The following is a 57671-nucleotide window of genomic DNA, read 5'->3' on the forward strand; positions in this document are numbered from 1 at the left end:
ACCACGCCGAGACGCTCGGCACCAGGGCGGTGATCGACTGGCTGAACGGGCGGGCGAAGGGGTACGACGCGGCCGGTGCACCGGTCACCGCCGACTGGACCACCGGGGCCGTCGGCATGACCGGCGTCTCCTACAACGGCACACTGCCCAACCAGGTGGCCACCACCGGCGTTCCGGGGCTGCGGACCATCGTGCCGGTGGCCGCCATCAGCAGCTGGTACGACTACTACCGTGCCAACGGCCTGGTGGTGGCCCCGGGCACGTACCAGGGTGAGGACACCGACGTGCTGGCCGGGTTCACCGCCGGCCGAGCCCCGCCGAAGGTCGCTGCGCCGACGAGATCGCGGCGCTGACCGCCCGGCAGGACCGGGTCACCGGCGACTACTCGGCGTTCTGGCGCGACCGGGACCACCTCGACGCGCGGAGGGTACGGGCCAGCGTGCTCGTCGTGCACGGCCTCAACGACTGGAACGTCAAGACCGAGCACTTCGCCGGCTGGTGGGACGAGTTGGCCCGGCACCGTGTACCGCGCAAGATCTGGCTGCACCAGGGCGGGCACGGCGGCCCGGGCAACACCGCAGCGGTGACCCTGCCCGACGGCCGCACCTGGACCTGGAAGCAGACCGAGAACCGCTGGTTCGACCACTGGCTGTGGCAGGTGCCCAACGGGATCATGGACGAGCCGACCGCCGTGGTGCAGCGCGAGGACCGCGTCTACACGACGTACGCGAACTGGCCCGACCCGGGCAGCCGGAAGGTCGCGCTGCGGCTGGCCGCCACCGACGCCACCACGGTCGGCACGCTCACCTCTGCCCGGGCGCCGAAGCGCGCCGTCGAGCAACGCTTCGTCGACGAGGGTCGCACCATCCACCCCGACACCCTGATTGCCGACCCGGAGGCGGCCAGTCCGTACCGGCTGGCCTACCTCTCCCCCGCGCTGCCCCGGGACGTCCGCGTCTCCGGCCGTCCGGAGCTGCGGCTCCGGCTGGCGATCGACAACAAACCGGACGCGAACCTCACCGCGTACCTGGTCGACTACGGACCGGCCGGTTCCACCGTCGCACCGACGGTGGTGACCCGGGGCTGGATGGACCCACAGAACCGCCGGAGCGTCTCGCGCACCGACCCGCTGCGCCAGGGCAGGCTGTACGACCTGCGGTGGACCCTGGAGCCCAAGGACCACGTCGTCCCGGCGGGTCACCGGATCGGTCTGGTGATCTTCTCCAGCGACCAGGAGTACACCCTGCTCCCGCTGGGTGGCACGCGGCTACGGGTCGCACCGCACCACAGCGAGCTGCGTCTGCCAGTGGTCGGCGGAAGGACCGCCCTCGGCTTCTGACCTTGACGTGCGGGCCGGTTCCGGCTGCGGCTGCCGGCCCGCAGTCCGTCGAGCGCCACGTCGAGGGGTGGCTCAGCGCGACCCCGTGTCGTGCCTGCTGGTGGCTGCGGGAGCGCGGGAGGCGCGGCCGGCACCGAAGGCACGTTCGTAGCCGACGAGCATGACGAGGAAGGCGGCGAGCAGGCCGAGGGCAACCAGGCCGGGCAGGTACCGTCCGGCCGGCAGCAACGCCAGCGCCACCGCGGGCGTGAGCAGCTGCGCCGGGGTAACCGATCGGACGCTGAGCCCCCGGAACAGCGCCTCGCCCGCGAGGAAGAGGGCTACCCCGCCGAACAGCGCGGCGGCCGAGGTCCAGACCAGGCCCGAGCCGGCGGCGTGCCAGGGCTCGTGATGCGCCAACGGAGCGATCACCTCGTGGACCCCGAGCGCCAGGTAGATCGTCCCGGCGACCAACGCGAAGTGGCCGCCGCTGTAGGCGTTGGCGGCGAGCCGGTCCCGTCGCGGCCCGCGCTCGGTCATCAGCGCCTCGCCCGCCGCCATCGAGTTCAGCATGTACAGCCGGAACAGGCAGACGGTGACGACGAGGGTGAGCAGCGCGGCCAGCAGGGCCGGTCCGTTGATCAACTCGGAGCCGATGCCGGCGCCGACGGAGATCAACGTCTCGCCGAGCGCGATGATCACCACGAGGGCGTGCCGCTCGGTGAAGTGCTCCGAACTGCGCAACGGCCACCCGCTCAACATGGAGGCGATCAGTCCGCCGGCGAAGTCGACCGCGACCGCCGCCGCCCAGAGCGGCAACTGCGCGTCACCGCCGAGGACGGCGCCGAGGACGAGCGGGATCCAGGACAACGCGGTGGTAGCGGTGTAGATGCGCAGCGTGCGGTGCAGCCGCCGGTCGCCCTCAGCCGCCCGGCGGTAGAGCGCCAGGTGGACCACCCGCACCACGAGGTACGACAGCACCAGGATCAGGCGCGGGCCCGGGCTCGGTCCCCAGACGTTCGGGATGACCACGGCGATGAGGAAGATCGGGCCCATGACGGCGGTGGTGCCGGCCCGGATCAGCCCGATGTCGGCGCGGGCCTGGTTACCCAGCCAGGCGTAGATCAGCCAGGAGATCCACAGCAGCAGCAGGACGACCAGACCCTTGAGCAGGGTCAGCGGCGACGGGTAACCGACCATGTAGGCGGTGATCCGGGTCAGGGCGAAGACGAACACCAGATCGAAGAAGATCTCGTACCGCGTCGTCCGGTGCGCCTCCGTGGTCGTCTCCACCCGCCCTCGGAGGAACAGCCCCATGTGCCCATCTTCATCGCTGCGGCCACCGCAGTCGCGACGATTGGCCAAGCTCGACCTAGGGTTTTACCTGCCGCAGGTAGTGCTCGAGGGTGACCCGTCCGTCGGGGACGAAGGACCAGCACGGATCGGCGAGCCGGGCGGCCAACTCGGCCAGGTCGAGCCACCAGCCGTCGGCGACCTCGCTGGGCTGATGCACCACCGGGCCGCAGCGGTGCCGCTCGTAGCGCGCCTCGAAGACGTACGCGAGGTAGTTGGTGCGCGCGTCGGCTTACCAGTAGCGCAGGCAGGGCCGGATCTCGCAGTTGGTGACGCCCAGTTCCTCGGTGAGTTCCCGGGCCGCCGCCTCGAACGGATCCTCGCCGGCCAGGACGACACCTCCGGCGAAGGCGTCGTGCATGCCCGGATAGACGTCCTTCGTGTCGGTACGGCGGTGGACGTAGATGCAGTCCCGCTCGTCGCGCAGCAGCACCGCCGTCGCGGCGTGCGGCAGGTTGCCGGCGCGTACGGCACTGCGTGGCGCGGTGCCGGTGACCGTTCCCGAGGTGTCACCTTCCAGGTAGAGCGCCACGAGTTCGTCCATCCGCCCACCGTAGCGCCACCCGCCGGCCGCTGACCGACCTCTCACCGGGCCGGCAGGCCGGCCAGCCAGCGTTCGAGTGCCTCCGGAGAGTCCAGCAGCAGCACGGACGGCCCGCTCGGGTCGGCGTGCCAGGCTCGCAGCCGACGCCGTTCCCGGCCGAACTCGGTCACGTGCCATATCAGGACCGACTCGGTGGACAGCACGCTGCCCAGCGACTCACGGTTGCCGTTGCAGATCTCCTCCTCCGTGGACAGCCGGCGTAGTGTGCGCCGCAGCAACCAGCGGAACGACAGCCCGCGCGGATAGTCCAGGCCGACGACCAGGTCCGCACGGGCCAGCGGCACGTCCCGCCAACCGTGGTACGCCCCGTCGAGGATCCAGCGCTCCCGGCGGCAGATCGCCTCGATCCGGCTGCGTTGCAGCGCTACCGGCACCTCGACCCAGTTGGGCTCCCAGAGCAGGTCGTCGACCGGATACCAGGGCAGCCCGAGCCGCTCGGACAGGCGCTGTGCGAGGGTCGACTTGCCGGAGCCGTGGACCCCGTAGACCAGGATGCGAGACAGGCTCTTGCTCATCGCGCGGCAGCCTAACCGGCCGACGTCACCAGCCCGCCGGAGGCGTCCCGGGCGGCCGGTGGCCGACCGCCCGGAACCTTGATCAGCGGTTGCTGGCCAGGTCGCCGCAGTCGGTCTCGTCGGGCAGCAGCGGCCGCAGGGTAACCGTCCACCGTTTGCCGTCCGACACCCACGGGGTGGCCGCGTTCGCCGCCGCCGCGGCGGTGAGCAACCGCTGCGCCTCGTCACCGGTCACCGTGACACAGCCCAGCCCCACGCCCTGGCCGAGTTCGGGGCCGGGCAGCGCCGGCCCGGGCCAGGCCACCTCGGGCTGCTGGCCGGCGTCGGCGTTGGCGACCCAGGGCTCCGCGACGGCCGCGACGGCGGTCGGCGCGTACGGCTGCGGGTCCGCCTGCGCGGCGGCGAGCGGACCGGACTCGGCGGTCAGCGAGTCGGCGAACTCGCGTAGCTTGTCCCGGCCCGCCCGCTGTTCGGCGGTGAGGCCGGCGTCCGCGCCGCCGGACTCGGCGAGGGCGTACACCTCGAGTTCCTCGGTCCCGTTGTCCCCGAGCACCGTGAACCGGGTCGAGGGGGCGTCGGAGACCGGTGGCCGGCCCAGATCCGCCGCGTCGCCCACCCCTGCGGTGCGGGCCGCCTTGAGCAGTTCGTCCACCTCCGTGGCGCTGATCGTGCCGACCTGGAGGTTGGGCAACGCCGGACCGGGATAGATCAATGGCACCGGCCCCTGGGTGATCACGCGGCCGTCACCGTACACGCTGACCGTGGGCAGGCGGGTGGCCAGCATGGCCGGCGTGACGAAACCCCCGGTGTGATCCATCCGGAACACCACCGCGTCGGCGGAGTAGGACCGCTCGGGTGAGTCCGCCTCTCCGGACCCGGCGCCACCGGCCTGCTGGCCGCAGGCCGCGGACGTCAGCAACAGCAGAGGGACGACCGCGAGTCGCCCGCTTCGACGAATGCTCATGCCGATCGGACGTCAGCGGGTGCCGATCGGTTGCATCCGACCGGCACCGGCGCGGTCCGCCGCAGGCCCCGGGTCAGCAGCAGCGTCGTGACCAGCGACAGCCCGGCCATCACGGCCACCGCCCGGTGGGTCGGCAGCAGGTCGGCGACCGTACCGGCCAGGGCCGCGAACACCGCCTGTCCGGCCAGCATCCCGTTCTGTTGCAGGCCCAGCACCTGGCCTCGGGTCTGCGGCGGGGAGCAGGCGATCAGCCGCTCCTGCAACGGCAACGAGACCGCGAACCCGACCGAGGCGATCAGGGCGAGCAGCATCGCCAGCGGCAGCTCCGGACGGATCAGGAAGACCAGGTAGGGCACGGGAAGCAGCAGCCGCAGCGGCAGTACGTACCGCTGCCGCGCCGCGGCCGGCAGGAACCGCCCCACCAGCACGTCGCCGGCGAGCATGCCGAGGGCACCGGCGGCGAAGAGGAAACCGGCCCGGTCGCCCGCGTACGGCAGGAACAGCGCCTCGCAGCCGACGACCAGTCCGTTGGGCAGCCACAGGTTCAGGTACAGCGACCGGCGACCCGGGTCCGCCCACAGCTCCCGGTTGATCCGCATGGTGCGGGCGGTCGAGGTCCGCTCACCGGCCCGCGCCGGCCGTTCCCGTAACCCGAGCCAGGTCACCGCCACGGCCAGGGCGCGCAGCGCGGCGGCGACCAGGAACACCTGGTACGGGCTCAACCAGACGAGCAGCAAACCGCCCGCCCCGAAGCCGGCGATCTGCATGACGCCGACGCTCACGTTCATCGTGGACCGGCCCAGCACGTACGCGTCGGCCGGCAGAATGTCGTTGATCAACGCCCACCGGGCACCGCCGGTGACCGAGCCGACGTACGCCACGAGCAGGATCACCGCGAAGCGCACCGGCAGCGGCAGACCGGGTACGGCCTGTAGCACCGCACCGGCGAGGCCGACCAGCGCGGCGAGGGTCAACGCCCGGCGCGGCGGCAGGCTGTCGGCCGCGGAGAGCAGCGTCAGGCTGCCGAGCACGCTGGCCAACGGCGCGCCGAACATGCTCAGTGCGGTGAGCAGCGCCGAACCGGTCACGGCGTAGGTAAGCGAACCGAGGGCCAGCGCCGACGTGGTGTGCGCCGCGATGCCTACGCAGTTGGCCAGGAAAAGGTTGCGGAATTCGGTCACGGCGAACAGTTCCGAGTACGTCCTCACGCCGACGATCGTCGAGGCGTCGACGCGGGCGGCGTAGAGTTACGCCTGGGGGCGAAACATGTCGCTGTGGCGGGTGCCGGTGGATCTGCTGGCGGGTAGTCGCTTCGTCATCTCACCGATGACGGACACGGTGGCGGCGCTGAAGGCACTGCACAGCCCCCGCCACCCGTGGCAACACTCCTGGCAGCGGCCGCACCTCGGGGCGTACCAGCGGATGCTGGCGCGGCGGCCGGTGCTTCCGGCGCTGCTGGCGGCGGCCTTCGCACCACGGTGGATCGCTGACTTCCTCACCCTGCCGCCGGCGACGGCGACGCCGACCTTCGCCGAGGAACTGGCCGTCGTCGCCGCCCGCTCCGACGAGCGGATCCGCGCCGACCTGCGGGTGACCCGGCCGGGACCGCTGGCCGAGGTGCTGTGCCACGACGGTCTGATCGAGCAGGTGGTGTACCTGCTCGACTGGGTCTGGAACCACACGGTGCGCCCGGAGTGGCCGGAGCGGGAACGCCGGCTGCGGGCCGACGTGGTGGCCCGTACCTCGCGGTTGAGCGCCCAGGGGTGGGCGGGGCTCCTCGCGGACCTCAACCCCGGGATGCGGTGGCTGGGCGACGGCTGGCTCCAGGTCAACGACCACCCCGCCGCGCCGCTGCCGCTCGACCGGGCCGAACAACTGGTGTTCGTCCCGGCCCACTGCGGCAAGGGCTGGGTGGTGTGGGACCAGGACCGGTTCGGCATGGTCTACCCGGCCAGCGGCATCCTCGCCGAGGTGTCCCCGCCCACGCCGGACGGGTTGGACCGGCTGATCGGCTCGAACCGCGCCGCCATCCTGGTCCGGCTGGGCACACCGCTGAGCACCTCGCACCTGGCCGCGCTCACCGGGCTGTCCCTGGGGGCGGTCGGTGACCACCTGCGGGTACTGCTCGACGCGGGCATGGTGACCAAACGGCGCTCGGGGCGGGAGGTGCTCTACTGGCACACCCCCCGCGGTGCCGCCCTGGCGGCCGGTGATCCGGTGACGGCGGACGCTCGGGTGGACGAGGACGTCAGGCCAGATTGATCGTGAACGCCGCGGTGTGCACCTTCCCGTCGACCTGGAAGTCGAAGAACGCCCGGTAGCGGCCGGTGCTGGGCGCGGTCAACCAGAACTTGACCGCACCGTCGACCAGCTCCGGTTCCGGGTGGACGTGCAGGAAACCCAGGTCTCCCTCGCGGACCACCACCAGATGCCCGTACGCGCCGAGGTAGCGCTCCAACTGCACCGGCCCGGTCGTGCCGTCGCGGTCGACCCGGAAGGTCAGCGGAACGGTCATGCCGATGGTGGGCGTGCCGGCCATGGACACCGCGTACGGACCGGTGGTCGCCTGCGGCTGCGGCGGGGGCAGCCCGGCCGGTTGGTACTTCCCCGGCACCTCGTGGTCGACGCCGAGCACCAGCGGCAACTGCCTGCCGTCACCGGTGGTGAGGGTGAAGTCGGCGTAGATGCGGTAGCCACCGGGCCGGGTGAGTTTCAGCGGCACGCTCCAGGTGCCGTCGGCCGCCATCGTCGGGTGCAGGTGCTGGTATCCGCCGAGGTCACGGCCGACCACGATCATGTGCAGCGGCTTGTCGTGCACCACCGCGAAGCGGGTCACCGGCTGCCCGTCGACCCCCACCACCCGGAACCGGTAGTCCCCGGTAGCGCCGGCCGCCTGGGAGCGCAGCACCGGCTTCAGTGTGTACCCGGCGACGCTTACCGTCGTACCAGTGGCCTGGTCCTGGCCGTCGCCCGGATGCGCGTGTGGGCCGGTACCCGCCGGGTGCTGATGGCCGTCACCTGCCGCCACCGTCTGGGCCGCGTCCCGGCTGCCACCGCCCGCTGCCGCGCCGGGCGGTTGCGCCACGGGGGTGGGTTCGTCGGAGGTGCCGATCCGGCCGAGCGTGAAACCGGCCAACAGCGTCAGCACGAGTCCACCGACAAGCAACGCGAGCCGGGTGTCGCCCGTGCGGTGCCACCGGCCCGTCGACGCGGAGCCGTCCGCTGGTGTCTCGGCTGCGGCGGCTTCCGCGGGTTCGGCGGTGGCGACCGGGGTGGTGGTCACCGCCCGCTGGGGCGGGGCGGCAGCCGACACCGTGGCAGCCTTCGCGCCTCGCCGGGCGGTCGGGCCCGCCACGGTGCCGCCGCGGCCCGTGGCGGCGGCCGTGACGCGACGCCCCTTGGTGGGTGTGGTGCGCCTGGCGCGAGGTCGGGTGGCACCGGGCCGACGTACCGCCTTGCGACTCCGCTCGACGCGGGCCGGACGGCGCTGCCAGGCGAAGAAGCCGGCGACCGCGACGACGGCAACGGCCACGGCGGCCCAGCCCAGCGGGCCGATCCCGCCGGAGTCGTCCTCGGTGGGTGGCGCGGCGGCCACCGACGGCACCGGTGCCGCCGAGGCTACGGGTGTTGGTCCGACGTCGCCCGTCACGCCGGGGACCGGCTGCGACCCGGTGTTCCCGTGCTGCTCGGCGCCGGCGAGTAGCGACGGATCCGGCTGGCCGGTGGGCGGTTGCCAGTTCGGCGGCGCGGCCGTCGGCTTCCCGGTGTACCGGAAGGTGACCGTGCCGCGCACCGGGTCACCGTCCGAGGCCACCGACAGGTAGCTCACCGAATACTCGCCGGCCGCGGGCAGGTGCGCGAGGCTCACCACCGCGGGAAAACCGGTGGTGTACTCGCGCGGTTCGAACACGCCGTCGACCAGGAAGTACTCGCGCACCGGACGATCCAGTGTGCGGGGTTCGCCGTGCGTCCAGCCGTTGTCGACCCGTCCACCTCCGGGCGCGGTGACGGTGAAGTACGCGTTCTCGCGGACCCGCTCGGTGAAGTAGAGCTGCACGGCCGTCACGGCCTCGTCGACGGTGGCGCCCTCGGCCGGTGTGGACGTCGCCAGTGTGCCGTGCGCCGAGGCGGGCGCGGCAGGCCCGAGGAGGACGACGCTGGCGGCGAGGGCCAGAGCGAGCAGACCGGCGGCCGCGCGGCCATGAGCCCGAGGGAGATGACGCATCGAATCATCCTCGCGATGACGTCTCTTCTGGCAATAGGTCGCCATCTTTTTGTTCAGATGGGAAAAGTTCTGGCCGTCGCGACCGATTCCGGGGTGGAGGTCCATTGCCATCCGCCGGATCAGTCGGCGGTGAGCACGGACTCGCGGCCCTCGGCACGGGCCTGGTCGAGCAGCCGGGCGAGCTGCCGGCGACGCCGGCGGGTGATGGTCCGCCAGCCCAGCAACAGCACGCCGAACAGTACGCCGAGGGCCAGCTGCGGCCAGGGCACCGTCCACACGGTCACGGTGGTGGTGGTCGGCCGGACCTCGGCACCGGCCGGTTCACCGGACACGACCGCCGGGGTCACCTCGACAGTGGTGGTGAGCCGTCCCAGCCCCCAGATCCCACCGACGTGGGCCTCGACCTGCCGGCCGTCGCCCGGCAACAGTTCCGGCACGTCGGTGGACGCGTTCCGGCCCGCCAGGCCGAACAGTTCGCCCACCCGCACGGTGCCGTCGCCGGTCACCGCGGCGTTGCCGTTGTTCCGCGCGGTGTACGTCAGGTGGACACCGCCGGAGGCGAAGGGATTCCACGACCTCTCGTACCTGACGGTCAGATCCTCGACCGCGACCGCGGCGGTGACCGTGCCACTGGCCCGCAGCATCACCCGGAACCCGACCCTGCTCTGCACCGCCACCGTGCCCCCGGTGCTCGTCACGGTGGCCGCGACACCGGCCGGATGATCCCCCGGCGTCGCGTCCTGCGGGACGGAGATGGTGAACGGCACCACAGTCGTCTGCTTCGCCCCGACGGTCACCGTCTCGGGCAGCGTGATCCAGGTACCACCGTCGACCGACTCCTGGCCGGAGGTCAGCATGTTGAACCGCCCCTTGTCGGTCAGGTAGCCGTCGGCGGCCTGCAACGCGAACACCACCGGCGCGTCGCCGAAGTTCCGCACCGCCAGATGCTCGGTCAGCACCGCGCCCGGATCCAGCGTGTGCTCGATCCACCGGCGGCCGTCCGGGCCCCGCGCGTCCGCCGGCTGCACCGCCCAGGTCACCGTCGCCCCGGTCGGCTCCGCCGACGCGGCAACCGGCGTGGTCGGCACGATGGCCGACACCGCGACCAGCACCGCTCCCCACCGCGGCAGGAATCGGATCATCACAGTCCTTCGAGGTCGGAGAGGTACGGACCCGGGGGCCGCCGAGCGGCGACCCCCGGGAGCGCGGTGGCCGACCACCGCGCCGGCCATCACTCGAACAGGGACAGGGTCAACGTCGAGGTGTACGAACCGGCTGCGACATCGGCCGGGGTGCGCAGGAACAAATCGGCGTCGACCGAGTACGCATCCCCGGCGACCGCCCCCGAGTCGAACGTCGAGACCAGCAGTTCCTGGTCGACCAGACCAACGTTGTTCCCCGGCTGCGTCGGCTCGTCCAACACCGTGACGACCTCTTCGCCCGCACTGACCAGGCCGGTCTCACCGCCGTCGAGCAACCGCGGCTGCCAGCCCAGATGCCCGGCCCCGATCGGCGCCTGACCGGCGCTACCGACGAAATCGGTCGCGCTGCCCAGCACCGCCCACGCCGCACCCTCGGGTAGCTCGTCGGCCGTGCGGGTGTCGGTGACGGTGACCGTCGGCAGCCCGCCCACGAACTGGCGTACCAGCAACGTCGAGCCGTCCTCGGTCAACGCCACCGAGTCACCGGCGATCGACATCGCCAGCACTCCCGGCTCTTGAATCTCCTCGATGTCGACGGTGACCTCCACCTCGCCGCTGTCACCCGGCTCGGCCTGGGCCGGCGACGGCGCCACCGCCGACCCGACCAGGAGGACGCTCGCAGCCCCCGCGGCGACCAACCGCTTGCGATTCCATGTGCTCATCCGTTGCTCCGTTGTCGTTTGTGGATGGACGGCAAGTCAGGCGCCGCAGTCGGCGGCGGGGTACTCGGCGGTACGTACGGTTGTTCCCTCGACACCGTCGGCGGTGACCCGGACGGTCGCCACCCCGGCCGGGACTGCCGGCATCCGCGCATTGAACTGCTGGTACGCGTTGGCACCGGGCGACACGGCGGTCACCGACCGCTGCCCGTACGCCGTCTCGAGCACCACGTCCACCGGCGTGTCGTGGTCGTTGCGCGCCTGCACCGCCACGTACGCGTTACCACCCACGCACCGCGCCTGGGCGCCGACCGTCACCGGCACCTCGGCTCCGGCCTCGAAGGCCCAGGTGTCCAGCTCGAAAAGGTCGACACCCTCCGGCCCGGCGTAGGTGAAGTACACGTCGTGCACGCCCGCGACACCGTCGAGTTCGGCGGTCAGTTCGGTCCACTCACCGGGGGGCGCGTCGACCGGGATGGTCGCGACCACCGGCGCGGTGACCTCACCCAGTCGGATCTGGATCGACCCGCCGCTGGCCAGTGGCCGTACCTTCGCCGTCACGCTGCGGGCACCCTCGTCGAAGTCCACCGACGACAACGCCGTCCAGTCGCCGTTGTCGATGTCGCGCACGACCAGGTTCGGTGCCGCGTCGCCGAACTGCGCGGACCCGCCGTCGACCTTGGCGGTCGCGACGCCCTTGCTCCAGCCGAAGGTCTCCGCCTCGAACACCCGGTACGGGTCGAAGTCGCGGACCTGGTCGACCCCGGCGTAGGTGCCCACCACCTGCTGGATCGTGCCGTCCGCATTGAAGGTCAGCTCCTGGATGTGCGGGCTGCGGTACCCCTGGGTAGTGTTTCCGTTGATGCGCTTGTTAAGCGTCGGGGCGTGGTACGTGAAGTAGTACCTGCCTTCGAACTCGAAGACCGACTGGTGGTTGTTGCCGCCGGTGCCGGCGCCGAAGAACTGCGACTGGTTCGGGAACAGCACGCCCGCGTAGGTCTCCTTCGGCCACTCCATCGGGTCGTCGGAGATCAGGTAGCCGATCTGACCGCCGCCGGGATAGCCGGGCAGCGGGGTCTGGTTACCACCGAAGTCGTTGCCGCCGAAGTGCGACGAGTACGACAGGTAGTACCTGCCGTCGCGCTCGAACACCTGGGCCGCCTCGAAGGCAACCGGGGCGTCCACCACCGCCGCCGTGCCCTCGGTCGACACCATGTCGTCGCCGAGCTTGATGGCCCGCAGGTTCTTCGGGTTGTTGAAGCGCTCGGCCGGCGGCATGCTTGTCGACGCCGGGCCACCACCGAAGTAGAGGTACGGCTCCCCGTCCGCATCCACGAATGGCGCCGGATCGAACTTCCAGGCCACGTCCTCCGCGCCGGGCGTACGGCCGTCGATAAGCGTGCTCGTCCGCTCGCTGGTCCACGGACCGACCGGCGACGCACCCGTGATCACGTTGCTCGAACTGCCGTTGTTGGCGTAGTAGAGGAAGAACTTCTCCTGGCCGTCGACCACCTTCTTGGCCATGCCGGGCGCCCACGAGTTGGCGGTGAAGGGTGCCACGCCGTTCGGGCCCGCGACCTGGATCTCGCCGTGGTCGGTCCAGTTGACCAGGTCCGCCGAGGAGATCACCGTGATCTGGTTGATGTCGCCGTAGTTGATGCCCGGCGAGACACCGGTGACCGGGTCGGGCGCGTAACCCTGGGTGTCATTGGTCAGGTACAGGTACACCCGGCCGTCGTGCACGAAGCCGAAGCCGTCGGCGCCGAACTTGTGCCCGATCAACGGGTTGTGCTCGCCGGGCAGCTTGCCGACCACCTCGATCGTCTTCGACGGAGCGGGCGGCGGTGCGGCACCGACCACCGACACGCCGTCCAGCTTGAAGTCCATCAGGTGCAGCTCCGGGTCCTCTGACGGGGTGCTCGTCCACGGCGTCTCGAAGAACAGCCGGGCCGTCGACACGCTCTGTCCGGCCGGGATGGTGAAGGTCCCGTTGAACTGCGCCCACTGGCCCTTGGTGGCGACGACGCTGACCAGGTTGGTGTAGGTCGCCGCGCCGTAGTGCATCGTGGCGAAGAACTGCTTGGTCGCCGGCCCGTTCGGGTTCTCGTACTTGATCCGGGCTGTCAGGGCGTAGGTCTGCCCGGCCTGAACCCGACCGCTGAGATCCTGCATCGGGCCGGACCCGGTGGTCGCCCGGTTGGTGACGAGCACGGCGCTCGACCCTGCGTGGGCGTCCGCCGTGAGCGACAGCGTGGCGCTGTCGGTCGCGTTGCCGTTGTTGACGAACCAACCGGTGAGACCGTCCTCGAACCCGCCGTTGACGACGAGATCGGTGTCGTCGGCCTGGGCCGGCGACCCGGCGACGAGCCCGCTGGCCAGCATGAGCCCGACCGTGACGACAGCGGCGGCCCTACGCAACGCCGCCCTTCGCACGCGATGTGTCACTGACATCCTCCTTGATCACTGCGGTGGATCCGGGGGTTCGGTAGCGACGGAGGTCGTGCCGGCCAACCGTCGTGGTCGTCGGGAAGATCGGGTCAGCAGTCCGTGGCCGGGTGGTTCGCGGTACGCGCGGTGGTCACCGTCCGGCCGTCAACCGACCCGGTGACCCGGACGGTCACGGTGCCGGCGGGCACCGCCGAGGCGCGGGTGTTGAACTGCTGATAGGCGTGGGCACCGGGCGCGACGTCCGGCACCGACCGCTGGCCGTACGCGGTCTCCAGCACGATGTCGACCGGCGCGTCATGGTCGTTACGGGCCTGCACGGCCACGTACGCGCTGCCACCGACGCAGCGGGCCTGCGCGCTCACGGTCACCGGCAGTTCGACCCGGTCGGCCCGGAGTACGCCGAGCCGGGCGAGCTGGTAGCTCAGCGCCCGCTCCGGTGCGTCGATCTGGTTCTGGGTGCCGAACCCGCCGGCCCGCGCCGTCTGCGCCTCGGCCAGCCGGGCGAGCATCACGGCCCAGGCGTCGGCGGGATGGTCGGCCTCGTTCAGCGACCCGGCGTGGGCGATGGCGGCGTCCAGCCGGCTGGTGTCCAGCGGCCGGCCCTGCGCCGTGAGCGTGTCGCTGAGCAGGAAGTGGTCGAAGTCGACCTGCCCGCCGGTCTGCTGCGTCGCGTAGTTGAACAGGCCGACCCGGTGCCCCATGAAGTGGGCGAGACTGCCGTCCAGCGTCTGCGGACCGACCCGGCTGCCCAGTTGGGACCACTGACGACCGTCGAGGCTGTAGTGGAAGGTCGTCCAGAGCTGGCCGGTCGGTGAGGCGAAGTCGAGGTCCGCCTTCAGGTGCACCTCGGTGGCCTCGCCCAGCGGCGTCGTGCTGCCCGGCAGGAAGTTCTCAAGCGTCGCCTGGTCCAGATCGACCGCGAACGGTTGGCCCCGGTTCACCACGCCGATGGTGTTGACGCCACCGGACCGCTTGACCGCGACGTACGAGAAACCACGGTTGTAGGCGGCCAGCCCGGCGACGTCGCCGTCCTTCATCCCGGAGATGTCCATCCTGGTCTCGACCGACTGCCGTGGCCCGAACGTGCGCTGCGACAGGGTGTTGCGGGCCTCCTCGAACCAGGCGAGTTCGGCACGGTTGGCGAGCTTGGTGTAGACGTAGTCGCCGGTGACCACCTTGCCGGCGGTGAGCCGCAGCCAGCCGGCGCGGTCGGTGAGCGACCAGTACCGGTTGTCCGGGGCGTGGTTCCACTGCCACGCCAGGTCCAGCCGTGATCCGTTCGGCGCGATCTCCGCCTCGCCTCCCGGCGGTGCGGTCCACTGTTCGTCCAGGTAGGGCCGGTGCGGCGCGTCGTTGGCGAAGTCGTCGGAGACCACGATGCTCTGCTGGCGTGCGAACAGTTCCTCGGCGGGGCTGAGCCGGATCGGTTTGGCGAAGCTGCCGTCCACAGCCACGACCCCGTTGGTGCCGAAGGTCGGCCAGCCGTCGGACCAGGTGGCGGGGATGAGCGCCGGGATGCGACCGATCGGGAAGGTGTCCCGGAAGAACATGCCGTACCAGTCCGTCGTCCCGCCGTCGCGCGCGATCGGGACCAGGCTGCCCTGCGCAAACCCGTTGGAGTTGAGCACGCCGCGCGCCTCGTAGGTGTTCACGCCGCCGGCTGCGGTGTAGCGACCGAGCAGTTCCCGGGAGCGGAACATGACGACCTGCCGGCCCTGGCCGGAGGGCCAGGTGATGATGACCGCGTAGTACCAGCCGTCGATGTGGTAGAACTGGGCCCCCTCGAACAACCCGCCGATGAACGGCTGACCGGCGTAGTCACCGGCGGTGAAGATGTTCGGGTAGTCGGCGGTGATCGCGGTCAGGTCGGCGTTGAGCCGTACCGCGCTGGTTCCGCCGGAGCCGTGGAAGATGTACGGCGTGCCGTCGAGGTCGAAGAAGAGCGAGGGGTCGTGCAGGCCCCGGCCCAGTGCCGTGCGCTGCCACGCCCCGTTCTCGATGTCGTCGGTGCGGTAGATGTACGCGCCGCCGAGGTTGTTGGTGTTGAACACGACGTAGAAGACGCCGTCGTGGTAGCGCAGCGACGAGGCCCACTGGCCCTGCCCGTACGAGTTCTGCCCGTTGCGCAACGAGAACGAGTCGCCGACGCTCGCCCGGTTGAACACGTAGTTGACGATCTCCCAGTTCACCAGGTCGTGAGACTTCATGATCGGCGCGCCCGGGCTGAGGTGCATGGTCGTGCTGATCATGTAGTAGACGTCGCGGCCCTCGTGGTTCTCGGCGGCCGGCACCCGTTCCACGCTGATGTCCGGCACGTCGGAGCGCAGCAGCGGCACGCTGTACGTGCCGTCCCCTCGATCGGTCGAGGTGTACGACGACGCGGGTGACCACTCGTCGGCGGCGTGGGCCACGCCACCTGGCGAGACCGCGGCGGCGCAGAGGAGCACGCCGGCCGTCACGAGCGGGATCCGTCGTGGTGAGCGTGGGGCCGGAGGGCCGGCAGACACCTGCATGGCGGGGCTCCAGACGCGAGCGTTACGGGGAGCCTCCATGCTGTTAGCGTTAACATAGATCGTCAAGACCTTGGCCGAGATCGATCCGAAATATTCGTGAAACAGCACCGTGCCGGACTCAGCATCCGGTGCTGTTTCACAAGCACTGCGACCACCACTGACGAGCCTCCGCACCAAGCGCGCGGGGCCAAAATCGCAACTGCGGCTCTAAGACTCATACTCGGGCCGCAGATTCGAGACTCTTCTTCACTTCAGGCTCGTGGATGCGTGGCGTAGGGTGAGCGCCGTGACGATGTTTCGCATGGGCGAGGCGGCGGAACTGCTCGGCGTCAGCGCGGACACGGTGCGGCGCTGGGTGGATGCCGGCCGCCTCGGCGCCGCCCGCGACGAGCAGGGACATCGCGTCATCGACGGCGTCGACCTGGCCGCTTTCGTCCGAGCGCAGGCCGATGACCCGGACGACCGGGCGGACGAGTCCTCGGCACGTAACCGGCTGCGGGGCATCGTCACCGCCGTGCTCAAGGACGCCGTGATGGCCCAGGTGGACATCCAGGCCGGCCCGTTCCGGGTGGTGTCGCTGATGAGCCGCGAGGCCGTCGACGACCTGGGACTGACGGTCGGCTCGGTGGCGATCGCGGTGATCAAATCGACCACTGTCGTCGTGGAGAAACCCTCGGCCCACCCGGACGGCAGGAGGAGCGCTTCATGACAGCGCGACGGCTCGCCCTGTACGCCACCCTGACGATGGTGGGGCTGGTCGGCTGCGGCGGTGGCGACACCGCCGACCCGCGGCCGCAGGGCGGTGCCGGCACCGTGACCGGTGACGTCACGGTGTTCGCCGCCGCGTCGCTCACCGAGTCGTTCACCCGGGTCGGCGCGGACTTCGAGGCGGCGAATCCCGGCGTACGGGTCACCTTCAGCTTCGCCGGCAGTTCCGCCCTCGCGAACCAGATCAACCAGGGTGCGCCGGCCGACGTGTTCGCCTCCGCCTCCCCCGCGAACATGACGACCGTCGCCGGCGCCGGCAACAGCGACGGCAGCCCGAGCGTCTTCGTACGCAACCAGCTCGTGATCGCGGTACCCGATGGCAACCCGGGCGGGGTGAACGGACTGGCCGACCTGGCCCAACCGGGCGTCAAGGTCGCGCTCTGCGCCGAACAGGTCCCCTGTGGCGCGGCGGCGGCGAAGGCCCTGGACGGCGCCGGGGTGGAGCTCACCCCGGTCACGCTGGAACAGGACGTCAAGGCGGCCCTGTCCAAGGTGCGGCTGGGCGAGGTCGACGCGGCACTTGTGTACCGCACCGACGTGCGGGCCGCCGACGACGACGTGGACGGCATCGAGTTTCCCGAATCGGCCGGGGCGATCAACGACTATCCGATCGTCGTGCTGAAGAACGCCCCGAACGGGCCGGCGGCCCAGGCGTTCGTCGACCATGTGCTCTCCAACCCGGGTCAGGCCGTCCTCACCGCCGCCGGATTCCAGGCCCCGTAGTCGATGTCCCGGCATGACAACCCGACCGCCGCGCCCGCCCGGTCCGCGCCACCACCACGAACCAGGCGCACCGGTCGGGTACCCGTGGCGTTGCTGCTGCCCGCCGCCCTCGGCCTGCTCTTCCTGGTACTTCCGCTGGCCGGTCTGCTGATCCGTACGCCGTGGAGCACCCTCCCGCAGCGACTCACCGAGCCGGGGGTGCTCACCGCGCTGCGGCTGTCCGTCCAGGCCGCCACCCTCGCCACGCTGCTCTGCCTCGTCCTCGGGGTGCCCCTGGCCTGGCTGCTCGCCCGCGTCGACTTCCCGGGCCGCCGCCTCGTTCGGGCCCTGGTCACCGTGCCGCTGGTGCTGCCGCCGGTGGTCGGCGGCGTGGCTCTGCTGCTCGTCTTCGGCCGGCGGGGCATCCTCGGCGGCTGGCTCGACAGCACCTTCGGGTTCACTCTGCCGTTCACCACGCCCGGTGTGGTGCTCGCCGAGGCCTTCGTCGCGATGCCGTTCCTGGTGATCGCCGTCGAGGGAGCGCTGCGCGGCGCGGACGTCCGGTACGAGGAGGCGGCGGCGACCCTCGGCGCCGGCAGGTGGACCACCTTCACCCACGTCACGCTCCCGTTGGTCGCGCCGGGCATCGCCGCCGGAGCGGTGCTGTGCTGGGCTCGGGCGCTCGGCGAGTTCGGCGCCACCATCACCTTCGCCGGCAACTTCCCCGGCCGTACGCAGACCATGCCACTCGCGGTGTACCTCGCCCTCGAAACCGACCTGGAGGCGGCGATCGTGCTCAGTCTCGTCCTGCTCACCGTCTCGGTGGTGATTCTGGCCAGCCTCCGCGACCGCTGGCTCGGCAGCTCATGACCGCCGATCCGAACTCCCCCGGCGTCGATCCGGGCCCGCCGGGCGATCCGTCGCCCGGTCGTGCCGTGCTCGACGCCCACCTCGTCGTGGACCGTGGCACCTTCCTGCTCGACCTGCCGTTGACCATCCGCCCCGGCGAGGTCGTCGCTCTGCTCGGACCCAACGGCGCCGGCAAGACAACCGCGCTGCGTGCCCTCGCCGGCCTGCTCCCCCTCACCGGCGGGCACCTCAGCCTCGCCGGCCGCCACCTGGACCATCCCGGCCGGCGGATCTGGACCCCGACCGAGCAGCGCCCGATCGGTGTCGTCTTCCAGGACTACCTGCTCTTCCCACACCTGACCGCGCTGGACAACATCGCGTTCGGGCCACGTCGACAAGGGTTGAACCGGCAGCGGGCCCGGCAGCGGGCAGCGGACTGGCTGAGCCGGGTCGGGCTCGCCGAACATGCCCGGCGCAAGCCCCGACACCTGTCCGGCGGGCAGGCCCAACGGGTGGCCCTGGCTCGCGCCCTCGCCGTCGAACCAGCACTGCTGCTGCTCGACGAGCCGCTCGCCGCCCTCGACGCCCGCACCCGGCTCGACACCCGCGCCCAGCTCCAACACCACCTCACCGGCCATTCCGGCGCCACACTGCTGGTCACCCACGACCCGATCGACGCCGTCGTCCTCGCCGACCGACTGGTCATCATCGAACACGGGCAGGTGGTGCAGGAAGGCGACGTCGCCACCGTCACCGCCCAGCCACGCACCGACTACGTCGCCCGCCTGGTCGGTCTCAACCTCTACCGGGGACACGCGGACGGGCACCGCGTCCTGCTCGCCGACGGGTTTCAACTCGTCACCGGCGACCAGCAGAACGGTGGCGTCTTCGTCGCCTTCGCACCGTCGGCGGTGGCGTTGCATCCCGGTCGCCCCGACGGCAGCCCCCGCAACACCTGGCCGGCCACCATCACCGGGATACAGCGCCACGGCGACAACCTGCGGGTGCAACTCGACGGACCGGTCACCGTGGCGGCCGACATCACCCCGGCCGCCGCCGCCCAGCTGCAACTGGCGCCCGGGCGGACGCTGTGGGCCGCCGTCAAGGCCGCCGAAACCCGGGTCTATCCGGCCGCGCCGGCACCCACCGACGCCGAGCCGTAGCCTGACCGCTCGCGGACACCGTCCGCGTCGTCGACAAGCGTCATCGACCACGGCCAACCGGCCCGGCGGTCACGGGAAATCGTCCGGGCTGGTGCCGGGTAGCGTCGCCAGCAGTTGGCCGGCGAGACCCCGGACCGTGGGGTCGGGCTGGCCGGCCAGCCGGACGAGCAACGGCCTGGTCCGGGTGTCCTCGCCGTAGTGCCGGGCGAGCGCGAGCAACGCGGTGCGGCGGATCTCCCAGTCCTCGTCGTCGACCAGCCGCATCAGCAGTTCCCGCACCCCCGTCCGGTCGGCCAGGTTGGCCGCGAGTTGCTCCGCGGCGCGGCGCCGCACCTCCAGCGCCGGATCGTCGCGCACCAGCCCCACCAGCAGCACCCGGACCTCCGGGTCGTTGCCGAAATGCTCGCCGAGCGCGGCCGCGATGCGGGCCCGGATCGCCGGATCCCGATCGGCCAGCCGGCGCATCAGCCGCAGCGTCACCGCCATGGCGGTCTCACCTTGCGCGATCAGGCAGCACACCGCCGCGTCGAAGGCCGCCGGGTCGGTGTCGGACTCGATGCACTCCAGCAACACGTCGGTCACCACGCCGGGACCGCCGTACGCGCTGAGGGTCTCCACGGCGGCGAGTCGGATGCCGGCGTAGCTGTCCCGGCGTGCCCGCCGCGACAGTGTCTCCACCAACCCGTCGGTGCCACCGTGGCGGGCCAGCGCCTGCGCGGCCGCCCGCAGCACGTTCGGATCGGGATCCCGGCGGACCTGCTCGGCGAGGCACTCCACCACCGCCGCGTCGAGCGGCTCACCGAGGCGGGCCAGGCTGCGGGTGACGCGGAGGCGGACGATCGGGTCCCGTTCCCGGGCGGCCCGGCTGATGAGCAGCTCCCGCGTGGCGGACCCGAGCAGCGGCCGGCCGGTGAGCAGGTCCACCGCGGCGAGCCGGACACCGGCGGTGGGGTCCTGGCGGGCCCGTTCCAGCAGCAGCTCGCCGGTGCGGTGATCCGGGTACGCCTCGGCCAGCGCACGCACCGCGGCGAGCCGCACCGTCGCGTCGTCGTCCGTCCGCGCCGCCTGCGCGGCAACCACCCATCCGCTGTCGTCCACCCGGTACCGGTCGGTCAACACCGTCACCGCCGCCGCCCGCACCGACGCGTCCTCGTCCTGCTCGATCCGGTCCACCAGCCGGTCCCGGCACCGCCCGTCCGGATCTTTTACCAGCACCAGTCGCTGAACAGCGACCGCACGGACCCGTGCCGAGGCGTCCGAGCCGGCCAGTTTGAGCAGCAGCTCGGTGCCCTCCGTGCCGCCCCGCCCCGGCAGCAGCTCGCACACCAGACAGCGCCGCACCTCGTCGTGGGAGTCACCGGCGATCCGGGACAACGCCCGCCCACGGGCCGTCTCGCTCTGCTCGGGCAGGGTGAGCAGGCAACGCAGCGCGGACTGCACCACGCCGGGGTCGGTGTCGGTGGCCAGCAGCCGATGCAGCGTCTCGGTGACGTCGGGCAGGTCGAGACAGCGTGCGGCGAGCACCGTCACGGCCGCCCGTCGCACGCCGGTGTCCCGGTCCTCGGTCGCCCGCGTCAGCAGCAACCGTCGAACGTCCTCGGCCAGCTCGGCCCGCCCGCCGAGGGACTGCACGGCGAGGGCGCGGACCGCCGCGTCGGCGGAACCGGCGAGTTCGCGCAGCGCCACGACCAGGTCGCCGCCGGCACCGAAGTTGGCGACCAACGCGCGGACCGCGGCCTGACGGACCGCGGTCGAGCCTTCCGCCCGGGCCTGTGCGAGCAGCAGGTCCTGGCAGTGGCGGCGGCTGCGGCCGGTGGTGTCCAACCTCCCGGCGGCCTCCGCCAGGCCGGCGACCAGCGCGATCCGCGCCTGCCGCTCGCGGCCCTGCCCGAGCTCCCGGACCAGCAACTCCTCCAGTTGCTCATCGGCGGTGGACAGCACCGCCGCGGACCGGGTGGCGAAGGTGGAACCTGAGCGCCAGCTGGTATGCACCCCGCGGCGGCGGTACCAGTGCAGGAAGGCGGCCCGACCGGGCCAGTGCGGCCCGAGCGCCCGGATCGAGGAGAGCAGCTCCTGCTCGGTGACCTCGACGACGTTCGGATCGTCGGCGGAGATGCCGTGCTCGACCAGCAGCACGACCTGGCGTAGCACCGCCTCGCCGGCACCGGCCAGCCCGGCCGGCCGCGGTGCCTCCGCCACGCACTGCGCGGCCAGCACCAGGTTCCACGGTGGGCTGGGCAGGTTGAGCGGCGGCCACGGTCGGTTGACCTCGGTGGCCAGCAGGGTCACCAGGTCGTTGGCAACCTCGGCGGGCAACGCGCTGGCGACCAGCCGCAGCACCTCCCGCCAGGACGGATCTGCCCAGTTCTCGCGGAACAGCGCACGCAACTGGTCGATCCCCCAGGTGTCCGGGTCATGATCGAACCTGTCCACGATCTCCTCGGCACAGAAGAACTCCAGGAACGTACGGTGCACGAACCCGAACAGGCGCAGCCCGTACCGTTCCAGGATGAAACTGCGCTGGCGCAGTTTGTCGATCATCGAGTACGCCATGGCGTGCGCGCGTTCGTTCTCGAAACCGTAGAACTCCACCAGGTGGTCCCGGAAGATGCGGGACAGTTCGTCCGCCTCGATGTAGTTACCGGCCGGTCCCGACTCCCGGCACTGCATCCAGAAGGCCAGGTGGCGCAGCAACCGCAGCTTCGCCTGCGGATCCAACGGCGGTACGTCGCCGTGGCTTTCCCGCAGTTGCTTGGTCACGTCCCATTCGGAGATCAGCACATCCGTGACGTGCGCGTAGAGCCGGCGACGGTTTCGGGGCAGTGGGCGGTCCCGACCGACGATGGCCATGAGCATCAGCAGTAACGGGTTACCGGCGATCTCGTGCATCGCCCGGGACCGCCGCACCACGTCGAGGATCTGCCGCCGCTGCCGGTCCGCCTCGACCGACGGGGTCGGCACCACGTACTGATACCAGTTGCCGAGGAACCGCGCGATCCGCTCGTCGTCGAGATCCTCCAGGGTGAAGTGGTCGAATCCGGCGTTGGCGAAGGTGTGCCGGAGGTAGCCGGCCGCCCGGGAGGTGACGACCGTGCGCACCCCGGGGTACTCGTTGGCGAAGGTGGCGATCTGCGCGGCCATCTCCTCCCGTTGCGCCGGGTCGAACACCTCGTCCAGCCCGTCGAAGAGGAACAACGCCTGCCCGCCCTGCCGCAGGTACGCCTCCAGCACGTCCCGGTCGATCCCGGCCAGCCCCTGCTGGTGCCGGTGGCCGACGTAGTCCAACAGGCCGTCACACCGCCCGTCCCCACGATGCGCCGCGTACGATCGCAGCTCGATCAGGACGGGAAGATACCGGTCCAGCGTCGCCAGCCGGGGTTCCTCACAGACCCCGGCCAGCGCGAGGACGAGGTAGCGTGCCGCCGCCGATTTGCCGGAACCGGGATCGCCGAGCAGCACCATGGCCCGTCGGGCCGGGTCGCAGACCACGTCGAACAGCGCCGACGCCTCCTTGGCCGCGTACTCCTCCCAGAGTCGTTCCACGTCCCTCGGGTCCACCACGCCGGGCAGCGCGCCGGCGTCACCGTCCGGCCCGGAGCCTGCCCAACGCCACCAGGCCAGCGGCATCTCCGGCCGGGCGTCCTCATGCACCCGCGGCTCGACGAACACGTTGGACAGCCCGATGGTGAGGTAGCCGATGGTGGGCCGGGGTGCGACGGCGTCCAGGGGCACCGCCTGATACCGCAGCCGCAGTTGCTTGTGGTACTGGCTGCGGACCGCCTCCGGCAGGTGGGTGTCGGGGTCGCCGGGCTCACGCGCCGGTGACCGGCCGCTGCGCACGTCGGCCAGCGCCACGGTGACCTTCGCCGACAGATCGTCCACGCTGGAGAAGAACGCGCACAGGTGGCGTTCCTTCAATTCGTTGCGCAACGCCACGATCTGCTGCCAGTCGCCGTTGCGGTCGATCATGTCGACCGGCCAGGGCGTGTCCTCGGCGAGTAGGAAGATCAGGCACGGCTTGCCGGCCGCGAGTGCCTCACGGTATTCCAGCTCCGTGATGGAGGACTCCTGGCCGGCCGGCCGGTAACCGTAGCGCCAGGCGAAGAGCCCGACGTAGAGATCACATCGGCGTACGTCGGTCAGGCAGCGTTCCAGGGGTGGGCGGACGTCGGCCCCGTACGCCTCCATGGCGACGTCCTCGATCTCCAGGCGACGCGCCACGGCGTGCACGGCCGCGCGGTATTCCAGCAGGTCCTTTTGGGTGGCTGAAATGTAGACCTTCATCGACGGCAAACTCCAGGGGTGGCTGGCGACCGCATTCTTCAAAATATCAGTCGTCGTCACATCCATCGGACCCGTGAAGTCCGCACCCCCGGGCACATATCGGCTTTCCCGCCACGGATGGGCCTATGATGGCCGCGGGACGGATTCGGTCCGGTCACCGGCCGCAGGCCCATGCCCGCCGGTGTCCCCCGTGGTGCCGATGCGGAGGAACGATGCTCACGGTGGGCGAGGTGCACACCAGCCTGCTACAGCACAGCACGGCGCTGGCGCAGGACCAGAGCGCCGAGGTGCTCAGCCTGGTGGAGGGCGAGGCGGTGCTGACCTCCCGGCGTCCGTCGCTGTACGCGGTCTCACCCGACGTCCGTACCGGTGTGGACTGCTGGCTGCCGAGCGCGAAGAACCGCCAGTTGCGGGGGGTGGGCGCGGTGGTCACCCGGGCTGTCATCACCGGCGGCCGGATCGTGCAGGCCTCCTCCATCATCCAGGTCGTCGCCGGGGAGCGCCGCCGGCCGTGGTCGCACTACCTGGCCAACTCGGGGGTGTTGGAGACGGTCGGCAAACTCGACGCCGACGATCTGACGAACGGTTTCCTGCACGGCAACGCCGCCGACGTGCTGAACCTGGACGCGATCACCGGCCGAGTGCTCGACAGTGTGCAGATGTCCGACCTGCTGGACCGGCGTCCACCACTGCGTGCGGCGCGCACCCGGCTGCGGTGGACAGCCCGGGTGCATCAACAGTCGGGCGAGAACGCCACGGCGGACGTCGCGGTGGACTCACCGACGCTGCGCACCGTACGTCTCACGGTGAGCGCCCAGGACGTGCCGGCGGCGGTCGCCGGCCTCTGCGAGGATCTTGCCCTGCACGACTGGTTGCTCACCATGCTCTCCGCCCTGGTGGAAGCCGCGGTGACCCGGGCCGGCTCGACGCAGGAGCACATCGAACGGCTGCGGCCGGTGCTGGAGCACCTGTTGCATCTGTGGCTGCCCGGTGCCCGGGTCGACCCACGGCTGCGGCCGATCTGGGACCGCCTGGAGCAGGTACCCGGGTTCAGCCGCCAGTGGCAGTCCTCGGTCAACTGGATCCGGGATCAGATCACTGTCGGCAACATGGCCATCCTGCGCGACCTGGCCGCCCGGGCGGCGGTCGCCCAGCCGTGCGGGCCCGGCACGCTCACCGAACCGTTCTCGACCGCCGGCAGTGGCCCGTCGGACCGCAGGATCGGTCGCGGTGCGCAGGCACCGCGCGGCTGATCACTCCCCGATGAACACGTAGCTCAGCCGGTCGACCAGTTCGTCGGGCAGTTCCAGACCCTCACTGCCGGCCCGCTTGGCGACCTGCCGCGCGACCGCCGGTGGCACCGCCACCTGCCCGAGGATGGTCCGCACGGCCAGCTCGACCGGAAGGTACCGGGTGTCCATCAGCGTCACCGTGCGGTACCCGCAGAACGGCGTGGCGTCCGGATTGAGCTGGACGATCGCGGGTAGGCGGTCCCAGTCGGTCGGCAGCGGCTCGTCGGGGGGAAGCTGGTACGGCTGGGTGATCGTCTGCCCCCGGTGCCGCAGCACACCCAGCCGGGTCATCTGCCACACCGAGGCGAGCAGCGCGCAGGCCCACACCCGACCGTCCGGCTCGTCGGACCACAGTTCGATGTCGACGAAGATGGAGTGCGGCGCGTCGCCGGACTGCAGCGGCGGGGACCACGGCAACGGCAGCGTCATCGCGGGCGCGTCGGCGTGCCCCGGCGTACGCTTGCCGTTGGACAGCCAGCCCGACTCACTCAGCGGCGGGCGGCTCCCCGTGGTGTGCCGTGGCGGCTCCACGACCAGTGTGTCCACCACCAGCCGGGCCAGTTCGACGTCGTCGTAGCGGGCGAAGCTGGACTCGCGGGCCACGTAGTCGAGCACCAGCCCGTGCTCCGCCGCGGCCTGCTGCACCTGCGGGATCACCTCGCGCGGCGTGGCGAACCGGTGGAAGTAGTCATCGATGAGGAAACACGTGCTGATCCTCGGTTGCCGATGGGGCCGCAGCCCTCGGCGGGCCAGCGCCGGAATCGCCTGCGCCCAGTCCGCGATCCGGGCGAACTTGCGCCGCAGGTCCCGGCATCCGTCGCCGAAGTCCTCGGCGTAGACGTGCCCCAACTCCACCGACAGGTGCGAGTACGGCACGCTCTCCGTCCGACGTACCGCGGCTGCCTCCTGAAACCTGACATCCACGCTCATCACACGGTCTCCCATGCGGTCTCGTCGAAGAGCTTCTCGGTCAGCTCCACGAAGGCGTCCACGGTCCTGGCGTTGGCGATCTTGGCCTGCACGTCATTGTCCGAGATCAGCTGCTCGCGCCATTGCAGGAGCGGGTCCAGTGGTACCGCGCCGAGCAGGCTGGTCCGGCCGGTGCCGCGCCGGCGGGCCAGTTCCCCCAGCTCCGCGTCGCATCTGCGCAGGAACGCCTGCTGCGCCAGGTCGAGATGGCCCACCTCCGGCCCGCGCGAGTCGATCACCGCGGTCCGCACGAACCGCAGTGACTCTCGTAGCCGGTCCGGTTCATGGCCGTACTCCTTGCCCATGGCCAGGATCCCGCCGGCCTCGAAGGCGAGATCCGCCGCCGCCATCACGTGCTGCGGCGTCCAGCGGTGGAAGACCAGCCATCGCACGGTCACCTTGCGCAGGGTCCGGTTGGCGGTCGCCGCCAGTGCGATCTGGCTGGCGTACGACCGACCGGCGCTCAGATCCACAAGGGTCAGGTCGAACTCCTCCTCCAACCGGAGGAAGAGTTCGGCGCAGCGCCGGCCGATGTCGTCGGTGAAGCCGAACTCGCTGCCGTTGCGCTGCCCGGGCAGCAGCACCAGCGAACCCGACCCGGTCGGTCGTTGCCGCAGGCTGACCCGTTCCGAGGTGCCCCACACGTCCAACTGCTCCGGGGACGGGATCTCGCCACGCAGGTACCGGTGCAGGCCACCGCCGTTCGGGCCGGCACCCTCGATGCCGTTTGTGGCCTGGGGAATCTGGAACGTGATGCCGGCCGTCGGCGAACCGAAGTCGTAGTCCAGGTAACAGGTGGAGCGGCCGGAGAGCGCGCTGCGGTAGGCGATGTTCGCCGCGGTCACCGAGCGTCCGGTGCCACCCTTGTGCGACGTGACGAAGACCAGCATTCAGATCCCCTCGCTGGCCTTCTGTTGGCCGGTGGTGATGTCGTTCAGCTGTAGCAGCAGGGTGTTGGCCAGCGCGGCGGCCGTGCCCGGCTGGTCGTCCACGAGCGACTGCGCGCGGCGCAGCGTCGCCCGGATGCTGCGCATGCTGCGCTGCATCGCCTCACCGGCGAAGGTGCCGCTCATCAGCTCCCGGTCGAACACGTACTCGGCCTCGTCGATGAGGTCCTGGGCGTACGTGGCGAGGTTCACGGCTCGGGGGAACTGCCGCTCCCAGAGCAGCTGACCGGCGTTGACCAGGGCCTGCACGACCCGCTCGGTCAGATACCAGGAGGGCGCCTCGGGCAGCGGAGCCAACTCGGGGAATGCACCACCGGCGTGATCCCACAGCCCTCGGTGCCGACCTTCGGGAATGCGCCGCAACAGGAGGTGTTCCCACACCTCGTCCGCGAGTTCGAGCAGCTCGCTGCGGTGCCGGGCATTGTTCAACAGGCCGGCGACGGTGGTGGCCCGCTGGAGCAGCACCGTGGAGAACTCGTTGACGTTCCACGTCATGATCGGCTTGGAGGTGGCGTCGTTCAGGGTCACCTGCTTGCCCGGGGCATGCACGACCAACGCGGCCTCGTTGGGCGAGGCACGCCGGGTGATCCGACCTCGCTGTGCCAGCTCCACCAGCACGTTCCCGATCCGCCCGAACTCCTCGTCACCGCCGCGACCACTGGCGACCAGCCCTTTCACCGCCAGCGACGTGGCCTGCAGGGTGTAGTAGTCGGTCCGGTCGCCGTCGGTGGTACGCCAGGGAATGTCCTCGATCGGCCACCGGCGCCGGTTGCCGAAGGTCGCCACCGTCGCCCAGTACCTCCGGGTCAACTCCCAGCGCAGTTGCAGGATCCGGAACAGTCGCTGCTGTTCCTCGTTGAGCAGGCCGAGCAGGCGGGTACGTTCGGAGTTGAGATCGTCGATGGCGTCCACCGCGATGACGGTGAAGTACAGGTAGGGGGCGTTCTCCGCCGAGCCCTCGCGCTGCGGGCCGATCGGCTCGGTCGTCGTCACCTCATCGGCACCGGCGATCGTCCCCCACGACCAGCCGCACTCGAAGAGCATCTCGCTGCTGTCCAGGTCCTCGGTGACCTGACCGGATCCGACCACCACGTTGCGCAGGCTAGCCATGGTGTCCCGCAACTGCGCCCGCAACGCGGCCACCACCTCACGGCGCGGCGCCTCGTCCTGGTTGACCATGTCGCAGAGTCGGATGCCGAACTCGTCGCTCGCGGCGAAGACCGAGGTGCTGAAGCTGCGGAGCAACCCGACCATGGCCGCGGTGAGCCGGATGCTGGCCATCTCCTCCAGCTTGTCCAACTGGGCGCGCAGGTCGGCCCGCTGGGTGGCGGGGCGGTAGATCTTGACGAAACCGATGGTCGCCAGGGTGAGCGTGACCGACACCGCGAACGAGTCGACCACGTCCATGGAGCGTTGCTCGTCGGTGAGGTCCGGACCACCTTCGACCGGGGTGAGGTAGCTGCCACCACCGAAGGTCGGCGCACCGTTGTCGTCGGTGTAGCGGACGAAGTACTCGGACATGATCTTGACCAGCCGGCGGGGAATCTCTATCGCGCCGCCGATCGCGCCGAGAGCCTCGATGACCTCCTCGTCGATCCGGTCCGGATCGTCGAGTGACAGCACCGGGATCTTGGTCGCCGGCAGCAGCAGGGTCAGCAGTTGCTCCGCGTCGCTGATGGAATTGGACCCGCTCCGACCGCCCCAGTCCCATTCGCCGTTGCGTAGACAGCTACGCACCGTGGCCCGCCAGATGTCGAGAATCTCCTGGCGCGGCTGCATCCGCATGGTCCACCACCGTCTGCTGTAGTCGTCGAAACGGAGTTGCTGATGTTGCCTGGCCAACGATGATCCACGATGACGTGCACCCATCATCGTATCGCTGCCGGAGCGTGACCTGAACGGCCGTGCGTACCGATGTGCCGGCGAAATCAGCTGGCCCAAGCGTCCAGGTGAGAGCGATGCGGATGTCCGGGGCGGACAATGCGCGAGGTCAGCCGCGGCTACGTCCGGTGACCAGCAGCATGCCCAGATATCCGTCGCGCAGCGACGGCGTGGGGCGCACCTCGTGCATGTCCACGTCGTACGCACCGGCCGCGAAGCTCGCCACCACCTCCGCGCGGTGCAGTCGCACGGCCGGAAACCAGTGCTGTCCGACGCGGTAGCCGTTCGAGCCCAGCATGAACGCCGCGGCGAACGGCGAACCGGGACGCAGCGCCCCCAGGAACCGGCCGATCGCGCGCTCCGCCTCGGCCCGCTCAGCCGAGATCGAGCAGGCCACGAAGAACATGGTGCCCGCGCCCCAGGCCCGTCTGGGCAGGTCGAATACGCTCAGCTGCGACACCCGACCCACCCGGGCCAGGTGGCTGCGGGGGTCGGTCAGCGCCGCGTACGCCGAGTGCTCCGCACACACCTGCCAGTACGCGTCCCAGCAGTCGTCATAGCCGCTGATCTGGTTACGCAACCAACGCACATTCGCCGTGGAATATTCACAGAGTTCGACACTGCGCGCGAATGGCAGAAGCGACAGTGCCGGGTAGAGGTTTGCGCCGGAGCCGACGTCGACACAGTGTGCGCCGGCAATCTTCGCGCCCGCGAAAAAGTCTCTGATCCGACAGAGGATTTCGCGATCATCATCCCGCAGGACCGAGTAGTTGTGCTGGACGTAGGCACCCGGATCGAAGCCGTCCCACTCGACCTCGGAATTGACCGTTCCCGGGGACTCAACTCGTGGCGGCGAGGTCGACGGCCCACTACAACCTGCACCAGCCGCCGGAATCAATGCCATGGAGATGCCTCCATTGAAGTCGGCAGATCACTGTGGTCGTTGCCCCGACGCACGCAGCCCGTCGCCCATTATGCATCGGACGCGATACCGATTCGCAAGTGTCGACGTTCACGCGACTCGATCAACGGGGTCGGTATCGTGCCGTCGCCAACGATGATTGATCGCTGTCGACCACAACCGTTCCGGCGGCCGGGGTGGACCGCGATCAGCCGGCGGCCCCGATCAGCCGCCGGGCCAGATCGGCGGACGTACGCGACCGGCCGATGGATGCGATCAGCCGCCGGCGCCCTCGGCCGAGCCGTCCGGGCCGAGCGCGCCCTCCACCTCGCCCACGTCGAGGTGTACGTGCTGGTGCCCCTGCCCGGCGTCGATGTTGACCTGGTCGAGCTGGGTCGCGGCGACCGACCACGTGGTGACGGCGAGGGTCGCCTGCCGCGCGGCCAACTGCATCCGCTCCGCGCGCCCGGTGGCCGGACCGGCCAGCGCGAGAGCGACGGAGTCGACCGCGACGGCCGCCTGGTCGACGGCGCTACGCAGACCTCCACGGGCGACGTTGGTGGCGGTCATGCCCGATGGCGGGTCGGCGAACTGGGCAATCAGCCGCCGCATGGTCTGCTGCCACTTGTCGACCTGGGCCCGCTCGGGCACGCGCCCCGCCTCGGCGTCCTGCCGGACGGCTCGGATGATCGGCGCGAGTTCCTCGCCCGTCCGGTGCGCCATCTCGGTGAGTTCGACGATCTGCTGCGCGTCCCGCTCGGCGTCGGCCTGGCGCATCTTCGCCACGCTAGCCTCCGTCGGGTCCGGTCGACCGACCGCGTGCCCGACCAGCCCGCCGGCCGGGGCCGCCACCAGAACCGCAGCCGCGGCAGTGGCGACGATCCACGTCCTCTTCCGGTGCTGCCGCGCGGGCGGGGCAGCAAGGTAGGAGGGCCTTCCGGTTCGACGGGACATGACACCCCTCGCATCGACGGCTGTTGCCTGGGAGCGTAGCCCTTACCTCAAGCAACGTCGATAGTTTGCGAACCGCAGACCGAACTTTCGCCGGGAACAACGAAAGCCGATCGACCTACCCCTCGGCCGGCGCGCCCAGCCGGACGAGCGCGCTACGGGCGCGGGCCTGTTCCTCGGGTCTGTCGATCTCCGTGGCCAGGGTCAGCGCCTCGACGTGCCGCGCGACCGCCTCGTCGCGTGCGCCCTGTCCGGTCAGCGCCCGACCCAGCCCGTTGAGCACGCACGCCTCGCCGTACCGTTCCCCGATGTCGCGGAAGAGGGCGAGGGCCGGCTCGTAACACTCGACGGCGTCCGCGAACCTGCCCAGCGCGACGTAGGCGTCGCCCAGGTTGTTCAGCGCGGTCGCCTCGCCGCCGAGATGCCGCAGCTCGCGGAAGATCGCCAGGGCACGGCCGTTCTGGTCGACGGCCGTACCGGGGCGGCCCAACCGTTCCTGGACGGCGCCCAGGTTGGTCAGGGTGTTGGCCTCGCCGACCCGGTCGCCGATCTGGACGAAGCGGTCGAGCGCCAGCTCGTGGTATCCACCGGCGCGCTCCCAGTACCCGGCCGCGCTGTGCACCACGCCGAGGTTGCCGAGCACCCGGGCCTCCCCGCGACCGTCGCCGGCCGCGCGGAACAACGGCAGTGCGCGTTCCAGATGCCCGATGCCCTCCGGATAGCGACCCAACTGCCAGCACACCACACCCAGATTGGTAAGCGCGGTGGCCTCGGCGACGGTGTCGCCGAGCAGCCGCGCCGCGTGCTCGGCCTCGGTGTGCACCGTGATCGCATCGGCCGGATAACCACCGTTGTCGAGGTAGACGTACAGGGTGCCGGCGAGCCATACGGCGTGCTGAGGCCAGCCGTTGCGGGCCGCGTGCACGCACACCGCCACGAGTGTGGCGCGCTCCGCGTCCAGCCAGCGCAGGGCGGTCCTGGGCTTGTCCAGCATCGGGACGGCCGGGGACGGCTGTGGCAGTGGCGGTCGGCGATGACGCTCGGCCGGATACAGCGCCTCCATCGCCGCCGCCGCGCTGTACAGGTAGTGGTCGAGCAGACGAGTCAGGGCGGCCCGACGATCCGCCGGTCGGTCCTCCTCCCGGCCGCGCTCCCCCGCGTAGGCGCGAACGAGGTCGTGCAACGCGTACCGCCCGACGACGGGCTGCTGGACCAGATACTCGGCGGCGAGATGACGCAGGTCGGCCGCGGCGGCGGCCGGGTCGGTGTCCAGCAGGGCGGCGGCACCGTGCTCGTCCAGATCCGCGCCCGGATGCGCGGCCATTCGCCGCAGCAACGTCTGCCGCCGGTCAGGAAGATGCTGGTACGACAGGTGCAGCGCCAACTCCACACCGCTGTCGAGCCGGCGGTGTCGGTGACGCTCGTCCAGCCGGTCGGCGTGGTCGGTCACCGTCCACCCGGGCCGCGACCCCATCTGACCGACGACCACGCTCAGCGCCAACGGCAGGTATCCGCAGCGCAACGCGACCCGCCGGTGGGCCGACGGATCGCTGCCCACCGCCACGCCCGGGTTCGACCGGACCAGCAGCCGCTCCGCCTCCTCCGGGGTGAACAGGTCGAGGTCGAGATGCACCGCCTCGTCGAGGTCGGCGAGCCGGCGCCGGGAGGTGATCAGCGTCAGGGTGCCGGCCGACCGGGCCAGGAGCGGACGTACCTGCTCCGCACCGGCTGCATTGTCGAGCACGATCAGCACCCGCCGGCCCGCGAGCCGATCTTCGAACGCCGTCGCGCGCTCCGCCAGGCCGAACGGGATCTCGTGGCCGGACATGCCCAGCAGGCGCAGGAAGCCGTCCAGCACCGCGCCCGGCTCGGCCGGTGGCTGCCCCGGATCCGGATGGTAGCCACGCAGGTCGACGAAGATCGTCGTATCGAAGTGCCCCTCGTCGACAAGCGACTGGCCGGCGTGTACCGCGAGGTGGGTCTTGCCGACCCCGGCCATCCCGGCGAGCACGCAGATCTCCGCGCCGCGCCCGGCCCGGCCGGGAGCAGCCGGACCGGGCTCTGCGGTCAGCGCGGCCAGCTCCCTGAGCCGGGTCAGCTCCGCCTGACGGCCCGTGAAGGCCCCCGCATCGTCGGGCAACCGGTCGAGTACCCGCACCTGGGCGGCCGCGGTCGTCTCGGCGAGACTCACCCGCAGTGCCTGTCGCCAGTGCGCGAGGTAACCCGTCTCGTCGTGCAACGCCTGCACCACGGCGAGCATCAGGTCGGCGTTGATCCGCCGCCGCCCGGTCTTGAAGCAGTCCACGACGGTGCCTCTGCGGGCCATCTCGTCGACGGGACGACCGTCGGACCGCCACCGCTCGTTGACCCGCCGGGTGATCGTCTCGTACGAGGGATCACCGGCCCAGAGCTTGAGTGCGCGCAGGCAACCGATCAGTTCGTCAAGGCTGTGGGCCGTGCCCGGGTCGGGTGGCCCGTTGGACACGGCAGCCTTCATGACACCCACGAGTTGTGACGATAACAATCGATCCGATGCCACCCCGTACGGAATCGTTTGGACTTCGCCGACGGCCGAGACGGGCGTGTTGGGATCAGGCGGGGTGACGGCCGCCACGGGGTACGGGGGCGTGGCGGCCAGCAATCGTCCGGCCACCGTCGACGCAGCCGGGCGGACCCGCCGGAACGTCAGGCGAAGCGGGTCGGATCACCGGCACCGACCCGGACGATCTCGGGCTCACCGTCGGAGAAGTCGACCACCGTGGTCGGTTCGGTACCGCAGTCACCCGCGTCGACCACCGCGTCGACGGCATGGTCGAGGCGTTCCTTGATCTCCCAGCCCTGGGTCATCGGCTCCTCGTCATCGGGCAGCAGCAGGGTGCTCGACAGCAACGGCTCGCCGAGCGCGTCGAGCAGCGCGCGGGTGACCGGATGCGCGGGGATGCGCACCCCGACGGTCTTCTTACGGGGGTGCCAGAGCCGCCGGGGCACCTCCTTCGTGGCGGGCAGGATGAAGGTGTAGCGGCCGGGGGTGGCCGCCTTCACCGCTCGGAACACCGCGTTGTCCAGCTGCACGAACTGCCCGAGCTGCGCGAAGTCGCGACACACCAACGTGAAGTGGTGGCCGCTGTCGAGGTGGCGGATCTCCCGGATCCGGTCCATGCCGTCCTTGTTGCCCAGCCGGCAGCCCAGGGCGAAGCAGGAATCCGTGGGGTAGGCGATCAACCCGTCCCCGCGGATGATCCCGATCACCTGACCGATGGTGCGCGGTTGCGGGTTGTCCGGGTGCACGTCGAAGTACCTCGCCATGGCCGAAGCTTAGGCCGCCCGGGTCCGCTGTCGCGTTGCCGACAGTGGCACGCCCCGACAGACGTCGACGTCCATCGTTGTCTTTATGGTCGTACGCGCATCCGGCGGCGGCTACGGGGACATGCTCCGACCCCCGACGATGCCGACCCCGGTCCGGGTCACCGTGCTCGCCTTCGCACTGCTGTCACTGCTGTTCGCACTCGCGACGGTGCATCGGTCGCTGGCCGCGACCGGCTCCCTCGGCGCCGTCGCGTTCTTCGCCGTGATGGCCACCGCGTGTGCGCTGGTCGCGGTCAGCCTGGCGGCCCGCCGCCGCTGGGCGCCCTACCCCGCGTACGCCCTGGCGGGTCTGCTGGCCGCCGCGTCGCTGGGACTCTTCGGCGCGATCACGATCGTCGGTCTGGGCCTGCTGGCCTGGGTGGTCCTGGCCCTCAACACCCGGGTCTCGCGGGACTGGTTCGGCGGGCGTGGTCGGCTGCGCTGACCACCTCGGTCCGTCACCGGCTCAGAGCAACCGGCCCCGCGACGGGCGACGCCCTTGACGCCGGAGTTTCAGTCAGCAATAGTTGAGTCTATGGAGGTTGAGCTTTCTTCGTTGGCCGGGCGGGCGCGCACCCATGCCGCGCTCGGCGACCCGGCGCGCCTGGCGATCGTGGACGCGCTCACCCTCGGTGACGCCTCGCCCGGCGAGATCGCCAACCGTCTCGCCATGCCGACCAACCTGGTCGCCCACCACGTCAAGGTCCTCACCCAGGCCGGCCTGGTGGTGAAGGTCCGCTCCGAGGGCGACCGGCGGCGCACCTACCTCCAGTTGCGCCCCGAGACGCTCGCCGCCCTCGCCACCCCCCGGCTGAGCGGGGTCAGTCGGGTGGTCTTCGTCTGCACCCACAACTCGGCCCGCTCGCAGCTGGCCGCCGCGCTGTGGCGACACCGCACCCGCGGAGCCGCCGCCTCGGCCGGCACGCAACCGGCGGCCCGGGTCCACCCCCGCGCGGTCGCCGTGGCCCACCGCCACCATCTCGACCTCGACCCCACCGGCACCGCCCACGTCGCCGACGTCGTGCGAGGCGACGACCTTGTCATCGCCGTCTGCGACAACGCCCACGAGGGACTGACCGACCAGCTACGCCCCCGGCTGCACTGGTCGGTTCCCGACCCGGTCCGGGTGGACACCGACGCGGCGTTCGAGTCCGCCTACGCCGACCTCGCCGACCGGGTCGCCCGGCTCGCCCCCGCCGTCCTACCCGGAGACCCACGATGACCCACCTCGCCCGCAGTCCCCGCCCGGACCTCTCGGTCGATCAACGTCTGGCCCTGCGTACGGCCGCAACCCGCCTCGCCGCCGAGTTTCACGGCACGTACGGCACCGAGACGATCGAGCGTTTCCTGCACAGCAGCTACGACCAGTTCGCCGTCGAGGGCCGGATCCCCCACTACCTGCCCCTGCTCGCCGAACGTTTCGCCCGTCAGCGGCTACAGGCACTGGCCCGCGTCGAGGGCCATCACCGTGACGGCCGGCCCGTCGTCCTGTTTCTGTGCACCCACAACGCCGGTCGCTCGCAGATGGCACTCGGGTTCCTCACCCACCTGGCCGGCGATCGGGCCGTGGCCTGGTCCGGTGGCAGCGAACCGGGCACCGAGATCAATCCCGCCGCCGTGGCGGCCATGACCGAACGCGGTATCGACATCTCCGACGAGTTTCCCAAGCCCTGGACCGACGAGGTGGTCCGCGCCGCTGACGTGGTCGTCACCATGGGCTGCGGTGACGCCTGCCCGGTCTTCCCCGGCACCCGCTACGAGAACTGGGACCTTGCCGACCCGGCCGGCCTCGACGTCGACGGCGTCCGGCCGATCCGCGACGAGATCGAACGGCGGGTACGGCGTCTCCTCGACGAGTTGAACGTCCCCACCCGATAGCCATCGAGGAGAAGCACAACCGATGACCATCGCACTTCCGCGGCGCCTGCTGGCCGAGTTCACCGGCACCGCCCTGCTGGTCACCGCCGTGGTCGGCTCCGGCATCATGGCCACCGACCTGTCCCCCGACGACGTCGGCCTGCAACTGCTGCAGAATTCGATCGCCACGACCTTCGCCCTCGGCGTACTGATCCTGATGTTCGGACCGGTCTCCGGCGCACATTTCAACCCGGTCGTCTCCGCCGCCGACTGGCTGCTCGGCCGCCGCTCGGGCACCGGCCTCTCCCCCCGGGAGCTCGCCGGCTACGTCGCGGCACAGGTGACGGGGGCCATCGCCGGGTCGGTGCTGGCCAACCTGATGTTCGACCTGAGGGCGGTCAGCTTCTCCGGCCGGGACCGCAGCGGTGGCAACCTGTGGCTCGGTGAGGTCGTCGCCACCGCCGGCCTGGTCCTACTGATCTTCGCGCTGGCCCGGTCCGGCCGCGCCACCGTGGCGCCGGCGGCCGTGGGCGCCTACATCGGAGCGGCGTACTGGTTCACCTCGTCCACCTCGTTCGCCAACCCGGCGGTCACGGTCGGCCGGGCGTTCACCGACACCTTCGCCGGCATCGCTCCCGGCTCCGTGCCGGGCTTCGTGGTGGCGCAGGTCGTGGGTCTCGCCGTCGGTGTCGGCCTGCTGGCGGCCCTCTACCCCGACGCCGGTGCCGCCGCCGACCAGGTGGTCGTGCCGGCTGACGATCAGGCGACCGGGAGCCGCCGACCATGACGTGCAAGCACGATCGACCGCCAGTCGCCACCTCCGCACCGCAGAAAGGCATCTGATGACCGACAAGCCCAGCGTCCTGTTCGTCTGCGTACACAATGCCGGCCGCTCCCAGATGGCTGCCGGCTGGCTGCGCCACCTGGCCGGCGACGCCGTCGAGGTCCGCTCCGCCGGCTCCGCTCCCGCCGAAGCGATCAACCCGGCCGCCGTCGAGGCCATGCGGGAGGTCGGCATCGACATCACCGACCAGACCCCCAAACTCCTGGAGTTCGCCACGGCCGAGTCCTCCGACGTGATCGTCACCATGGGCTGCGGCGACGCCTGCCCCGTCTTTCCCGGCAAGCGCTACGAGGACTGGAAGCTGACCGACCCGGCCGGCAAGGGCGTCGAGGCGGTGCGCCCGATCCGCGACGAGATCCGCCACCGGGTCGAACGGCTGCTCACCGAGCTACCCGTGACCGCCTGACGGCTCCGTCGGCCTCAGCCACTGTGGCAGCCGCCCACCTACCGGTCAGCATCCGCCTGGTGTCCGCACACGGCGGACCATGCGGATCTCCCGTACCCCGTCCTCGACCTGGACCACTCCGTCGGCGATGAACCCGTGCTTACGGTAGAACGCCTGGGCGCGAGGGTTGGGATCGGCGACCCACAGCGCCGCCGACTCCGTCGGGTCGATGACGGCCTGCAACAGTGCCGGCCCAGCACCCGTACCGTGGTCGGCCGCACACACGTAGAGCAGATGGAGCTGCCTCACCCACTCCGCGGCGGTATCCGGCGGCGGGCCTGACATCGCGATTCCGATCAACTTGCCGTCCCGCTCGGCCACAGCCGCCCGGTTCCGGCGATATCGCTCATCGGTGAGTGCAGCGGTCCAGAACCGCTCCCGAGCAGCCGGCAAACTCGGATCATCGAGCACCGCATCCGACATGAGTCCGCGATACGTTTCCTGCCAGCACCGCACATGCACCCACGCCATCTGGGCGGCGTCCTCGACTCGGGCCAACCGAACTGTCAGCGGGGATTCCACCACCGGAGCGTAGGCCGCGATCAGCTGCTCGCCGAACCTGACTCGTGACGGTCGATCGCCGCCGGGCCAGGTGGCGTGTCGGCCGACACCGCGAACGTTCCTGGTCGCCGCAGTTCCGTCGGCGCGTTCACGTGGCGTCCTGTCGTTGACCGCCGTCGGCTGTCGGCGCCGGAACGCCGGAGGCAGTCGTCACGGCAGCCGGCGCGGTGCTCGCCTCGGCGAAGGCGGGAACGCACCACACGTTTCCGGGCCTGGCGGTCGGTTCCTCGCGAGGCGGGTCCGGGGACTTGCCCGACCGACGCCCTCCTGGTTAGGTATGCCTAACCAAACTAACGGGGAGGGCGCGATGGCGTCGTCTGTCGCCACGGCCGTGACCATCGGCGGCCTGGCCAGCACTGTCGTCGTCACCGACCAGGTCGACGTCGAGCAGCTCGCCGAGGTGTACCGGCAGGTGCACGCGGCAGATCTGCACCTGCCCGACCATCGGGTGCCGAGCGTGCAGGATCGTCTCCGGTGGACCGCCGAGGCCCCCGGCTTCCAGGCGGCGCTCGGCTACGTCGACGGCCGTCTGGCGGGGGCGGTGCTGGGTTGTCCACTGCCGCCCGAGACCCTGTGGTGGCGTGACCTGTCGGCGACGGACGATCCCGACCTGGCCCTCGAGTGGGCGGGACGCACGTTCGCCGTGTGCGAGGCGTTCGTGCTGCCCGAACACCGCCGGCACCGCCTCGGCCTCCGGATGACCACCCAGTTGCTGGCCGGGCGCCGCGAGGAGCGGGTCGCGCTGGCGGTCGCCGAGACGAACACCCGGGTCTGGCACGCGCTGCAACGGATCCGGTTCGACCATGTCGGCGACCTCGCCCCGTTTCCGGGCTGGCGCTCGCACCGGATGTTGGTGCGGTCGTTGCCGCTGAGCCCCACGGCGTGAGCACAGAGATCGGCCCCGACCGGCCCCGACCGGTCGGCGACCGGCACGCGGCGCCACCGACAGACCGGCCCGTCGTCACCCGGACGCACACACAGTGGAGGCACATGTGAAACGGAACTGGGAAGCACTCGTCCTCAGGGCGTTCGGCGGTCGGAATTTCCAGCTGACCGTCCTGGAGAACGAACCCGTCGGGGACTGCTACCAACGGCTGCTCGTCGACGGGGGCGACCTCCTGCGCGACTGCGGCACCCACCCCACCATGTGGATCCGACTGTGGTTCGACAACGCGGGCCGACCCCACCAACGGGCCTACACGCTTGTCGACCCGGACACCGCCAGCGGGCGTTTCCACCTCGTGTTCGCCCTGCACGATGGCTGTGCCGCGCGCTGGGCAGCGACAGCCCGGCCCGGAGACACCATCGAGGCGACGGTGCAAGGCAGTTCCTTCGCTCCTCCCGAACCGGCCCCCGATCGGCTCTACCTGGTCGGCGACGCGGCGTCCCTGCCTGCGGTCAACAGCCTGCTCGACGCTGCCGGGCCCGTGGCGGCCAGGATCTGGCTCGAGTACGCCCACGACGGTGAGCGCAATCTGCCGCTGCGTACCCGGCCGCACGACGAGGTGGTGTGGGTGCCGCGCCGCGACGAGGGCCAGCACCTGGTGGACACCGTCACCACCGCCCTGACCGCCGCCCAGGCGGACGCCCTGTACTGGGTGGCCTGCGAGGCGGCCAGCACCCGCAGCATCGTCAAACACCTGCGGCGGGGGCTGGGCGTCGGCAAGGAGCAGGTGGCGGCGCTGGCCTACTGGCGCGCCCGGTGACGGCTCACCACCGAGCCGGCTCGTGATGCTGTACCTGACCGCCCTCAACCCGACCGACTCCGTGCTGGACGGCCTGCTGCCGGCCGCCGACGCGCTCGGCGTGCCGGTCACCGTGCTGACCGACCGGCCCGACGACTGGCCCGACACGGTGCCGACGCAGGGCTGCACGGTGCGGGACCCGCGGGCCGTCACCGAGGTGGTCCGGGCAGGATCTGCCGCGGTGGGGCTGTTCTCCAACAGCGATCACCTGCAGGCCGCGACGGCGCTCGCCGCCCGACGGCTCGGCCTGCCCGGCAAGGACCCCGAGGCGGCGCGGCGCTGCAAGGACAAGGCCGCCACCCGGCAGGCCGTCGCCGACGCCGGTCTCGACGTGGTCCACGCCCGGCGGCTCGCACCGGGGCAACCGCCGACGTTCGACGTCTTCCCCGCCGTGGTCAAGCCCCGTGACGGCGTCGCCAGTGAGGACGCCTACCTGGTCACCGACGCCGACGAGCTGGCCCGGCGGGTGGCCGAGATCCGCCGGCGCCGGCCGGACGCGGCACTGGTGGTGGAGGAGTACCTGCCCGGCGACGTCCGCACCCACGACACCCTCGGTGACACCGGTACGCTGGCCGTGCTCGGCGGCTGGCGTACCACGCTCGGCCCGCCGCCCACCTTCACCGAGCTGTGTCTGGAGTGGGCACCGGCGGCCCCGGCGACGGTCCACGGGCTGCGGGCTCAACTGGACGCGCTCGGCGTACGGTTCGGCGCCTGCCACACCGAGTTCGTCGTGCACCGGGGACGGCCCCGCCTCATCGAGGTCAACGACCGGTTGATCGGTGACCGGATGGATCTCGTCCTGGCCGAGCTGCTCGACGTGCCGCTGTTCGAGTACGTCATCCGGCTGCACCTCGGCGAGCCGGTGGCCGACCTCGGTCTACCCGACCCGGCCGCGATCGACCAGACCGCCCGGGTGGAGTACGTCTGCGCCGACCGCGGCGGCACCCTCGTCGCCGCCCCCGGGCCCGTCGACACGGTACGCGACGGGGTCCGACTCGGCTGCCGCCCGCTGCGGGCGATCGGAACCACCGCCGAGCACACCGGCACCAACCGCGACTACCTGGCCGTCCTGCACGGCATCGGGTCGGACCCGGCTGCCGTCGGTCGCGCAATTGTCGAGTTCCGCGCCGGACTCGACTGGGTGATCGCCCCGTGACCGATCCGGTGGAGCAGCAGCTCTTCCGTCGGGTGTTGAACGCCCTGCTGCGCGAGGACCATCTCGGCTTGAGCAGTGGTGGCGGCCCCGACGGCCCCGACTGGTGGCAGGCACCGCACCGCGCCGGCCGGTTACGCCTGCCGGTTCGTCCCGACGGCTTCCAGCACGCCGTGCGCCTCGCCCGCGCCGAGTTGCACGTGCACCCGCCCGATCGGGTGCCACGTCGGGTGGACACGCTGGCGGGCCTGTTGGAGCTGCTCGCGCCGGACGACGACGCCGAGGCCGAGCAGGGGTGGCGCGCCTTCACCGACGAATGTCGGCAGGACCTGCTCGCCCGCCGGCTGGCCGAGACCACCCGGCCCGACACGTACGCCCGGATCGCCGCCGCCCGGGTCGATACGCCCACCGGCTTCGGCGGCGCCCTCCTCGACGACGTGCTCGCCGCACACGCCGGCCATGCCGTCTACCCCACCGACCGGTGCCGTCACGGCCTGGACGGCGCCGATCTGGTCCGGTACGCACCGGAGCACGCCCCCGCGTTCGCCCTGCGTTGGCTGCCCGTACCGGCTCGGACGCTGCGGCTGAACGGGCGGCTGCCCGCCTGGTGGCCGAGGCCACGCCACGCCGGGCAGGTGCTGCTGCCGGTGCACCCGCTCACCGCCGACCGGTCGGACCTGCCGGTGCTCGAACTACCGGACATCACCGTGCGGCCCACCCTGTCGATGCGGACCGTCGCCCTGGACGGCGATCCGACGACGCACCTGAAGCTGCCGCTGTCGACCGCGAGCCTGGGTGCCCGCAACCGCCGTACCCTGGCACCCGACTCGCTGTCCGACGGCGCGGCGGTGGCCGCGCTGCTCGACCGTGTCGCCGCGGAACAGCCGCGCTTCGCCGACCGGATCACGCACGCCGACGAGAGCGTCTTCGGTCACTGCGGAGACGACGAGCTGCGGTCCTTTCTGCTGCGCCGGCTACCCGCCGGCCTGGAGCGGGCGAGCGTGGTGCCGGTGGCCGCACTCGCCGCGGCGGATCCCACCGCCGGCACGGTCGCCCAGCGGATCGGCGGCGACGACCCGACCCAACTCCTCGGATCCTATCTGGATCTCCTGCTCGACTGGCATGTGTGCCTGTGGTTACGGTACGGAGTGGCGTTGGAAGCACATCCGCAGAACATCCACCTGGTCCTACCGTCCGACGGTCCGGTCCGGCTGTTGTACAAGGACAACGACGGTGCCCGGCTGGACCCCCGGCACGCGGGCACGGTCCGGCTGCGCGACCAGCGGATGTGGATCCGCCACCCCGGGGAGCTGGCCGACATGTTCGTCACGATCACCCTTCACCTGGCGGCGTCGGCACCCCTGCTCGCCCTGGCGGACCAGGGCGTCGCCGTGCCCTCCCCCGCCGAGGCGCTCGCACCCCGGCTGCGCGCCGCCCGCGACCGGTGGGGCGAGACACCCGCCGCGCGGAAGCTGGTCGACCGCGTGCTGACCGCGGACCGGTTGCCGGTCAAGGCGATGCTCACCGCCGGCACACTGCTGCCCAAGCAGCGGATCGGCTGCACCGACGTGAACAAGTTCTACCACCGCACCGGCCCCAACTACCTGCGGAGCGCCTCGTGACGCCGCAGGCCGCCGAGGCCACCGCCGGGCCGGCGGAACGCGCCGCCGACCTGGCCGCCGCGCACACCCTGCTCTCCTGCTACCTGCGGGAGGTGGCCGCGCCCGACGGTGCCGCCGAGACCGTCGGCGGGCTCCTGCGGATCCGGTTGCCGCACCTCGGGCTGACACTCTCCTGCCGACTGGCCCGGGTCTCCCCCGTGCTGGCGCACCGCTACGTCGGCCCGGTCCGCTGCCGGCCGGCGGCGACACCGGTCGCCCGCCGCCACCCGGCCGCGCCGGACCCGCCGGCCGCCCACGCGCCGGACGACGGTTCGCCGGCCGCCGATGCGCCAGTCGACGGCGCGCAGCTCGCCCGGCTGCTCGCCGCCGAGCTGACCGCCCGCACCGGGCTGGTCAACGACGAGTTCGTCGAACAGGTGCTCGGTAGTCGGGACGCGCTGGCCACACTGTTGCGGCAACGCCCGTCCCGCGACCCCACCCCGACCGGCGAACCGGTGGTCGACAGCTACGTCGACTCCGAACAGTCCCTCGTGCACGGGCACCCGCATCACCCCAGTCCGAAGTGGCGCAGCGGTGACCCGGCGAGCTGGCGTCGCTACGCCCCGGAGCTGCGCAGCACCTTCCGGCTGAGCTGGCTCGCCGTGCCCACCGACCTGGTGGCGGGCGACGGGCCGGTCGACGAGCTGATCGCACCGCTGGATCCGCCGGACGCGCCACCCGGGTACCACCTGCTGCCGGTGCACCCGTGGCAGCTGAACCTGGTGCCGCCGACCGACCCGAGGTTGCGCCGGCTCGGCCCGGCCGGCGTACCGGTCCGTCCGACCGCGAGCGTCCGTACGCTCTACGCCCCCTCGGTCGACCTGTTCCTCAAGACCAGCCTGCACGTACGCATCACCAACTGCCTGCGCAAGAACGCCCGGTACGAGTTGACCGGGGCGGTGGCGTTGACCCGGTTCCTGTCCCGCGTGCCGCTTCCCGCGCGGGTCGGGTTGCTGCGGGAGCCCGGCTACCGGACCGTCGACCTGCCGGGGGCGGACGAGGCGTACGGCACCATCCTGCGGACCGGGGTGCGCGAACATCTACGGCCGGGTGAACGGGTGGTGTTGGCGGCGGCGCTGGCCACCGCCCCGCTGACCGTGCCGGACCCGTTCGACTGGTGGCGGGCCTACGTCGAGCTGCTGGTACCCACCGTGCTGCGACTGTGGCTCGGCCACGGCGTGGTCCACGAGGCGCACCTGCAGAACGTGCTGGTGGTCCTGGACCCGGACGGCCACCCGGTACGCCTGATCCTGCGTGACCTCGAGGGCCTGAAGCTGGATCTCGGCCGGCTGGCGGCCTGGCCCGACCGGGTCCCCCGGCAGGCCGCCTACACTCCCGCGCAGGCGGCCCGGCGGGTCGTCTACTGCCTGTTCGTCAACCATCTCGCCGGTCTCGCCGGCGCGCTCGCCGACGGCCACCCCGGCACCGAGCCCCGGCTGTGGCGGACAGTCCGGCAGGCTGTCGAGGCGACGTACGCGCAACTGGGTGAGCCGGCCGAACTGGCCCCGCTGCTCGACGGCACTGCGCTCGCCGCGAAGGCGAACCTGCTGGTCCGCTGGCACCGGGCAGCCGACCAGCAGGCACCCTACGTCGCGGTGCCCAACCCGCTGGGCGGTGCCGGGTGACCCGACCGACGTACGTCTACGACCTCGCCGCCCTGGCCACGCACGCGGCTGCCGTCCGGGCCGCCCTGCCGGAACGGGTCGAGCTGCTCTACGCGGTCAAGGCCAATCCCGACCCGGGGATGCTGCGCACCCTCGCGGCCACGGTCGACGGTTTCGAGGCCGCCAGTCGGGGCGAACTGCGCCACCTCGCGGCCGTGCTGCCGGGCCGGCGGGTGGCCGCCTTCGCCGGACCGGGCAAGACCGATGTGGATCTCTCGGCGGCGCTGGCCGCCGACGTTCACCGGATACACGTCGAGTCCGCCGCCGAACTGCACCGGCTGGCCGCCCTGGCACGCGCCGCCGGGCGTACCGCCGATGTGCTGCTGCGGGTGAACCTGCCGGTCGCGACACCGGGCGCGGTCCTGGTGATGGGCGGACAGGCGAGCCCGTTCGGCATGGACCCGCAGGAGGCGGTCCGGCTCGCCGCCGACCCGCCGGACGGGATCCGGGTCCGTGGGGTGCACGCGCACCTGGCCAGCGGGCTCGACGCGGCGACCGCCGCCGTGGTGGCGCGCGAGGTGACCGACTGGGCGGTGCGGCAGGTACGCGCCGAGGAGGTCAACGTCGGCGGCGGCATGGCGGTCGACTACCGCCGCCCGGAGCACCGCTTCGACTGGCCCGGCTACGGCCGGCTGCTCGGTGAGGTGTCGGACGCCCACCCGACGGTCCGGCTCCGGATCGAACCCGGCCGATCAGTGGCGGTCTACTGCGGATCGTACGTGACCGAGGTGATCGACGTGAAGCGGTCCCAGGGCCGGTGGTTCGTGATCGTGGCCGGGGGCACCCACCATCTGCGCACTCCGGCGGCCAAGGGGCACTCCCAGCCTTTCGTCGTGGTGTCCCGGGCCGGTGCCGGGCCGCGGACCGACGGCGGTCCGGTCACCGTCGTCGGCCAGCTCTGCACCCCGAAGGACGTCCTGGCCCGCGACGCCGACAGCGTCCCGATCGCGGTCGGCGACGTATTGGTGTTCGCGTTGGCCGGCGCCTACGCGTGGAACATCAGCCACCGCGACTTCCTCATGCACGATCCGCCCGACTTCACCACCGGCGACCCGCTCGACGTGGCCCGGGACTGGGGCCGCCGGGCGTGCTCGGTGCCAGGGCTGGATGAGGATCTCCGAGGCACTCCGTAGGCCGCGTTCCACGGGACCTGGCAGCGCTCGGCGACGAAGTCGCAGGTCTCGGGCGACCAGGTGGTGAACAACGCCTCATCAGCTTTCCGCTGCCTGATCTTGCTGCTAGCTTCTTGCCAACACCTTGCAAGAGCTAAGGGAGTGCAAATGGGTGTGGTGACCTTCCCCGCCCAGCCCGAGATCCGACCGGGCCTGCTCGGCGTGGCGGCGCAGCGGCGCCGTACCGGGATCTGGCTGGTCGCGCTGACGGTCGCGCTGATCCTCACCGGGGTGGCCGCGGTCGGGTCCGGCGCGATCGGTATCCCCCCGGCGACGGTGGCGCGGATCATCGGACATCACCTCGTCGGACTGCCCGGCGAGGTGACCTGGACCCCACCGCAGGAAGCCATCGTCTGGCAGGTCCGGCTGCCCCGGGTGCTGCTCGGCATGCTCGTCGGCGCCGGGCTGGCCGCCTGCGGGGTGGCGTTGCAGGCCATGGTGCGCAACGTGCTGGCCGACCCGTACCTGCTGGGGATCAACTCCGGCGCCTCCAGCGGAGCCGCCGCCGCGATCCTGTTCGGCGCGGGCGCCGGCTTCGGACAGTACGCCCTGTCCAGCAGCGCCTTCCTCGGCGCGCTCGGCGCGGCGCTGCTGGTCTTCCTGATCGCCCGCAGCGGTGGACGGGTGACCTCGATCCGGCTGCTGCTGTCCGGCGTCGCCGTCGGCTACGCCCTCTACGCCACCACCAGCTTCCTGATCTTCGCGTCGGGGTCCGCCGAGGGGGCCCGCTCGGTGATGTTCTGGCTGCTCGGCTCCCTCGGGCTGGCCCGGTGGAACGCCCTGCTGCTGGTTGCCGCGGTCGTGCTCTGCGGCATGATCGGCTACCTGACCATCGTCGGGCGACGCCTCGACGTGCTGGCCATCGGCGACGAGACCGCGCAGACCCTGGGTGTGTCACCAGACCGGTTCCGGCTCCGACTGCTCGTGCTGGTGTCACTGAGTGTCGGCGTGCTGGTCTCCGCCGCCGGCAGCATCGGCTTCGTCGGCCTCGTCGTGCCGCACCTCGCCCGCCGCATCGTCGGCGCCCCACACGTCCGGGTGGTGCCGGTGGCCGCGCTGCTCGGCGCCATCCTGCTGGTCTGGGCCGACGTGCTCGCCCGGCTGCTGCTGGCCCCCCAGGAGATCCCGATCGGCATCATCACCGCCCTGCTCGGCGCACCCTTCCTGCTGGTCCTGATCCGTCGTCTGCACTTCACCGGCGCGTGAGCGCCCGATGAGCCGAGGAGCACCGATGAAGGCAACCCGTCTCGCCGTCACCGCGGCCACGTCCGTTCTCGCGCTGCTGGTCGCGGCCTGCGGCGGTTCCGCCGAGGAGCCGGCGGCGACCGGTCCCGGCTTTCCGGTAACCGTCACCAACTGCGGCGTGGAGGTGACCTTCGACGCCGCGCCGGAGCGCGTCGTGCTGCTCAAGAGCGCGGCCGTGCCGTACCTGCACGCGCTCGGCGTGCTGGACCGGGTCACCGCCCGGGCCGGGCAGTACCCCAGGGAGTACTACGACGCCGCGACCCTCGCCGAGCTGGACCGCATTCCCCTGCTCACCGACAAGACCGACACCAGCGGCCACCTGCAGATCTCCAAGGAGGTGGTGATCAGTCAGGAGCCCGACCTGGTGCTCGGTGAGGTCGACAACCTGTCCCGCGACACCCTCTCGGCGGTGGACGTCCCGCTGCTGGAGGAACCGGCCATGTGCCCGGACACCACCGCCACCCCCAGCTTCGACGACATCTACCGGCAGCTGGAGACCTACGGGCGGGTGTTCGGCCGCGAGGCCGAGGCGACCACCGCGGTAGAGGCACTCAAGGACCGGATGACGACGATCCGGGCCGGAGCGGGTACGGCGTCCGGTCGTACCGCCGCCGTGCTGTATCCGACGGTCGGCGGCGGCACCACGTACGCGTACGGCTCCGTCAGCATGGCCCACCCGCAGCTGGAGGCGGCCGGCTTCCGCAACGTATTCGGCGACACGCCGGAACGGGTCTTCGAGGTCACCGTCGAGGAGCTGCTCGGCCGTAACCCCGACGTACTGATCCTGCTCCACAGCGACGGCGACCCCACCGCGGTCGAGCAGGGCCTGACCGGCCTGCCCGGCGCCGAGCAGCTCACCGCGGTCCGGGACGGCAACGTGATGACCCAGCTGTTCAACTTCACCGAGCCGCCGAGCCCACTGTCGATCGACGGTCTGGAGCGGATCGTGCAGCGGTTCAGGGCCGACTCGTGATCCGGGCGACCCAGGTCTCCTGGCACTACGGCGCCAACCCGGTGATCGACGGGGTAAGCGTGACCGCGCGCCCCGGCCGGGTGCTCGGCCTGATCGGCCCCAACGGCAGTGGCAAGACCACCCTGCTGCGGCTGCTCTACGGCGCGCTGCGCAGCGGCACCGGACGGGTCGTCGTGGACGGTGACGACCTGGCCGCGCTGCCGTCGCGGGAGGCCGCGCGCCGGCTGGCCGTGGTGGTGCAGGAGACCGGCGGTGAGACCGCCCTCACCGTGGCCGAGCTGGTGCTGCTGGGCCGCGGCCCGCACCTGAACACCTTCCAGCGCACCGGGCCGGCGGATCACCGGATCGCGGCGGAGTGCCTGACCCGGGTCGGTGCCGCCCACCTGGGGTCACGGGCCTTCGCCCGCCTCTCCGGCGGCGAACGCCAGCGGGTGCTCATCGCCCGGGCGCTGGCCCAGCAGGCCACCCACCTGCTGCTCGACGAGCCCACCAACCATCTCGACATCCGCTACCAGCACGAGATCCTGCGGCTGGTACGCGACCTCGGCACCTGTGCCGTGGTGGTGCTGCACGACCTGAACCTCGCTGCCCGCTACTGCGACGACCTGGTCCTGCTCGGCCAGGGCGGCGTCGCCGCCGCCGGCACCACCGAGGAGGTCCTCGACCCTGCCGTTCTCGAACCCGTCTACGGCATCGGCATTCAGCGTCTCGACCTCGACGGCGCGATCCACCTGCTGTACCACCCTCACGATCAGCCCGCCGTGGAAAGGAGTGCCGCATGAGCGGCACCGAACCGGGCACCGGATGCCGTACCTGATCGCCGATCAGGTCTGAGGCAGCCCGAGGACCGGGGCCGACCCGGCGGTGAATCGCCGAGCCGACCCCGGTCCGCGCGGGTGAGGCCGGACCGCCCTCAGAAGTCGTCGTCGAAGGCGACCGTGCCGGTGACCCCGACCTGGTAGGCGGACACCCGCCGTTCGAAGAAGTTGGACAGCTCCTGCACGTCCTGCAACTCCATGAAGGCGAACGGATTCTTCGACCCGTACCGCGGTTCGATCTCCAGCTGCGCCAACCGGCGGTCGGCGACGTGCTGGAGATATTCGCGCATGTCGGCCAGGGACAGCCCGGACACGCCCTGTTCGAGCAGGTCGGCGGCGAACTGCACCTCGCACTCGACGGCTTCGGCAAGCATGTCCCGGACCTGCTGTTCCATCTCCGCGTCGAACAGGTCCGGCTCCTCGGCGCGTACGGTGTCGACCACGTCGAAGGCGAAGGCCATGTGCATCGACTCGTCCCGGAACACCCAGTTGGTGCCGGAGGCGAGGCCGTGCAGCAGGCCCCGGGACCGCAGGAAGTACACGTAGGCGAAGGCGCCGTAGAAGAACAGCCCCTCGATGCAGGCGGCGAAGCAGATCAAGTTCAGCAGGAACGACCGCCGGTCCTCGCGGGTCTTCAGCTCCCGCAGTTCGAAGATCGAGTCGATCCACTTGAAGCAGAACTCGGCCTTGCGGGCGATCGACGGGATGTTCTCCACCGCCGCGAACGCCGCGAACCGTTCCCGCTCGTCCGGCACGTAGGTGTCCAGGAGGTTCAGGTAGAACTGGACGTGCACCGCCTCCTCGAACAGTTGCCGCGACAGGTAGAGCCGGCCCTCCGGCGAGTTGACGTGCTGATAGAGGTTGAGTACGAGGTTGTTGGCGACGATGGTGTCGCCGGTGGCGAAGAACGCGACCAGTCGGGACACCAGGTGTTGCTCCGCCGGGGACAGCTTGGCCAGGTCGGCGAGGTCGGAGTGCAGGTCGACCTCCTCGACGGTCCAGGTGTTCTTGATGGCGTCCTTGAACCGGTCGAAGAACTGCGGGTAGCGCATCGGTCGCAGGGTCAGGTCCATACCGGGGTCGAGCAGCATCTGCCGCCGGCCGGTGTCGGGTTCGGAAACGGTGGTCACTGGCAGGCCTCGCAGCTCTCGGGGTTTTCCAGGGAGCAGGCCAGCGCCTCGTCGTCGCTTACCGCGACGATCGGCTTGACCGCCGGGGTGACGGCGACGGTGGCCTGCTGGATCCGGGTCGCGGGACGCGACCGCAGGTAGTAGGTGGTCTTCAGCCCGGCTTTCCAGGCGTACAGGTACATCGAGGAGAGCTTGCCGATGGTCGGCGCGCTGAGGAACAGGTTCAGCGACTGCGACTGGTCGACGAACGGCGCACGGGCGGCGGCCAGGTCGACAAGCGCCCGCTGCGGCAGCTCCCACGCGGTACGGAACAGCTCCCGCACCTCCTCGGGCAGTTCGGCGATGCCCTGCACCGACCCCTCGGCCCGCTTGATCTGCTCCCGGATCGGCGCCGTCCACAGCCCACGCGCCTTCAGCTCCCGGACCAGGTAGGTGTTGATCTGGAGGAACTCACCGGACATCGTCTCGCGCTTGAACAGGTTGGACACCTGCGGCTCGATGCACTCGTAGCAACCGGCGATCGAGGCGATCGTGGCGGTCGGCGCGATCGCGACAAGCAGCGAGTTGCGCAGGCCGTGACGGGCGATCCGCTCCCGCAGCGCGGCCCACCGCTGCTCCTGCGTCACCTCCGCGCCCCACAGGTCGGGATGCAGCTCACCCATCGCGGCCCGGGTTTCGGCGTACGCCGGGTGTGGGCCGAACCGCTCGGCCAGCCCGGCCGACGTCTCCAGCGCGGTCAGGAAGATCTCCTCCTGTACCCGGGTCGACAGCTCCCGCGCCGGCGCCGAGTCGAACGGCAGCCGCAGGGTGAACAACGCGTCCTGCAGCCCCATCAGGCCGAGCCCGACCGGACGCCAGCGCGGATTCGACACCGCCGTCTGCTCAGCCGGGTAGTAGTTGATGTCGATCACCCGGTCGAGGAACACCACGGCCGTGCGTACCGTCGCGCGCAGCTTCTCCCAGTCGACGCCGTCGGCGGTGACGTGCGCGCCCAGGTTGACCGACCCCAGGTTGCACACGGCCGTCTCGGTGTCGCTGTTGACCTCCAGGATCTCTGTGCACAGGTTCGACAGGTGGATCGTGTTGCCGGGCACACCGGTCTGGTTGGACAGCCGGTTCGCCGCGTCCTTGAACGTCATCCAACCGTTGCCGGTCTGCGCGAGCGTACGCATCATCCGGCCGTACAGGTCGCGGGCCTTCACCGTCCGCACGGCCTTCTTCTCCGCGGCCCGGTACGCCTCGTCGAACGCCTCGCCGAACAGGTCCGGCAGCTCGGGTGCGTCCGACGGGTCGATAAGCGACCAGTCGCCGTCGGCCTCGACCCGGCGCATGAACTCGTCCGGGATCCAGTTGGCCAGATTCAGGTTGTGGGTACGCCGGGACTCCTCGCCGGTGTTGTCCCGCAGCTCCAGGAACTCCTCGATGTCCGGGTGCCACGGCTCCAGGTACACACAGGCCGCGCCCTTGCGGCGGCCACCCTGGTTGACCGCCGCCACCCCGGCGTCGAGCGTCTTGAGGAACGGCACGATGCCGTTGGACCTGCCGTTGGTGCCCCGGATCAACGCGCCCCGGCCCCGGACCCGCGACCAGGAGATGCCGATGCCGCCGGAGAACTTCGACAGCTTCGCCACCTGGTGGTACCGCTCGTAGATCGAGTCGAGTTCGTCGCGCGGCGAGTCGACAAGGAAACACGACGACATCTGGGTGTGCCGGGTTCCCGAGTTGAACAGTGTCGGTGAACTCGGCAGGTACGCCAGGCTCGACATCAGCCGGTAGAACCCGATCGCCTCGCCCGGTGTCTGCGACAGCCCGCAGGCCACCCGCAGGAGCCAGTACTGCGGCGTCTCCACCACCAGGCGGGTCTGCGGATGCCGCAGCAGGTACCGGTCCGCGACGGTGCGCAGTCCGAAGTACTCGAACCGCAGGTCACCGTCGGGGTCGACCGCGTCGTCCAGCTTGCGCGCGTTCCGGGCCACGAACGCGGCTGTCTCGTCCCCGATCAGCCCGAGGCCGTGGGCGTACCGGATGGACTGGCTGAAGCTGGCCACCTGCTGTCCACGGACCTCCTTGTCCACGTACGCGGCCAGCAGCCGCGCCGCCAGCTTCGAGTACTGCGGCTCCGTACCGATCAGTTCGGCGGCCGTCTGGATGGACAGCTTGTCCAGTTCGGCGGTGGTGGCACCGTCGTACAGGCCGCTGATGGTCTTGGTGGCCACCCGCAGCGGATCGACCTCGTCGAGGTCGGCCACCCACCGCTCCACCGCCCGGACGATCTTGTTGACGTCCACCGGTTCCGTGGCGCCGTCGCGCTTGCGGACCTGCATCACCTGCCGGCGCTGCTCCGACACACCTGCGTCGGAGGCCGGCATCTCCCGCACGACCGTCACGTCTCTCTCCTCGCGCCGTCTGCTCAGGGCCTCGGACACGCGGGAGGACGCCACGGGATCCGCGCAGGCGGCACGGCCCGTTCCTGGCGTCGGCCGTCCCACGCGGCCTGCGGCCGCCGCCCACGAGTGCGGGCGGCGTGCTGGCAGGTCTTCGGACTCGTGGGCGTGCTCGCGCGCTCCTACTGGCCGTCGCTTCCCAGGCCGGGGCCCAGTGCTGTGTGACGGCTGTCGTTCCCACTCACCGCTGCGGGGCAGCCCCGGATTCACACCGGGTTCCCTCTTGCCTCGGCCGCCCCGGATGGGCGCCGAACCAGCTACGAGTGACACCATATATGGGCCGCCCTCGAACGCAAGACACCAGATGGTGTGTCGGCGTGTTCCGCAACGGACGTCACATCCGGCTACCCACCCAGCCGCTGGTGCGTAGCAGAACCGCAGCGTCCTCAGTAGGTGCCCAGCGGTTGACCTTGACGCAGGGTCAACCTCTGAAGATGACGGCATGACCACGAACTCCAGTGCGAACGAGGTAACCAAACCGTCCAGGTCGCTCGGCGGCCACGGTAGAAATGGCGAACGCGTCGAGCAGGACGAGCATTCGGTGCGGCATTTCACGGTCCACCACGACGGCGTCACGATCCCGGTGTCTCGCGGCGGACGGGGACGTCCGCTGGTCCTGTGTCCCGGGTTGAACTCGACCCAGGCGGACCTGCACGAGCTGACCGAGTTGCTGCGGCACGACCACGACGTGGTGAGCTTCGACCTGCGCGGCCATGGCCGCGCCTCCGCCGCCGACCGGTACTCCTTCGAGGATTTCCTCAGCGACCTCGCGGCCGTGATGGCGACGCTGGAAAGCCTCGACCCACACTCGGCGCCCCTGCTCGTGGGCTATTCACTGGGTGCGGACCTGGCCGTGCGCTATGCCTCCGAGCATCCTGACACCCTCGCCGCGCTGGTGCTCATCGACGGGGCGAATCCGGTCCCCGAACCGTTCATCACCGAGGCCGACGCGGCGGCGTTTCTCGCGATGTGGAAGGACTTGGCAACGCAGCAGGAATCCTTACGGGGCACCGCCCGCCAAGTGTTGCTCACCGCCCAGGAGATCTTTGACTTGAATGCCGAGATCGATGTGGTTCGGTCCGGGCTACTGCACCGCTACCGGAAGATCGACCGGCCCATCCGCATGATCATGTCGACCTCGATGGCCGGCGACAGCGGCGAAGAACCGGCCCTGCGCCTCAACCACAACTGGCGGGCCGGCGTCGAGCGGCTCGTCCGCGAGCAGCCGCACATCGCCACGTTCTGGCTCGACGCCGACCATCGGCTGGCCTTCACGCACGCCCACGAGATCGCGCAGATCATCCGAACCACCCAGGACGCGACCGGCCAGGCCGACTCCCTCGACCGCGCCGTAGCAGACTGAGGCGATGCTGACCATCGGTGAGCTGGCGTCATACGCCGGTGTGACAGTGCGGGCGGTACGGCATTACCACGCCAAGGGCCTGCTGCCGGAGCCGGAGCGGGACCACTCCGGCTACCGCAGGTACGACGCCACCGCCATGGTCGAGCTCATCAGAATCCGGACCCTCGCCGAGGCCGGGGTCCCGCTCGCCCGGGTACGGGAACTGCTGCAAGCCGACGAGAAGGAGTTCGCCGAGGCGGTCGCGGACATCGACAAGCGGCTACGGGCGGAGATCCGGCAACGGCACCGGCAACGGGAACGGATCGCCCGCCTGACCTCCGGAGACAGCCTGGTGCTGCCCCCGGTGGTGATCGAGCATCTCGACCGGTTGCGGGCCCTCGGGGTCGACGAACGGATCGTTCAAGTCGAGCGCGACGGCTGGATCCCGCTGGCCGCGAGGTCACCGGAACGAGTCCCCGAGTGGATGGCACGCAAGCGGGAGCAGCTCGCCGACCCACAACTCATCGGCTTCTATCTCACCCTGGGTAATGCCCTCGACCGCACCGACGACCCGCAACTGGTCGAGCTGGCCGACGAACTGGCCGCCTACATCACCCGGATGGCCGACGAACGGGGCGACAACTACATCGACGACACCGCCATCGCGCCTCCCCTGGTCACGCTGATGGACGCACTGGCGTTCGACACCGTGCCACCGGCCCGCCGGCTGATCGAGTTGCTCAAGGAGCGAGGCTGGACCGGCTGGACCGAACTCAAACGAGTGGACCCGCCTGCGTAGGCACCCGAAATCCGGCACAAGCCGATACGTCAGCCTGGTTCAGGGACCTGCGATGATCACTGGCGTTGTATTGATCTCGCTGGCAGGCACCGACGGTCAAAGCGGACGCCACATCGCTTCACCTCGGACGCGGCAGTCGTCCTTGTCAGTCTCAGTTGGGCCTGATGTGGGCCAGGCGATTCGCCTCGGCTTGTGGCAGTCCGGACGCCTGGAGTAACTCGCCGACGACAGCGCGCACTCGTGAGACGACAACATTGCCGGAGAACTCGACGCCGTCGGCGCAGGCTTCGTCGAGTTCCTTGATCGCCCGCAATGCGCGCGTTCGCGTCGGGGCTGGCTCCCGGGCGGCGAAGAAGTCGCGGTACAGGAGCCTCAGCGCCTGGCCGGTTTGCTCGATCGACGCGGGAAGGCCGGGCGGTACCGGTTCACCGGCCCGTACGGTCGCTACCGTCCAGTGCACTATGTCGTGGGCACTGGTGTAGGCGTTCTCGAGGTGCTCGGCGGCGTGCTCGTACTGGCGCACAATCCCCAGCCGTCGTCTCCGCCACGGTGAGAGGACCACGACCTGCCGCGCTGCGGCAACCAGGTCCGTCGTCTTTGATCTCTGTTCCCAGGTGGTGGAGAAGCGCTTCAGGGCGTCCTCGGCTTGTTGACGGTCACGGTGGGCCAGGGCCGTAGCGGTAGCGGTCAGTTCACGGGCGAAGGCATCCATTGTCTTACCGGTAGCGCGGTGTAGGACGCGCACCGGGTTGAGCGGCAGAATCAGAAACGCGACGGCGATCGCAACAACGCCACCGACCAGGGCACTTTCCGTTCGCGCCACAGCCAGATCGGGTCCTTGCGCCACCGACGCCAACAGCAGGCCCGTGCCTCCTGCCTGCGCCATCACCCCGCCGCTGCCCCGAAACAAGACAGCCGCGGAGATGGCGATCGCCACGACCACGCCGGTCTGTACCGGCCCTACTCCGATGGCCCGTGTAATCAAATGCGCAACCACTGCCCCGGCGATAACCCCGGCGAGCATTTCGATCGTTCGCCTGATCCGATTACTGAAGGCTCCCGCGATCGTGCCGACCGCTACGGCGGGCGCGAACAACGGCTCCGCGTTGCCCAGCACTTCGCGCGTGATGAACCAAGACAGCTCAGCCGCCACACCAGCCTGCGCCGCGACGATGAAGGACGTGCGAAGTCGTTCGTACGCCTCTCGGCCTTGTCGCCGCACAGTCTCTCGCGGCGCACCTAGCGTCCGGCCACGCACCCCTCAACCTCCGGCTTGCCATCGGCTCCCCACGACATCGTCCTACCGGAACCGAGATCAAGTGCTAGGTACCAACTCTGGCTCTCCGCAGGTTGCGCCGCCACCCACCTGCTGCCGACCAGCGAGGACCGCACCCGCCGGGCCATCGACAAGGCGTTCGGTGAGGACCAGGCCGACGATGACGAGCCGGAAGCCCGTGACGGCCTGGAGACGGCAAGATCGTGGTTCAGCGCTTTCCGCAGGTGCCGGAAGTGCAGGTCACGGCACCTGCGGTCGTCACTTGGCGTTGAAGATATCCCGGCAAGCCCGAGACCTGCGATGACGGCCCGGAAAGGGCCTGTGAGCAAGCGAAACGCCACTCACTGACTGTCAACAACTTTCGGCGTTTGTCGGTGGCGAGTGCCCAAGATGTGCCCACCGACCCCCGCCATTAGGCGGGCCCGGACGCGGAGACTGCAACTCCGGGCGGGCCCTCAGATCGCCCCGTGGAGGCGACCCATGAGCACGATACCGACCCTGCCCGTCTGCGGACGGCCCGCCACGATCCGGATCGAGGCATACGCGCCGCTCGACGGCCGGATCCACGGCACGCTCGACCTCGGTGTACGTCTGCCCCGATCACGCCAACCAGGCCGTCACCGTGTTGGAGGCGGCCGGGTTCGCCACCCACCGCCTAGCCGGCGGCACCGAGGTGAAGCGCTGCGGCGACGGCATGGACTTCACAGACCCGACCGCCGTCCGCATCCTGACCGCCCCGGCGCCGGTCGCCGAGCCGTCGATCACGCCTCACCCGGCGTGGTGCGACCGGCAGAACTGCGCCGGCCGGGACGAACACCGGTCCGTCGCCCTGGAGGCCAACCCCGACGGCACGGAGATCCTCGCCGTGCGGTTGTGGCTCGCCCAGTTGCTCATCGCCGACACCGCCGCGCTGGTCGAGGTGGAGTTCATCGCCGGCCCCGACGAGACGGACGGGCATGTGCTGCCGCTGGCGCAGGCCATCGCCCTGTCCAACCGCATCCGGGCCCTGGTCGACCTGGAGCGGGGCGGTCGGCGATGAACGCCCGTACCCGTGTGGTGCTGCTGATCGACGCCGCTGACCCTCGCGGGCAGGCCCGGGTGCTGGCCTGGCTCGACAAGGTCGGCGCGGAACTGATGGCGCTGGTGCGGCCCGAGGACTTCCGGCACGCGCACCGCCTGGTGGCCGACGGTGAGGTGGACCTGATCGTCACCCCGGACGTTGCCGGCCTGCCGGGCGTGCTGGTGGCGTCGCCGGTCCTGATGGCCCGGATGGCCCGTGACCCGCAGGCGAACGCCGCCACCCGGGTCACGGAGCCGGACCGTCCGGAGATGGTGCGCTCCGGCGGGCTGGGTGCCGTCGTCGAGCGGCCGACGTCTGGCATGCCAGACACGAGGCGGCCGTCGATGCTGCGCCGGAACGAGCAGCCGGCGGCACCGAGACCCCGATGGATGCGGGCGGGTGGTCCCCGGTGAGCCGGCCGGAGCGGTGGTGGAGGCCGGAGACGAACCGCCGCCCGGCCGGCGGTGCCCGCCGTCGGGTGCACGCCCGACGGAAGGCGGCCGGCGCGTTCGATGCCGGATACGCCGCCGGGAAGGCGGAGCAGGCCAGCAAGGATCAGCGGCTGCGGGACAGCCTGGCCGAGCTGGTGCGGGCGGTCGACGCTGCGGACAACGGCGATCCGACGCTGCTCGACGACCTCACCCGGCAGGCCGGCGCGTCTGATGCAGACGCATCAGTCCAGCCAGAGCGCGAGCCGTACCGGTGCCCCAGCTGGTGCACCACCGACCACGACGAACCGGAGCAACTCGCCGACGATCTCGCGGTGCAGAGCCGCGGCCACTACGCCGACGTTGCGGTGGTGCTGCGCGACTACGACACGGTTGCGGTGGTGTCGCTGGTGGCCGTGGACAACCTGGAGACCGGCACCCGCACCCCCACCGACGTGGCGCTCAACGCCCACGACACGTACACCCCGGACGAGGCGGCGCAGATCATCGCCGGCATCAGCGAGGCGGCCCGGATCGCCCGTGCCGACGAGCAGGCGGCGGCCAGCGACGGCGCGCAGCTGGTCGCCGACCTCGAGGCGTGGATGCGGGGTGAGGCCCGGTGAACCTGGTCCGGATCGCACGCGTCGCCTCGGCAACGACCGTCGCCGGGGTGGCCGCGGTCGCCTCCTACTCCCACATGCGGGACCTCGTCGCGACGCACGGGCAAGGTCCCCTGCTGGCGAACGTCCTGCCCGTCTCCGTCGACGGGATGCTCATCGTGGCCAGCGCGGTCATGGCCGATGACCGGGCGGCCGGGCTACGGCCACGGCTGTCCGCCCGGGTGTCGTTCGTGGTCGGGGTGGCCGCGTCGATCGTGGCGAACGTGCTCGCCGCGCCGCCGGACCTGGTGGCCCGGGTGATCTCGGCGTGGCCGGCGCTGGCGCTGCTGCTGGTCGTCGAGATGCTCGGCGGCGCCCGGGTGTCCGAGGACGGACACGTCGACGGCCAGGCGGTCAAAACCCCGCCGAGCAGCGGCGGCCGACCGTCGAGCGCGGAGCGGGTGCTGGCCGCGCGGGACGCCGACCCGGACGCGCCGGTCGCGGACATCGCCCGACTGGCCGGGGTGTCCGCCCGGACGGCACGACGCCACCTGAACGGCAGCGCCGGGTAGCGATTGCGAACCCGGGTACGCAATCCCTGA

Annotated in this window: 49 protein-coding genes, 1 pseudogene and 1 riboswitch (1 of these 51 only partly in view); of the genes and pseudogenes, 27 read left to right on the forward strand and 23 right to left on the reverse strand. The window is 71.0% G+C overall.

Annotated elements, in window-relative coordinates; genetic code table 11:
* Positions 1 to 1339, forward strand: a pseudogene (locus tag AB0J93_RS24780) (Xaa-Pro dipeptidyl-peptidase); its annotated part reaches 584 nt to the left of the window's first position; the annotation flags it as partial.
* A 72-nt stretch (positions 1340 to 1411) separates the two neighbouring features.
* Here the strand turns inward: AB0J93_RS24780 and AB0J93_RS24785 are convergent.
* The 6 genes from AB0J93_RS24785 to AB0J93_RS24810 all read right to left on the reverse strand — a co-directional run bounded on the left by AB0J93_RS24785 (position 1412) and on the right by AB0J93_RS24810 (position 5962).
* The gene (locus AB0J93_RS24785) at positions 1412 to 2635 is read right to left on the reverse strand and encodes a low temperature requirement protein A (RefSeq protein WP_363924721.1); all 1224 of its coding nucleotides are present in this window, start codon (positions 2633 to 2635) and stop codon (positions 1412 to 1414) included.
* 55 nt (positions 2636 to 2690) lie between these two features.
* A complete protein-coding gene (locus AB0J93_RS24790) occupies positions 2691 to 2834 on the reverse strand; it encodes a hypothetical protein (protein WP_363924722.1) in 144 nt (47 codons plus the stop codon).
* Between the two features lie 69 nt (positions 2835 to 2903).
* Positions 2904 to 3215, reverse strand: a complete 312-nt coding sequence (locus AB0J93_RS24795; RefSeq protein WP_363924723.1) for an NUDIX domain-containing protein — start codon at positions 3213 to 3215, stop codon at positions 2904 to 2906.
* A 41-nt stretch (positions 3216 to 3256) separates the two neighbouring features.
* Positions 3257 to 3790, reverse strand: a complete 534-nt coding sequence (locus tag AB0J93_RS24800) for an AAA family ATPase (protein WP_363924724.1) — start codon at positions 3788 to 3790, stop codon at positions 3257 to 3259.
* Between the two features lie 82 nt (positions 3791 to 3872).
* A complete protein-coding gene (locus AB0J93_RS24805) occupies positions 3873 to 4754 on the reverse strand; it encodes a hypothetical protein (protein WP_363924725.1) in 882 nt (293 codons plus the stop codon).
* Complete coding sequence (locus AB0J93_RS24810; protein WP_363924726.1) at positions 4751 to 5962, reverse strand: MFS transporter; 1212 nt, start codon at positions 5960 to 5962, stop codon at positions 4751 to 4753. Before AB0J93_RS24810 ends, AB0J93_RS24805 begins: the two co-directional genes overlap by 4 nt.
* Positions 5963 to 6020: 58 nt before the next feature.
* Here AB0J93_RS24810 and AB0J93_RS24815 point away from each other — a divergent pair, with 58 nt between their 5' ends.
* On the forward strand, positions 6021 to 7016 hold the full coding sequence (locus tag AB0J93_RS24815; RefSeq protein ID WP_363924727.1) for a helix-turn-helix domain-containing protein: 996 nt from the start codon (positions 6021 to 6023) through the stop codon (positions 7014 to 7016).
* Here the strand turns inward: AB0J93_RS24815 and AB0J93_RS24820 are convergent.
* The 5 genes from AB0J93_RS24820 to AB0J93_RS24840 form a co-directional block, all read right to left on the reverse strand.
* Positions 7003 to 8979 (reverse strand): copper resistance CopC family protein, encoded by a 1977-nt coding sequence (locus tag AB0J93_RS24820; RefSeq protein WP_363924728.1) that lies wholly within the window; start codon positions 8977 to 8979, stop codon positions 7003 to 7005. The genes AB0J93_RS24815 and AB0J93_RS24820 overlap by 14 nt on opposite strands.
* Positions 8980 to 9098: 119 nt before the next feature.
* Entirely contained in the window at positions 9099 to 10121 is a 1023-nt protein-coding gene (locus tag AB0J93_RS24825; RefSeq protein WP_363924729.1) for a hypothetical protein, read from the reverse strand.
* 89 nt (positions 10122 to 10210) lie between these two features.
* Entirely contained in the window at positions 10211 to 10843 is a 633-nt protein-coding gene (locus AB0J93_RS24830) for a hypothetical protein (protein ID WP_363924730.1), read from the reverse strand.
* Between the two features lie 36 nt (positions 10844 to 10879).
* Entirely contained in the window at positions 10880 to 13285 is a 2406-nt protein-coding gene (locus AB0J93_RS24835; protein WP_363924731.1) for a family 43 glycosylhydrolase, read from the reverse strand.
* Between the two features lie 92 nt (positions 13286 to 13377).
* The gene (locus tag AB0J93_RS24840; protein WP_363924732.1) at positions 13378 to 15747 is read right to left on the reverse strand and encodes a glycoside hydrolase 43 family protein; all 2370 of its coding nucleotides are present in this window, start codon (positions 15745 to 15747) and stop codon (positions 13378 to 13380) included.
* A 340-nt stretch (positions 15748 to 16087) separates the two neighbouring features.
* Between AB0J93_RS24840 and AB0J93_RS24845 the strand changes: the two genes are divergently transcribed.
* From AB0J93_RS24845 to AB0J93_RS24860, 4 genes are read left to right on the forward strand one after another with little or no spacing between them, the layout of a single operon-like run.
* Positions 16088 to 16510, forward strand: a complete 423-nt coding sequence (locus AB0J93_RS24845) for a helix-turn-helix domain-containing protein (RefSeq protein ID WP_363924733.1) — start codon at positions 16088 to 16090, stop codon at positions 16508 to 16510.
* The gene (gene modA / locus AB0J93_RS24850; protein WP_363924734.1) at positions 16507 to 17292 is read left to right on the forward strand and encodes a molybdate ABC transporter substrate-binding protein; all 786 of its coding nucleotides are present in this window, start codon (positions 16507 to 16509) and stop codon (positions 17290 to 17292) included. Before AB0J93_RS24845 ends, modA begins: the two co-directional genes overlap by 4 nt.
* Positions 17293 to 17295: 3 nt before the next feature.
* Positions 17296 to 18141 carry an ABC transporter permease gene (locus AB0J93_RS24855; RefSeq protein WP_363924735.1) on the forward strand — a complete coding sequence of 282 codons (846 nt, stop codon included), beginning with the start codon at positions 17296 to 17298 and terminating at the stop codon, positions 18139 to 18141.
* Positions 18138 to 19283, forward strand: a complete 1146-nt coding sequence (locus AB0J93_RS24860) for an ABC transporter ATP-binding protein (RefSeq protein ID WP_363924736.1) — start codon at positions 18138 to 18140, stop codon at positions 19281 to 19283. Before AB0J93_RS24855 ends, AB0J93_RS24860 begins: the two co-directional genes overlap by 4 nt.
* A gap of 69 nt (positions 19284 to 19352) precedes the next feature.
* On the opposite strand, the gene AB0J93_RS24865 is transcribed toward AB0J93_RS24860, so the two are convergent.
* Positions 19353 to 23567: a HEAT repeat domain-containing protein gene (locus tag AB0J93_RS24865; RefSeq protein WP_363924737.1), complete on the reverse strand. Its 4215-nt coding sequence runs from the start codon at positions 23565 to 23567 to the stop codon at positions 19353 to 19355.
* Between the two features lie 212 nt (positions 23568 to 23779).
* Here AB0J93_RS24865 and AB0J93_RS24870 point away from each other — a divergent pair, with 212 nt between their 5' ends.
* Positions 23780 to 24820, forward strand: a complete 1041-nt coding sequence (locus AB0J93_RS24870) for an SCO2521 family protein (protein ID WP_363924738.1) — start codon at positions 23780 to 23782, stop codon at positions 24818 to 24820.
* On the opposite strand, the gene AB0J93_RS24875 is transcribed toward AB0J93_RS24870, so the two are convergent.
* The 7 genes from AB0J93_RS24875 to AB0J93_RS24905 all read right to left on the reverse strand — a co-directional run bounded on the left by AB0J93_RS24875 (position 24821) and on the right by AB0J93_RS24905 (position 33814).
* Complete coding sequence (locus AB0J93_RS24875; RefSeq protein ID WP_363924739.1) at positions 24821 to 25789, reverse strand: SCO2522 family protein; 969 nt, start codon at positions 25787 to 25789, stop codon at positions 24821 to 24823.
* Positions 25789 to 26718, reverse strand: a complete 930-nt coding sequence (locus tag AB0J93_RS24880; protein WP_363924740.1) for an SCO2523 family variant P-loop protein — start codon at positions 26716 to 26718, stop codon at positions 25789 to 25791. Before AB0J93_RS24880 ends, AB0J93_RS24875 begins: the two co-directional genes overlap by 1 nt.
* Positions 26719 to 28560 (reverse strand): SCO2524 family protein, encoded by a 1842-nt coding sequence (locus AB0J93_RS24885; protein ID WP_363924741.1) that lies wholly within the window; start codon positions 28558 to 28560, stop codon positions 26719 to 26721.
* Positions 28561 to 28765: 205 nt separating this feature from the next.
* A complete protein-coding gene (locus tag AB0J93_RS24890) occupies positions 28766 to 29560 on the reverse strand; it encodes an SCO2525 family SAM-dependent methyltransferase (protein ID WP_363924742.1) in 795 nt (264 codons plus the stop codon).
* Positions 29561 to 29833: 273 nt separating this feature from the next.
* A complete protein-coding gene (locus tag AB0J93_RS24895; RefSeq protein WP_363924743.1) occupies positions 29834 to 30343 on the reverse strand; it encodes a hypothetical protein in 510 nt (169 codons plus the stop codon).
* Positions 30344 to 30626: 283 nt separating this feature from the next.
* A complete protein-coding gene (locus tag AB0J93_RS24900) occupies positions 30627 to 33005 on the reverse strand; it encodes a tetratricopeptide repeat protein (protein WP_363924777.1) in 2379 nt (792 codons plus the stop codon).
* Positions 33006 to 33193: 188 nt separating this feature from the next.
* Positions 33194 to 33814 (reverse strand): L-threonylcarbamoyladenylate synthase, encoded by a 621-nt coding sequence (locus tag AB0J93_RS24905; RefSeq protein ID WP_363924744.1) that lies wholly within the window; start codon positions 33812 to 33814, stop codon positions 33194 to 33196.
* 85 nt (positions 33815 to 33899) lie between these two features.
* Between AB0J93_RS24905 and AB0J93_RS24910 the strand changes: the two genes are divergently transcribed.
* The 5 genes from AB0J93_RS24910 to AB0J93_RS24930 all read left to right on the forward strand — a co-directional run bounded on the left by AB0J93_RS24910 (position 33900) and on the right by AB0J93_RS24930 (position 36960).
* Positions 33900 to 34298: a hypothetical protein gene (locus tag AB0J93_RS24910; RefSeq protein ID WP_363924745.1), complete on the forward strand. Its 399-nt coding sequence runs from the start codon at positions 33900 to 33902 to the stop codon at positions 34296 to 34298.
* 90 nt (positions 34299 to 34388) lie between these two features.
* Positions 34389 to 35075, forward strand: coding sequence for a helix-turn-helix domain-containing protein (locus tag AB0J93_RS24915; RefSeq protein WP_363924746.1), 687 nt, complete (start codon positions 34389 to 34391; stop codon positions 35073 to 35075).
* Entirely contained in the window at positions 35072 to 35731 is a 660-nt protein-coding gene (locus tag AB0J93_RS24920) for an arsenate reductase ArsC (protein ID WP_363924747.1), read from the forward strand. Before AB0J93_RS24915 ends, AB0J93_RS24920 begins: the two co-directional genes overlap by 4 nt.
* Before the next feature lie 22 nt (positions 35732 to 35753).
* Positions 35754 to 36497 carry an MIP/aquaporin family protein gene (locus AB0J93_RS24925; RefSeq protein WP_363924748.1) on the forward strand — a complete coding sequence of 248 codons (744 nt, stop codon included), beginning with the start codon at positions 35754 to 35756 and terminating at the stop codon, positions 36495 to 36497.
* Positions 36498 to 36552: 55 nt separating this feature from the next.
* Positions 36553 to 36960, forward strand: a complete 408-nt coding sequence (locus AB0J93_RS24930) for an arsenate reductase ArsC (protein WP_363924749.1) — start codon at positions 36553 to 36555, stop codon at positions 36958 to 36960.
* A 45-nt stretch (positions 36961 to 37005) separates the two neighbouring features.
* On the opposite strand, the gene AB0J93_RS24935 is transcribed toward AB0J93_RS24930, so the two are convergent.
* The gene (locus AB0J93_RS24935; RefSeq protein WP_363924778.1) at positions 37006 to 37470 is read right to left on the reverse strand and encodes a GNAT family N-acetyltransferase; all 465 of its coding nucleotides are present in this window, start codon (positions 37468 to 37470) and stop codon (positions 37006 to 37008) included.
* A 397-nt stretch (positions 37471 to 37867) separates the two neighbouring features.
* On the opposite strand from AB0J93_RS24935, the gene AB0J93_RS24940 reads away from it, so the two are divergent.
* From AB0J93_RS24940 to AB0J93_RS24980, 9 genes are all read left to right on the forward strand, one after another.
* Positions 37868 to 38446, forward strand: a complete 579-nt coding sequence (locus AB0J93_RS24940; RefSeq protein WP_363924750.1) for a GNAT family N-acetyltransferase — start codon at positions 37868 to 37870, stop codon at positions 38444 to 38446.
* Positions 38447 to 38552: 106 nt separating this feature from the next.
* Positions 38553 to 39266, forward strand: coding sequence for a siderophore-interacting protein (locus AB0J93_RS24945; protein WP_363924751.1), 714 nt, complete (start codon positions 38553 to 38555; stop codon positions 39264 to 39266).
* A gap of 25 nt (positions 39267 to 39291) precedes the next feature.
* A complete protein-coding gene (locus AB0J93_RS24950) occupies positions 39292 to 40461 on the forward strand; it encodes a siderophore biosynthesis protein (protein ID WP_363924779.1) in 1170 nt (389 codons plus the stop codon).
* Complete coding sequence (locus AB0J93_RS24955) at positions 40458 to 42080, forward strand: IucA/IucC family protein (protein WP_363924752.1); 1623 nt, start codon at positions 40458 to 40460, stop codon at positions 42078 to 42080. The genes AB0J93_RS24950 and AB0J93_RS24955 overlap by 4 nt, the downstream gene beginning before the upstream one ends.
* Complete coding sequence (locus AB0J93_RS24960) at positions 42077 to 43744, forward strand: IucA/IucC family protein (RefSeq protein ID WP_363924753.1); 1668 nt, start codon at positions 42077 to 42079, stop codon at positions 43742 to 43744. The genes AB0J93_RS24955 and AB0J93_RS24960 overlap by 4 nt, the downstream gene beginning before the upstream one ends.
* Positions 43741 to 44916: an alanine racemase gene (locus tag AB0J93_RS24965; protein ID WP_363924754.1), complete on the forward strand. Its 1176-nt coding sequence runs from the start codon at positions 43741 to 43743 to the stop codon at positions 44914 to 44916. Before AB0J93_RS24960 ends, AB0J93_RS24965 begins: the two co-directional genes overlap by 4 nt.
* A 147-nt stretch (positions 44917 to 45063) precedes the next feature.
* Positions 45064 to 46161, forward strand: a complete 1098-nt coding sequence (locus AB0J93_RS24970; RefSeq protein ID WP_363924755.1) for an iron ABC transporter permease — start codon at positions 45064 to 45066, stop codon at positions 46159 to 46161.
* A gap of 25 nt (positions 46162 to 46186) precedes the next feature.
* Positions 46187 to 47173, forward strand: coding sequence for an ABC transporter substrate-binding protein (locus AB0J93_RS24975; protein WP_363924756.1), 987 nt, complete (start codon positions 46187 to 46189; stop codon positions 47171 to 47173).
* Positions 47170 to 47955, forward strand: a complete 786-nt coding sequence (locus AB0J93_RS24980) for an ABC transporter ATP-binding protein (RefSeq protein ID WP_363924757.1) — start codon at positions 47170 to 47172, stop codon at positions 47953 to 47955. The genes AB0J93_RS24975 and AB0J93_RS24980 overlap by 4 nt, the downstream gene beginning before the upstream one ends.
* A 131-nt stretch (positions 47956 to 48086) precedes the next feature.
* On the opposite strand, the gene AB0J93_RS24985 is transcribed toward AB0J93_RS24980, so the two are convergent.
* Positions 48087 to 49082, reverse strand: a complete 996-nt coding sequence (locus tag AB0J93_RS24985) for a ribonucleotide-diphosphate reductase subunit beta (protein WP_363924780.1) — start codon at positions 49080 to 49082, stop codon at positions 48087 to 48089.
* A gap of 35 nt (positions 49083 to 49117) precedes the next feature.
* Positions 49118 to 51490, reverse strand: coding sequence for a ribonucleoside-diphosphate reductase subunit alpha (locus tag AB0J93_RS24990; protein ID WP_363924781.1), 2373 nt, complete (start codon positions 51488 to 51490; stop codon positions 49118 to 49120).
* 142 nt (positions 51491 to 51632) lie between these two features.
* Positions 51633 to 51838, reverse strand: a riboswitch (cobalamin riboswitch).
* Positions 51839 to 52007: 169 nt separating this feature from the next.
* Between AB0J93_RS24990 and AB0J93_RS24995 the strand changes: the two genes are divergently transcribed.
* Positions 52008 to 52928 (forward strand): alpha/beta hydrolase, encoded by a 921-nt coding sequence (locus AB0J93_RS24995; RefSeq protein ID WP_363924758.1) that lies wholly within the window; start codon positions 52008 to 52010, stop codon positions 52926 to 52928.
* 4 nt (positions 52929 to 52932) lie between these two features.
* Positions 52933 to 53706: a MerR family transcriptional regulator gene (locus tag AB0J93_RS25000; RefSeq protein WP_363924759.1), complete on the forward strand. Its 774-nt coding sequence runs from the start codon at positions 52933 to 52935 to the stop codon at positions 53704 to 53706.
* A 151-nt stretch (positions 53707 to 53857) separates the two neighbouring features.
* Here AB0J93_RS25000 and AB0J93_RS25005 read toward each other — a convergent pair whose 3' ends face one another.
* Positions 53858 to 54859: an FUSC family protein gene (locus tag AB0J93_RS25005; protein ID WP_363924760.1), complete on the reverse strand. Its 1002-nt coding sequence runs from the start codon at positions 54857 to 54859 to the stop codon at positions 53858 to 53860.
* Positions 54860 to 55565: 706 nt separating this feature from the next.
* Here AB0J93_RS25005 and AB0J93_RS25010 point away from each other — a divergent pair.
* The 4 genes from AB0J93_RS25010 to AB0J93_RS25025 are packed head-to-tail and all read left to right on the forward strand — an operon-like array spanning position 55566 to position 57641.
* Entirely contained in the window at positions 55566 to 56021 is a 456-nt protein-coding gene (locus tag AB0J93_RS25010; protein ID WP_363924761.1) for a hypothetical protein, read from the forward strand.
* Complete coding sequence (locus AB0J93_RS25015) at positions 56018 to 56455, forward strand: hypothetical protein (protein ID WP_363924762.1); 438 nt, start codon at positions 56018 to 56020, stop codon at positions 56453 to 56455. Before AB0J93_RS25010 ends, AB0J93_RS25015 begins: the two co-directional genes overlap by 4 nt.
* The gene (locus tag AB0J93_RS25020; protein ID WP_363924763.1) at positions 56452 to 57093 is read left to right on the forward strand and encodes a hypothetical protein; all 642 of its coding nucleotides are present in this window, start codon (positions 56452 to 56454) and stop codon (positions 57091 to 57093) included. Before AB0J93_RS25015 ends, AB0J93_RS25020 begins: the two co-directional genes overlap by 4 nt.
* Positions 57090 to 57641: a DUF2637 domain-containing protein gene (locus AB0J93_RS25025; protein WP_363924764.1), complete on the forward strand. Its 552-nt coding sequence runs from the start codon at positions 57090 to 57092 to the stop codon at positions 57639 to 57641. Before AB0J93_RS25020 ends, AB0J93_RS25025 begins: the two co-directional genes overlap by 4 nt.
* Positions 57642 to 57671: the final 30 nt, after the last annotated feature.

Source organism: Micromonospora sp. NPDC049374 (assembly GCF_040677165.1).
Classification (GTDB): Bacteria; Actinomycetota; Actinomycetes; order Mycobacteriales; family Micromonosporaceae; genus Micromonospora.

Coding starts and splice junctions, on each gene's coding strand:
- AB0J93_RS24785 (WP_363924721.1), bottom strand. CDS start 2,635: ATGGGGCTGTTCCTCCGAGGGCGGGTGGAGACGACCACGGAGGCGCAC.
- AB0J93_RS24815 (WP_363924727.1), top strand. CDS start 6,021: ATGTCGCTGTGGCGGGTGCCGGTGGATCTGCTGGCGGGTAGTCGCTTC.
- AB0J93_RS24910 (WP_363924745.1), top strand. CDS start 33,900: ATGGTCGTACGCGCATCCGGCGGCGGCTACGGGGACATGCTCCGACCC.
- AB0J93_RS24930 (WP_363924749.1), top strand. CDS start 36,553: ATGACCGACAAGCCCAGCGTCCTGTTCGTCTGCGTACACAATGCCGGC.
- modA (WP_363924734.1), top strand. CDS start 16,507: ATGACAGCGCGACGGCTCGCCCTGTACGCCACCCTGACGATGGTGGGG.
- AB0J93_RS24900 (WP_363924777.1), bottom strand. CDS start 33,005: ATGAAGGCTGCCGTGTCCAACGGGCCACCCGACCCGGGCACGGCCCAC.
- AB0J93_RS24870 (WP_363924738.1), top strand. CDS start 23,780: ATGCTCACGGTGGGCGAGGTGCACACCAGCCTGCTACAGCACAGCACG.
- AB0J93_RS24915 (WP_363924746.1), top strand. CDS start 34,389: ATGGAGGTTGAGCTTTCTTCGTTGGCCGGGCGGGCGCGCACCCATGCC.
- AB0J93_RS24890 (WP_363924742.1), bottom strand. CDS start 29,560: ATGGCATTGATTCCGGCGGCTGGTGCAGGTTGTAGTGGGCCGTCGACC.
- AB0J93_RS24830 (WP_363924730.1), bottom strand. CDS start 10,843: ATGAGCACATGGAATCGCAAGCGGTTGGTCGCCGCGGGGGCTGCGAGC.
- AB0J93_RS25015 (WP_363924762.1), top strand. CDS start 56,018: ATGAACGCCCGTACCCGTGTGGTGCTGCTGATCGACGCCGCTGACCCT.
- AB0J93_RS24825 (WP_363924729.1), bottom strand. CDS start 10,121: ATGATCCGATTCCTGCCGCGGTGGGGAGCGGTGCTGGTCGCGGTGTCG.
- AB0J93_RS24860 (WP_363924736.1), top strand. CDS start 18,138: ATGACCGCCGATCCGAACTCCCCCGGCGTCGATCCGGGCCCGCCGGGC.
- AB0J93_RS24985 (WP_363924780.1), bottom strand. CDS start 49,082: ATGCTGCTCGACCCCGGTATGGACCTGACCCTGCGACCGATGCGCTAC.
- AB0J93_RS24975 (WP_363924756.1), top strand. CDS start 46,187: ATGAAGGCAACCCGTCTCGCCGTCACCGCGGCCACGTCCGTTCTCGCG.
- AB0J93_RS24880 (WP_363924740.1), bottom strand. CDS start 26,718: ATGCTGGTCTTCGTCACGTCGCACAAGGGTGGCACCGGACGCTCGGTG.
- AB0J93_RS24995 (WP_363924758.1), top strand. CDS start 52,008: ATGACCACGAACTCCAGTGCGAACGAGGTAACCAAACCGTCCAGGTCG.
- AB0J93_RS24800 (WP_363924724.1), bottom strand. CDS start 3,790: ATGAGCAAGAGCCTGTCTCGCATCCTGGTCTACGGGGTCCACGGCTCC.
- AB0J93_RS24990 (WP_363924781.1), bottom strand. CDS start 51,490: ATGCCGGCCTCCGACGCAGGTGTGTCGGAGCAGCGCCGGCAGGTGATG.
- AB0J93_RS24875 (WP_363924739.1), bottom strand. CDS start 25,789: ATGAGCGTGGATGTCAGGTTTCAGGAGGCAGCCGCGGTACGTCGGACG.
- AB0J93_RS24935 (WP_363924778.1), bottom strand. CDS start 37,470: ATGGCGTGGGTGCATGTGCGGTGCTGGCAGGAAACGTATCGCGGACTC.
- AB0J93_RS24885 (WP_363924741.1), bottom strand. CDS start 28,560: ATGCGGATGCAGCCGCGCCAGGAGATTCTCGACATCTGGCGGGCCACG.
- AB0J93_RS25000 (WP_363924759.1), top strand. CDS start 52,933: ATGCTGACCATCGGTGAGCTGGCGTCATACGCCGGTGTGACAGTGCGG.
- AB0J93_RS24940 (WP_363924750.1), top strand. CDS start 37,868: ATGGCGTCGTCTGTCGCCACGGCCGTGACCATCGGCGGCCTGGCCAGC.
- AB0J93_RS24805 (WP_363924725.1), bottom strand. CDS start 4,754: ATGAGCATTCGTCGAAGCGGGCGACTCGCGGTCGTCCCTCTGCTGTTG.
- AB0J93_RS24855 (WP_363924735.1), top strand. CDS start 17,296: ATGTCCCGGCATGACAACCCGACCGCCGCGCCCGCCCGGTCCGCGCCA.
- AB0J93_RS24950 (WP_363924779.1), top strand. CDS start 39,292: ATGCTGTACCTGACCGCCCTCAACCCGACCGACTCCGTGCTGGACGGC.
- AB0J93_RS24920 (WP_363924747.1), top strand. CDS start 35,072: ATGACCCACCTCGCCCGCAGTCCCCGCCCGGACCTCTCGGTCGATCAA.
- AB0J93_RS24865 (WP_363924737.1), bottom strand. CDS start 23,567: ATGAAGGTCTACATTTCAGCCACCCAAAAGGACCTGCTGGAATACCGC.
- AB0J93_RS24925 (WP_363924748.1), top strand. CDS start 35,754: ATGACCATCGCACTTCCGCGGCGCCTGCTGGCCGAGTTCACCGGCACC.
- AB0J93_RS24795 (WP_363924723.1), bottom strand. CDS start 3,215: ATGGACGAACTCGTGGCGCTCTACCTGGAAGGTGACACCTCGGGAACG.
- AB0J93_RS24970 (WP_363924755.1), top strand. CDS start 45,064: ATGGGTGTGGTGACCTTCCCCGCCCAGCCCGAGATCCGACCGGGCCTG.
- AB0J93_RS24905 (WP_363924744.1), bottom strand. CDS start 33,814: ATGGCGAGGTACTTCGACGTGCACCCGGACAACCCGCAACCGCGCACC.
- AB0J93_RS24820 (WP_363924728.1), bottom strand. CDS start 8,979: ATGCGTCATCTCCCTCGGGCTCATGGCCGCGCGGCCGCCGGTCTGCTC.